36 protein-coding genes and 1 pseudogene (1 of these 37 cut by a window edge) are annotated in these 57,671 nt (G+C 70.4%); 31 read left to right on the top strand and 6 right to left on the bottom strand.

The window, feature by feature from the left end:
* The first annotated feature begins 105 nt into the window (after positions 1-105).
* The 3 genes from ACIHAA_RS08455 to ACIHAA_RS08445 all read left to right on the top strand — a co-directional run bounded on the left by ACIHAA_RS08455 (position 106) and on the right by ACIHAA_RS08445 (position 10,961).
* Positions 106-3,777, top strand: a complete 3,672-nt coding sequence (locus tag ACIHAA_RS08455; protein ID WP_399814545.1) for a LamG-like jellyroll fold domain-containing protein — start codon at positions 106-108, stop codon at positions 3,775-3,777.
* A 112-nt stretch (positions 3,778-3,889) separates the two neighbouring features.
* Entirely contained in the window at positions 3,890-10,441 is a 6,552-nt protein-coding gene (locus tag ACIHAA_RS08450) for an RHS repeat domain-containing protein (protein WP_399814492.1), read from the top strand.
* 109 nt (positions 10,442-10,550) lie between these two features.
* On the top strand, positions 10,551-10,961 hold the full coding sequence (locus tag ACIHAA_RS08445) for a hypothetical protein (protein WP_399814490.1): 411 nt from the start codon (positions 10,551-10,553) through the stop codon (positions 10,959-10,961).
* Between the two features lie 219 nt (positions 10,962-11,180).
* Here ACIHAA_RS08445 and ACIHAA_RS08440 read toward each other — a convergent pair whose 3' ends face one another.
* Both ACIHAA_RS08440 and ACIHAA_RS08435 read right to left on the bottom strand, forming a co-directional pair.
* Entirely contained in the window at positions 11,181-11,333 is a 153-nt protein-coding gene (locus ACIHAA_RS08440) for a hypothetical protein (protein WP_399814488.1), read from the bottom strand.
* Between the two features lie 207 nt (positions 11,334-11,540).
* Positions 11,541-12,221 (bottom strand): hypothetical protein, encoded by a 681-nt coding sequence (locus ACIHAA_RS08435; protein WP_399814487.1) that lies wholly within the window; start codon positions 12,219-12,221, stop codon positions 11,541-11,543.
* Positions 12,222-13,920: 1,699 nt separating this feature from the next.
* Between ACIHAA_RS08435 and ACIHAA_RS08430 the strand changes: the two genes are divergently transcribed.
* Entirely contained in the window at positions 13,921-16,887 is a 2,967-nt protein-coding gene (locus ACIHAA_RS08430) for a beta-galactosidase (RefSeq protein ID WP_399814485.1), read from the top strand.
* A gap of 83 nt (positions 16,888-16,970) precedes the next feature.
* Here the strand turns inward: ACIHAA_RS08430 and ACIHAA_RS08425 are convergent, their stop codons facing one another.
* A complete protein-coding gene (locus ACIHAA_RS08425; RefSeq protein WP_399814484.1) occupies positions 16,971-18,212 on the bottom strand; it encodes a PucR family transcriptional regulator in 1,242 nt (413 codons plus the stop codon).
* Positions 18,213-18,215: 3 nt separating this feature from the next.
* A complete protein-coding gene (locus ACIHAA_RS08420; RefSeq protein ID WP_399814546.1) occupies positions 18,216-18,488 on the bottom strand; it encodes a hypothetical protein in 273 nt (90 codons plus the stop codon).
* A 224-nt stretch (positions 18,489-18,712) separates the two neighbouring features.
* On the opposite strand from ACIHAA_RS08420, the gene ACIHAA_RS08415 reads away from it, so the two are divergent.
* The 10 genes and pseudogenes from ACIHAA_RS08415 to ACIHAA_RS08370 all read left to right on the top strand — a co-directional run bounded on the left by ACIHAA_RS08415 (position 18,713) and on the right by ACIHAA_RS08370 (position 31,223).
* Entirely contained in the window at positions 18,713-19,699 is a 987-nt protein-coding gene (locus ACIHAA_RS08415; RefSeq protein WP_399814482.1) for a DUF3068 domain-containing protein, read from the top strand.
* Positions 19,700-20,118: 419 nt separating this feature from the next.
* Positions 20,119-21,306, top strand: a complete 1,188-nt coding sequence (locus tag ACIHAA_RS08410) for a glycosyltransferase family 4 protein (RefSeq protein ID WP_399814480.1) — start codon at positions 20,119-20,121, stop codon at positions 21,304-21,306.
* Positions 21,307-21,464: 158 nt separating this feature from the next.
* On the top strand, positions 21,465-22,229 hold the full coding sequence (locus tag ACIHAA_RS08405) for a class I SAM-dependent methyltransferase (protein WP_399814543.1): 765 nt from the start codon (positions 21,465-21,467) through the stop codon (positions 22,227-22,229).
* Positions 22,226-26,599, top strand: a complete 4,374-nt coding sequence (locus ACIHAA_RS08400; RefSeq protein ID WP_399814478.1) for an alpha-(1->3)-arabinofuranosyltransferase family protein — start codon at positions 22,226-22,228, stop codon at positions 26,597-26,599. Before ACIHAA_RS08405 ends, ACIHAA_RS08400 begins: the two co-directional genes overlap by 4 nt.
* Positions 26,596-27,894, top strand: a complete 1,299-nt coding sequence (locus ACIHAA_RS08395) for a condensation protein (protein ID WP_399814476.1) — start codon at positions 26,596-26,598, stop codon at positions 27,892-27,894. The genes ACIHAA_RS08400 and ACIHAA_RS08395 overlap by 4 nt, the downstream gene beginning before the upstream one ends.
* Positions 27,891-28,622: a class I SAM-dependent methyltransferase gene (locus tag ACIHAA_RS08390; protein ID WP_399814474.1), complete on the top strand. Its 732-nt coding sequence runs from the start codon at positions 27,891-27,893 to the stop codon at positions 28,620-28,622. Before ACIHAA_RS08395 ends, ACIHAA_RS08390 begins: the two co-directional genes overlap by 4 nt.
* Before the next feature lie 15 nt (positions 28,623-28,637).
* Positions 28,638-29,541: pseudogene (locus ACIHAA_RS08385) on the top strand (hypothetical protein); the annotation flags it as partial.
* Complete coding sequence (locus ACIHAA_RS08380) at positions 29,540-29,758, top strand: Trm112 family protein (RefSeq protein ID WP_399814472.1); 219 nt, start codon at positions 29,540-29,542, stop codon at positions 29,756-29,758. The pseudogene ACIHAA_RS08385 and the gene ACIHAA_RS08380, both read left to right, overlap by 2 nt.
* Positions 29,755-30,543, top strand: coding sequence for an FkbM family methyltransferase (locus ACIHAA_RS08375; RefSeq protein WP_399814470.1), 789 nt, complete (start codon positions 29,755-29,757; stop codon positions 30,541-30,543). Before ACIHAA_RS08380 ends, ACIHAA_RS08375 begins: the two co-directional genes overlap by 4 nt.
* Positions 30,544-30,620: 77 nt before the next feature.
* Positions 30,621-31,223, top strand: a complete 603-nt coding sequence (locus ACIHAA_RS08370) for a hypothetical protein (RefSeq protein ID WP_399814469.1) — start codon at positions 30,621-30,623, stop codon at positions 31,221-31,223.
* A 51-nt stretch (positions 31,224-31,274) separates the two neighbouring features.
* On the opposite strand, the gene ACIHAA_RS08365 is transcribed toward ACIHAA_RS08370, so the two are convergent.
* Entirely contained in the window at positions 31,275-32,198 is a 924-nt protein-coding gene (locus ACIHAA_RS08365) for a RimK family alpha-L-glutamate ligase (protein ID WP_399814467.1), read from the bottom strand.
* 464 nt (positions 32,199-32,662) lie between these two features.
* Here ACIHAA_RS08365 and ACIHAA_RS08360 point away from each other — a divergent pair, with 464 nt between their 5' ends.
* The 5 genes from ACIHAA_RS08360 to ACIHAA_RS08340 all read left to right on the top strand — a co-directional run bounded on the left by ACIHAA_RS08360 (position 32,663) and on the right by ACIHAA_RS08340 (position 38,057).
* Entirely contained in the window at positions 32,663-33,022 is a 360-nt protein-coding gene (locus ACIHAA_RS08360) for an insecticidal delta-endotoxin Cry8Ea1 family protein (RefSeq protein ID WP_399814466.1), read from the top strand.
* A 256-nt stretch (positions 33,023-33,278) separates the two neighbouring features.
* Positions 33,279-33,539, top strand: coding sequence for a hypothetical protein (locus ACIHAA_RS08355; protein ID WP_399814464.1), 261 nt, complete (start codon positions 33,279-33,281; stop codon positions 33,537-33,539).
* 268 nt (positions 33,540-33,807) lie between these two features.
* The gene (locus ACIHAA_RS08350) at positions 33,808-35,301 is read left to right on the top strand and encodes an acyl-CoA synthetase (RefSeq protein WP_399814462.1); all 1,494 of its coding nucleotides are present in this window, start codon (positions 33,808-33,810) and stop codon (positions 35,299-35,301) included.
* Positions 35,294-36,793: a carboxyl transferase domain-containing protein gene (locus tag ACIHAA_RS08345; protein WP_399814460.1), complete on the top strand. Its 1,500-nt coding sequence runs from the start codon at positions 35,294-35,296 to the stop codon at positions 36,791-36,793. Before ACIHAA_RS08350 ends, ACIHAA_RS08345 begins: the two co-directional genes overlap by 8 nt.
* 226 nt (positions 36,794-37,019) lie before the next feature.
* Positions 37,020-38,057: a rod shape-determining protein gene (locus tag ACIHAA_RS08340; protein WP_399814458.1), complete on the top strand. Its 1,038-nt coding sequence runs from the start codon at positions 37,020-37,022 to the stop codon at positions 38,055-38,057.
* A 216-nt stretch (positions 38,058-38,273) separates the two neighbouring features.
* Here the strand turns inward: ACIHAA_RS08340 and ACIHAA_RS08335 are convergent, their stop codons facing one another.
* Positions 38,274-38,603 (bottom strand): hypothetical protein, encoded by a 330-nt coding sequence (locus tag ACIHAA_RS08335; protein WP_399814457.1) that lies wholly within the window; start codon positions 38,601-38,603, stop codon positions 38,274-38,276.
* 713 nt (positions 38,604-39,316) lie between these two features.
* Between ACIHAA_RS08335 and ACIHAA_RS08330 the strand changes: the two genes are divergently transcribed.
* The 12 genes from ACIHAA_RS08330 to ACIHAA_RS08275 form a co-directional block, all read left to right on the top strand.
* Positions 39,317-45,472: a LamG-like jellyroll fold domain-containing protein gene (locus tag ACIHAA_RS08330; RefSeq protein ID WP_399814455.1), complete on the top strand. Its 6,156-nt coding sequence runs from the start codon at positions 39,317-39,319 to the stop codon at positions 45,470-45,472.
* Between the two features lie 336 nt (positions 45,473-45,808).
* Positions 45,809-46,906 carry an AMP-binding protein gene (locus ACIHAA_RS08325; protein ID WP_399814453.1) on the top strand — a complete coding sequence of 366 codons (1,098 nt, stop codon included), beginning with the start codon at positions 45,809-45,811 and terminating at the stop codon, positions 46,904-46,906.
* The gene (locus ACIHAA_RS08320; RefSeq protein ID WP_399814451.1) at positions 46,906-48,276 is read left to right on the top strand and encodes an aldehyde dehydrogenase family protein; all 1,371 of its coding nucleotides are present in this window, start codon (positions 46,906-46,908) and stop codon (positions 48,274-48,276) included. Before ACIHAA_RS08325 ends, ACIHAA_RS08320 begins: the two co-directional genes overlap by 1 nt.
* A gap of 99 nt (positions 48,277-48,375) precedes the next feature.
* On the top strand, positions 48,376-49,353 hold the full coding sequence (gene pseB / locus ACIHAA_RS08315; protein WP_399814449.1) for a UDP-N-acetylglucosamine 4,6-dehydratase (inverting): 978 nt from the start codon (positions 48,376-48,378) through the stop codon (positions 49,351-49,353).
* Between the two features lie 89 nt (positions 49,354-49,442).
* Positions 49,443-50,468, top strand: coding sequence for a hypothetical protein (locus ACIHAA_RS08310; protein ID WP_399814447.1), 1,026 nt, complete (start codon positions 49,443-49,445; stop codon positions 50,466-50,468).
* Between the two features lie 8 nt (positions 50,469-50,476).
* Positions 50,477-51,427 carry an NAD-dependent epimerase/dehydratase family protein gene (locus ACIHAA_RS08305; protein WP_399814445.1) on the top strand — a complete coding sequence of 317 codons (951 nt, stop codon included), beginning with the start codon at positions 50,477-50,479 and terminating at the stop codon, positions 51,425-51,427.
* Positions 51,424-52,497, top strand: a complete 1,074-nt coding sequence (locus tag ACIHAA_RS08300) for a PseG/SpsG family protein (protein WP_399814443.1) — start codon at positions 51,424-51,426, stop codon at positions 52,495-52,497. The genes ACIHAA_RS08305 and ACIHAA_RS08300 overlap by 4 nt, the downstream gene beginning before the upstream one ends.
* A complete protein-coding gene (locus tag ACIHAA_RS08295) occupies positions 52,494-52,916 on the top strand; it encodes a YybH family protein (RefSeq protein ID WP_399814441.1) in 423 nt (140 codons plus the stop codon). The genes ACIHAA_RS08300 and ACIHAA_RS08295 overlap by 4 nt, the downstream gene beginning before the upstream one ends.
* Positions 52,917-53,042: 126 nt before the next feature.
* A complete protein-coding gene (locus tag ACIHAA_RS08290; RefSeq protein ID WP_399814440.1) occupies positions 53,043-54,410 on the top strand; it encodes a class II 3-deoxy-7-phosphoheptulonate synthase in 1,368 nt (455 codons plus the stop codon).
* A 177-nt stretch (positions 54,411-54,587) separates the two neighbouring features.
* Positions 54,588-55,448: a GNAT family N-acetyltransferase gene (locus ACIHAA_RS08285; RefSeq protein WP_399814439.1), complete on the top strand. Its 861-nt coding sequence runs from the start codon at positions 54,588-54,590 to the stop codon at positions 55,446-55,448.
* Positions 55,449-55,466: 18 nt separating this feature from the next.
* A complete protein-coding gene (locus tag ACIHAA_RS08280) occupies positions 55,467-57,260 on the top strand; it encodes a fatty acyl-AMP ligase (protein WP_399814437.1) in 1,794 nt (597 codons plus the stop codon).
* On the top strand, positions 57,257-57,671 hold the 5' portion of the coding sequence (locus ACIHAA_RS08275) for a beta-ketoacyl-ACP synthase 3 (protein ID WP_399814435.1). The gene runs 590 nt beyond the window's last position; 415 of the gene's 1,005 nt are visible here — the first part of the coding sequence; its start codon is at positions 57,257-57,259; the stop codon falls past the right edge of the window. The genes ACIHAA_RS08280 and ACIHAA_RS08275 overlap by 4 nt, the downstream gene beginning before the upstream one ends.

The following is a 57,671-nucleotide window of genomic DNA, read 5'->3' as shown; positions in this document are numbered from 1 at the left end:
TCTTCGTAAGAAAAAATTAAAGAAACAGGTGGGGGCGTGTTGACGCACAGACGGCGACGCGACTGGCGTCAGGCGGCTCGGAGCTTGGCGATAATCGCAACGCTCATGGGGTGCGCGGTTCCGGTGATCGGGGCCGGGGCGACTCCAGCAGCCGCTGGTGAGGGGCCGGCTTCCGTGGCGGCCGACAAAAGCCCCGAGGCGGAGGCGAGCGCTCTCGCCGCCGAGACAGGCAAGCGGGTCTCCGTGGACGTAAAAACCACTGAGTCGTCACAGGTGTTCGCGAATCCGGACGGCACCTTTACCCAGGAGATGAACGCCGCTCCGGTCCGCGCCAGGAAGGACGGCGGCCCCTGGGCGCCCATCGACACCACCCTCGTACGTGCCGCCGACGGCTCGCTGCGGGCGAGGAACACGACGGCGGACGTCACCTTCTCGGGTGGCGGCAGCGAGAGCGGTCTGGTCATGCTCGCGAATGAGGGACACGAGTTGAAGCTCGGCTGGCCGACCGCGCTTCCCGAGCCCAGGATCGACGGCGACACCGCCACGTATGCCGATGTCCTCCCGGACGTCGACTTGAAACTAACCGCACTGAGCACGGGCTACACCTCGGTGCTCGTGGTCAAGACGGCGCAGGCGGCGAAAAGCCCGGCGCTCGCCCACATCAGGATGACGGTCTCCGACCGCGGGCTGGACGTCTCGCCGACGTCCGACGGCGGTTTCATCGCGCGTGACGGTGAGGGCACCCCGGTCTTCGAGAGCCCGGCAGGGCGAATGTGGGACTCCGCCGGCGACGAGACGGCGACCACAGGCACGGGCACGGGCACGGGCAACAGCATCAGCACTCAGCTCGCCCGCAGCGCCCCCATGACCGAGGCAATGGACACCGCGCTGCTGCCTGCTGCCGAGGGCGAGCCGGCTGCGGCCGATGCCCCCGGTAGCGGTGACGCGACGGCCGAGCTTCCACTCAAGGTCACCGGCTCCACGATAGAGATCACGCCCGATCCGGCTCTGTTGCACGGCACGGACACGGTCTTCCCGCTGTACATCGACCCGCCCACGAAGGGCATCTCTCTGGGTGACTGGACGGCGCTGGCCTCCAACGGCGCCAAGTACTGGAAGTTCAGCGGGGACAAGGGCGTGGGCCGCTGCTCCAACTACGCTGGCTACCTCTGCTCGAACAGCCCGTACACCCAACGCATGTACTTCGAGTACCCGCTCTCCTCGATCCACGGCAAGAAGATCCTGGACGCGACAATGGAGGTGTATCAGACGTGGACATTCACCTGTGACGCGCACTGGTACGACCTGAGCCGAGTCGACAAGGGGATTTCCTCCAGCACCAGTTGGTCGTCCCGTCCCACAGCAGCCGACCTGATGGGCGACCGCAGCGTGGCCTATGGCCGGGGCAGCCTATGCAGCCCCTCACAGCCGGCCAACTGGGTTCGGTTCAGCGACAACGTCGGCGAAGAGTCCGACGAGAATCTCACGACGACGCTCGCCTCCTACGCCTCGGCCAAGGCACCGCAGATCACTTTCTCACTGGCCGCGCACGACGAGTCGGACGCAGCTGCTTGGGCGCGGTTCCGTAACGATGCGAAGCTGTCTGTGACGTATGTGTCGTACCCGGACAAGCCGACGTCGTATGGAGTTCAGCAAGGCACCACCGGGCGGGCCTGCAACGCCTCCACGCTGCCCTTCGCGACCAGCGACACCACGCCGAAGATGCTCGCCACGGTGCAGTCGACCGACGGCTCGAACGCCCAGCTGCGCGCGCTGTTCGAGGTGTGGAAAGCGGACGGCTCCAGCCGTGCCTGGTACGCATCCTCGCCGAGCAGTGATTGGGTGGCGGACAATGCCCCGCGCGACGCATCCACCAGTGCGCTTCCGGCTCAGACGGAGTACCGGATGCGGGTCAAGACGCAGGCTTACTACAAGACGGACCGGGGTGCGACGGGCGTCCTGGATTCGTCATGGTCGTCCTGGTGCTACTTCCGGGTGGACACCGACTCGCCGCCCGCTCCGATCCTGACCAGCGCGGACGGCCTCTACAAGCCGGCCGAGACCGACCCGGCCTCCGGCGGGGTGGGCACGCCGGGCAAGTTCACCTTCACTCCCGCGGACACCAACTCCGCAACGGCGGGCACCCAGTCGGACGTCGTCAGCTACAAGTGGAAGCTGAACAGCGGCGCTCTCTCCTCTGCGATCTCCGTCGCCCAGGGTGCAGCCACCACGCTGTCGATCACCCCGAACCAGGCGGGTGAGAACACGATCCAGGTCTGGGGCTTTGACGCAGCCGGGCACAGCTCACTCACCGGCTACTACAGCTTCCTGGTGAAGGGCGCGGAGCAGCCATCGGGCATCTGGCACCTGGACGACTCTCTCGCGGACTCCACGACAGCCACCCCCCACCCGCTGACCTCCACGGGCGCGACCTGGGACACCTTGGCCCGCAGCGGCTCCGGTGCGGCGAAACTCAACGGCACGAGCGCCTACTTCGCCACCTCCGGCGCGGTTCTCGACACCACGAAGTCGTTCACGGTGTCGGCGTGGGCTCGGCTGACGAAGAACGACGTCAACTACACCGTCCTGTCCCAGGCGGGCACCAACGCCTCCGGGTTCCAGCTGTACTACTCCAGCTCCTACAAAGCCTGGATCTTCAACCGTCACCAGACGGACGTCCTCAGCCCCGGCATCACCCGCTCGATCGGCACCCGGCCGCCGGTCCTGAACGCCTGGACCCACCTGGCTGGCGTCTACGACGCGGCGAACCAGACCGTCCAGCTCTTCGTCAACGGCGTTCCACAGGGCGCTCCGGTGACGTTCACCACCCCATGGAAGGCGTCCGGCAACCTCCAGATCGGGCGGCTGTGGTACGACGGCGGCGGCAGGGAAAACTTCGCCGGAACCATCGACGAGGTAAAGGTCTGGTCCCGTGCCCTCGCGGACACCGAGGTCGCCCACGACGCGTGGCTGGAGGACGAGGACCTGAGCGACGGCACGGCCGGCGGCCCGGTCCCGGCGCTCGTCGCCAAGTGGGACGCCACCGACACAGCCAACGCGAGCGGCATCATGGTGAAGGACACCAGCGGCTTCGCCCGGAACCTGACGCTCAACGGAGCCACGCTCGCCCAAGTCACCACCGGTGACCCGGATATCGGCGAAGAGGTCGTCACCTCACAGACGATGAGCCTCAACGGCACCAGTGGATACGCCTCTGTCACCGGGTCCGTCGTCGATGACACCGGCTCGTTCACCGCGACCGCCTGGGTGACGCTGGACCCAGCCAAGCTCGCCGACACCAGCAAGTCGTACGCGGTGCAGGTCTTCGGCCAGTCGGGCACCAGTCAGTCCGCGTGGGGCGTCTGGTATGAGCAGCCCGCTGGCAGTACCCAGGGCCGCTGGACCTTCGGCCGGCCCGACAAGGACGGCACCGGGGCGACCTGGACCAAGAGCGAGTCCACCGCCTTCACCACGGCCCAGCTCGGCGTCCCCGTCATGCTGACGGTCGTCTACGACGCCCAAGCCGCCGCCGACCCCGATGACACCTCCAAGCTCGGCGCGCTCAAGCTGTACGTCGACAGCGCTTTGATGGGCGACGACGACGGCGTGTCGTACCCGGCCCCCTGGCAGGGCGGCGGAGCGTTCGAGGTCGGCCGGGCGAAGATCAACGGCGCTGCTGCGCGCTACTTCCCTGGAACGATCGACAGCCTCCGCGTCTGGGCCGGAGCCACCTCCACCGACACGATCGCCGACCGGCGCAACGCCGAGCAGCGGTAGCAGTGACGGCGGGGCAGGGCGGCGCTGGATCCCTCCTGCCCCGCCCTGTCTCCTAGCGGGCGGCGCACTCCGCTTCCGCTCCGTTCTCTCTCCGAACAAACGGGAAATCACCGTGTCTTCAACACCTTTCCGCAGACGTCTGCCAGGAGCGGTCATACGCCGCTGGTTGGGCCGTGGCGGACTCGTCGTCTCCCTCACGCTGCTTTCGCAGATCGCCACGCCCTCGGGCTACGACTTCGCCGCCCAGGCCCAGTCCCCGTCGCACCGCCGACTGGAGCACCAGCCCGAAACGAAGATCGACAAGGTCGGCGTACTCAAGCCCAGCGTGTCCAAGGCTCCAAAGGACAAGGCTGCCCCCGCGGTCACGAAGACCCGTGAGCGGCTGGGGCGCGCCGCCTGGCCGAAGGCCGGGAGGTCCATCGCCGCTGTCCCGGCGACCGGTGGGACCTCCGTCACCGTCGGCGGGCTCGACGTCAGGCTGGCCCGGACCCCGGGCGCCCCAGTGGGAAAGACCGCGAAGAAGATGGCGGTGGCCTCTGGAGTGGCCGAACAGGTGGCGATCGACGTCCAGCCGAGGTCGGCTGCGCAGAAAGCCGGAGTAGATGGTGTCCTGCTTAGTGTCGCACCGGCGGCAGCCGTAGTCAGCAAGGACGGCACCGACAAGCTCCGGGTCTCCCTGGACTACTCGTCCTTCAAGGACGTCTACGGCGGCGACTTCGGCCCCCGACTACGTCTGGTCACGCTGCCGGTGTGCGCGCTGACCACACCGCAGAAGGAGTCCTGCCGCACACAGAAGCTGGTGCCGGGCGCGGACAACGACGCCGCGTCCCAGACGGTGACGGGCGCCGTCGCCCCCCGCACCCGGATGCTCCTCGCGGCGTCGGCCGACGGTTCGGGCAGCGGCGGTGGCAGCGACTACAGCGCCACCTCACTGTCGCCGACCGCGACCTGGGAGGCTGGCGGCAGCACAGGTGACTTCACCTGGAATTATCCGCTGCGTGTCCCTCCGGCGACCGCCGGTCCGTCACCAAGCCTGTCGATCTCCTACGACTCTGCCTCGGTGGACGGCCGTACGGCTGGCGAGAACAACCAGACCTCGGTCATCGGCGAAGGCTTCTCGTTGACCGAGTCCTACATCGAGCGCAAGTACGGCTCGTGCAAGGACGACGGCCACTCTGGCAAGGGCGACCTGTGCTGGAAGTACGCCAACGCCACGCTGGTCCTCAACGGCAAGGCCGTCGAGCTGGTCAACACCTGTACGGACAAGACCGCCTGTGACAGCGCGGCCCTGTCCCAGGCCTCGGGCGGCAGCTGGAAGCTGAAGAACGAGGACGGCACCCGCGTCGAGCACCTGACCGGCGCCACCGGCAACGGTGACGACAACACCGAGTACTGGAAGGTCACGGACGCCTCTGGTAACCAGTACTTCTTCGGAAAACACCGGCTGCCCGGTTGGAGCGACAAGGGCACCACAGACACCAGCGACGACGACCCGGTCACCAACTCCGTCTGGACGGTGCCGGTCTTCGGCGACGACCCCGGTGAGCCCTGCTACAAGTCGACCGGCTTCGCCGATTCCTCCTGCTACCAGGCGTGGCGCTGGAATCTGGACTATGTCGTGGACACCCACGGCAACGCCTCCACGTACTGGTACAGCAAGGAGACCAACTACTATTCCAAAAACGCTGACACCACGGTCAACGGCACGAGCTACATCCGGGGCGGCTACCTCAACCGCATCGACTACGGCCTGCGCAGCGACCTGCTCTACAGCAAGCCGGCCGCCCAGCAGGTCCGCTTCACCTACGCCGAACGCTGCGTCGCCTCCGGCGGCTGCGACAGTCTCACCAAGGACACCAAGGCCAACTGGCCCGACGTGCCCTTCGACATGATCTGCGCCTCAGGAACCAAGTGCACCACCCAGATCGGGCCGGCCTTCTTCACCCGCAAGCGCCTCACCGACATCACCACCTCTGTGTGGACCGGCAGCGGCACCACCCAGCGGGACGTGGACACCTGGCACCTCGACCAGAGCTTCCCCGATACCGGTGACGCATCTTCGCCGAGCCTATGGCTGAAGTCCATCCAGAACACCGGCAAGGCCAACAGCATCACCGCCACCATGCCGCCGGTCGTCTTCGGCGGCATCCAGCTGTCCAACCACGTCGAGGGCAGCGGCCCTGACACCCTGCGCTACATCAAGTGGCGGGTGCGGACCATCAAGGCCGAGACCGGCTCGACCACCACCGTCAACTACTCGGACCCGGACTGCATCTGGGGCACCAGCATGCCGGCGGACATCGACAAGAACACCCGGCGTTGCTTCCCGGTCAAGTGGTCCCAGTCCGGCGCGACCCCGGTCACCGACTGGTTCCACAAGTACGTAGTCACCTCCGTCTTCCAGGACGACCCCTACGGCCACGGCGACACGGCTGAGAAGTACTACGACTACCAGGGCGGCGCTGGCTGGGGTTACGCCGATGACGAGGGCATCACCAAGGTGCCCAACCGCACCTGGTCGCAGTGGCGCGGCTACGGCAAGGTCGTTGAGACCTCCGGCGACACCGAAGGCCCGCGCTCGAAGAAGTCCACGCTGTATATGCGCGGGCTGAACGGCGAGAAGGAACTCGACGGCACTGCCCGCGTGGAGATGGTTACCGACTCCACCGGCACTGCCATCGACGACTCCCGCCAGTACGCCGGTTTCGTGCGCGAGACCATCATCTACAACGGCACCGGCGAGGACAGCGGCACCATCAACACCCCCTGGTCGCACCGGACCGGCAGCCACACCTACGACTGGGGCACCACTGACGCCTGGATCGTCCAGGCCGGCGAGACTGCCACCCGCACCAAGACTTCCACCGGAACCCGCACGGTCAACCAGAAGACGACGTACGACACCACGTACGGCATGCCGCTCAGCGTGGAAGACAGCGGCGACGCCGCCAAGACCGGTGACGAGTCCTGCGTGCGCACCAGCTACGCCCGCAACACCTCGGCCTGGCTGGTGAACCTGGTGTCGCGCACTGAGACGTACTCGGTTCCATGCGCGACCGTCCCGGCGATTCCCGACGACATCGTCTCCGACGTCACTACGGCCTACGACAACCAGGCGGTCGGGGTGGCGCCCGTCAAGGGAGAAACCACTGCTTCCTACCGGGTGGCCAGTTACAACCCGGTGGACAAGACCCCTGTCTACCAGCAGGTCTCTAGTTCCACCTACGACAAGCTGGGTCGGCCGCTCACCGCGACCAACGCTCTGGGCCGCACTGTCAAAACCACCTACGTCCCCGATGACACCGGCTATGGCCCGCTAAGGTCCAAGACCACCACCGACCCCAAGCTCTACTCCACCACCACGGAGGCGGACCCGGCCTGGGGCAGCGCTACCAAGACCACTGACGCCAACGGCAACGTCACCGAGTGGGCCTTCGACGCGCTCGGTCGCCTGCGACAGGTCTGGAAGCCGGACCGCTCACGCGCGCTCGGCGACGCCGCCAGCATCGTCTACGCGTACAGCGTCAACAATGACAAGGAGACCTGGGTCCGAACTGACGCCCTGAAGGCGGACGGGCAGACCTACAACAGTGCCTACGAGATCTTCGACGGCCTGCTGCGCTCGCGCCAAAAGCAGCTACCCGCGCCGGGAGGCGGCAGGGTGATCTCCGAGACGCTCTACGACGACCGCGGCCTAGCTCACATCAACAATAGCCAGGTTCACGACAACGTCGCCCCGTCAGGCACCCTGGCGAACACCTTCCCCGGCTCCGTCCCTGCCTCCACCGAGACGGTCTTCGACGCCGCGGGCCATCCCACCGAGTCGGTCTTCCGCGTCTACGACCAGGAGAAGTGGCGCACCAAGACCGACAAACTGGGTGACCGCACCACGGTCACCGCCGCCCAGGGCGGCACCGGCACGGCGACGTTCACCGACGCCCGCGGCCGGGTCACCGAGCGCCGCGAATACGCCGGTCCCGTGCCAGCCGGCAGCGACTACACCCGCACCCTGTACGAGTACACGCCCGGCGGTCAGCTCAAGAAACTCACCGGTCCGGACGGGGCGGTCTGGACGTACGGCTACGACCTGCGCGGGCGCCTGATCACATCGACGGACCCGGACAAGGGCAGGATCGACTCCACGTACAACGACGTCGACCAGCCGCTGACCGCTACGTCGACGCTGAACGGCGTCTCCCGCACCCTGATCACCGACTACGACGAGCTCGGCCGCAAGGTCGGCACCTGGGACGGGGCACAGGACGACGCCCACCGGCTGACCAAGTTCACCTTCGACACCTTGGCCAAGGGACAGCTGACTGCCTCAATCCGCTATGTCGGCGGTACCACTGGGAAGGTCTACTCCCAGGTCGTCACAGGCTACGACGCTCTCGACCGTCCCAAGGGCAACAAAACCGTCATCGCGGCCAGCGACCCGCTGGTGGTGGCGGGCGCACCGCAGACCTTCACCACCTCGACCGCCTACAACATCGACGGCACCGTCCAGTCCACCTCGATGCCCGCGGTGGCCGGCTTGCCCGCCGAGACCATCACCAACACCTACAACAGCCTCGGCATGCTCACCGCCACCGACGGCATGACCGACTACGTCCAGAACATCGGCTACTCCCCGTACGGCGAGATCGAGGAGACCCGGCTTGGCACCTCCACAGGTGCCAAGCAGCTCCAGGTCCTCAACCGCTACGAGGATGGCACCCGCCGTCTGTCCAACACACATACCGTCGACCAGATCAACAGCGGCTACACCAGCGACATCGACTACGTCTACGACGCCACCGGCAACATCAAGTCGATCACTGACAAGGCGGGCGCCAAAGACACCCAGTGCTTCACCTACGACGGCTACCGCCGCCTGACCGAGGCATGGACCCCATCGTCCAACGAGTGTGCCACCGACCGTTCGGCAGCCGCGCTCGGCGGTCCGGCCCCGTACTGGACCAGCTGGACCTACAAGCCCGGCGGCCTGCGCGACACCCAGGTCGAGCACAAGGCCAGCGGTGACACCACGACTGCCTACGGTTACCCGGCCGTCAACGCATCCGGTGCCGGCCAGCCCCACACCATGACCTCGGTCACGGTCAACGGTGGCACCACCAAGTCGTACTCGTACGACGAGCAGGGCAACACCACCAAGCGCTACGGTCCCACCGGCAGCGCACAGAGCCTCGATTGGGATATCGAAGGAGAGCTGAGCCGCCTCACCGAGGGTGCCAAGACCACCGACTACCTCTACGACGCCAACGGCGAACTCCTCATCCGTCGCGGCCCCGCCAAGACCGTCCTCTATCTGGCCGGTCAGGAACTCCACTATGACAAGGCCGCAAGCAAGTTCACCGGGCAGCGCTACTACGCAGCCGGTGATGCGACCGCCGTGCGCACCGAGAACGGCCTGTCCTGGGTGGTCGACGACCACCACGGCACCGCCTCGATGACTGTGGACGCCACCAGCCAGGCGGTTACTCGCCGCTACACCACGCCCTTCGGCGAAACCCGCGGCGCTGCACCGCCGACCTGGCCCGACGACAAGGGCTTCCTTGGCAAGCCCGCCGATACCGAGACCGGCCTCACTCACGTCGGGGCCCGCGAATACGACCCGGCCAGCGGACGCTTCCTGTCCGTCGATCCCGTCCTCGCCGCCGACGACCACGAGTCTCTCAACGGCTACGCCTACGCCAACAACACCCCAGTCACCAAGTCCGACCCGAGCGGCGAACGCCCGATCACGGACTGTGAGCAAGGGTGCAGTGACGGCAAGGGAGGCAGCTACCGCTCGTACATGACCATGGGTCCGAATGGGACCTGGGTGTACCACTCCACGGAGACGTACAGCAAGAAGTTCGAGTACCAGAAGCAGGGCGGTGGTACCGGCAGCGGCAGCCTGACCATCACGGTGCACACGGACGGCGGATATCGCTCGGCGACCATCCAGTTCAAGAAGGGTCCCGACCCGAAGCCAGAGAAGAAGGAAGTTTTTCACGGCTGGGCCATGGGCACCAATCCGAACTACAACCCAAATGTCACCGACGACTGGATAGACCGTCCCAAGCTCGCGACCTGGCAGAAAGTCGTGCTGGGTATCGTCGTTGGCGTGGCGGCAACCGTGGTCGCTGCTCCCGTGGTCGTGGCTGTGGGCGACGGATGCCTGGCCACCGCCCCGGTGTGCGCCGCGGAAATCGCGGAAATGGCGACCGGCGGGGCATCCGGTGGAAGCCTTCCCGCGAGTGCCGCAGCCACGGGAGTCTCCTTCACCTGGGCTGGCAGCAAGGTCCAGTACAGCAAGACCGCCACGGCCATCGGTGACGACCCCAACACGATTCAAAATTTCATGAGGTCGACCGGCACCAAGGGTCACGACGTGATCGTCCACGGAGACGAAGCGGGTAATTTCCGAGTGGACGGCCTTATCACCCACCCTGAACAGATAGCTCAGCTCGTCCGGGAGAATCCTAATTACAAGGGAGGGCCCATCCAGATCGTCTCCTGCCATTCCGCCTGCGGCTCCGCCGAAGAACTCGCGGAAGCCCTAGGGGTGAAGGTCACCGGTGCTAGCCCGCACCAGGTGGACCTGGATCCCAAGTTGGGCACCGTCCGCCAGTGGCCCGACGGTTCAAAGGGCGATCCGATCCCCTGGGGTATGCGGTAGCCAGTAGGATGCGATCAGGAAATCTCTGATGTCGCTCCACCCGTGGCGGGGAGGCGAATGTTCCATCCTCCCCGCCACGGGGTTGCGCCTACTGTCTGGAAGATCTCGCATGACGAAAGTTGCCCCCCTCGGAATATTCGGCAGGATCGCGAGCCAGTCCGCCTTCGCGAAAAATGCCGAGGATCTTCGTCGGCGCGTAAGCATGATTCCCGAAGGGGATCGAGGAAGGATCGCTGAATATCTTCGCTCCGGCACTCCGATCATCGCCCTGATGGGATTCTCGGAGGACATCCTTGGAAACAAGTTCTCCCGCTCCGGCGGCACCGCCATCATGAGCGACGGCCGCTTCTTCTGGCGGCTCGACGCGGCCGACTACGTGGAGCACTACGGGGTTGGCCTACCCGAGGAATTCATCGCTCATGGAACCGCTCGCCAGTGGATCGCCCCGGTTCTTTCCCGAGAGAAGGTCATTGAGGTCGACGACCTTCTCAGTGAACTGAGACGAGCCGGGGCCCTGTGATCTGAGCACCGTCGGCCCTGAGCGCCAGAACCTCGGCCTTCGTCCGTCGTCCGGACGGGCGACAGCTGAGTGGACCAGGGCGACGGCGATCATGTCGGGCCGTGGTCGTCGCCGGATCGGCTATGGGCGCGTTCCGCGAACGGCCCGATCCGCACGGCGATGTCCTTGCTGCCGCCGGGCGTCCAGGGGTGCGGAAGCGACGGATCATCGGATGGTCTCCTACTCGGGGATGGCGGTACGGGGGCCGAGGGGCGTCTTGAGGACGCGCGGCAGATGGACGTGCAGGTGCTCGACTACGACCTCGCGGCTGCGGTCCCGGAGTGTGCGGGCCAGCAGTTCGGTAAGACCGCTGGCCCTGTGCCGATTCCCCATTCTCTCGCTCATTGCGAGTTGTTGCTTCCAAGGAGCGACTCAGTCGGGAATCTTGCAGTTCGGGGTCATTTACCCTGTCTCCACCACAGGGGCCGGGGCAGTCCTCGTTTGTCGAGGTACGCTGGAACGCCGTGGGCGGCCGCGGCCGGTAGGGGCCGTCGGCGAGTTCTTGAAGGCTCAGCCGCTCGACGTTGATCGCGAGTGCGATCAGGACGTGCTGGACGTGCGTCTTCGCGAGGCCGCGGTAAGTTCCTGCGAGTCCGATGGCGCCGCCAGCTGCTGGACCGTCTGGAGCAGGCCGGAGACCGATCCGGCGTGCTGCGGCTCGACCCCGCCCATCACCAGGGAGGCGGCCGGCATGAAGGTCAGTCCGGCCGAGACGCCGTTGATCAGCAGGGGGACGCGGACCGCGGTGACATAGCCGCTGGTCGTGTCGATGTTGAGGCGCTGATAGCGGCCCGCTGCCCGGGCCTGTTCGACCACCTCGGCCCGGTCCCACTCCACGTAGGCGATCACCTCCTGCACCGTGCTGTGCGGGACGTAGACCCACCGGGAGGAAAAGTTCTTCGCGATCACGCCGGGCAACCAGAACCGCTGATATCCGCCCAGGGCGATGCTGGTGGGGACCTCAAAGACGGTGACGCTGGCCTGCTCGGTCAGCCGCAGCCCCGTGCGGACCATGAGGTCGCTGAACGTCGCGTTACAGGCCGCCCACCCACCGCGGAACCGGCCAGAGGGCAGCCCGTCCGGGCCGTAGCCCCGAAGCCCCACGTCCCGCCAGAGCCGGTAGGTCGCCGACGGCATCCACTCGATGCGCTCCCCGTTCTCGTCATGCGCATAGGTCGCCGGGACCGTCGATGAGTCGAAGGCCCGGACAACCGGACCCATGGGCACGGGGCGGCGGGCGCGTGCCGGATCGGGACAGCTGCGACGTAGCGCTGGCGGACCGCCCACTCGTAGAACTGGTTGACCAGCGACACCTCGCGATTCCAAGTACTGCCCTCGACATGCGGCCCTGCCTCATCCCGGCGACGCCACTGGGGAACGCCAGGTGGTCCGCCTCCGTGGCGGCCCGCCACGACTTCCCGCCGCGCGCGGTATGCAGGAACGTGAAGAGCCGGGCCATGGCTCGGGCCCGGTTGGCGTTGCTGTTCCACGGCGTCGTCAGATTCGCCCGAAGGGAGTACGAGTTGAGCTCGACGTCGTACTCGAACCGCGGCGAGAGCAGGAACGGCAGGCCGTCCGGCAGGCCTGCCTCATCCAGCCACGACACCAGGTCGGCGGGCCGTACGTCCAAGAAAGAACGCGTGGTAGTGGGCGTAGACAAATCGCAGCTCACGAAGTGCACTGTCCACCCGGGTCTACTCAACACCCGCGGACCCTAACCGGTCAGTGACCGCCCGCTCACAACCACGTCTTCGCCGTGGCCGCGTTCGGCGTGCGCTCAGGGACGGAGCCCATACTCGGCAGCGGCCGTCAGGTGGCAGCGCGGGTGAACTCGATCAGTACGGTCCGCAGTTTGCGCAGGTGCTGCCAAAAGTGCGAGGTCGTGGTCTCCTCGGGTACGTAGTCTTCGATACAGAACTGGCGGGCGCTGTGTGCCTCGGCGACGGTCGAGTCAACCAGAGGAGCCAGGTCGGGGAGCAGTGCTCGGGTTCTGTCGACTTCAGCACGAAGGCGGACAGGACTTCGTCAACCTGGACCAGGGCCCGCTGCTCGCAAAGGTAGCCAGGCCCTCGTTCGCCGTTGATCTCGGCATTGGCGTGGACGTCCCCAGCCAGCTCCGCTCTGGACATGAATTTGTGAGCCGCTTCATGGAGACGGACCACCGGGTCCGCCTCTCCAGCATGGATGGTGATGTTCCCGCCGACCGCAACGCGCCCGCCGTATACCTGGGTGACCGCGGCTTTCCGGGAGCGCCAGGCCCACCAGCTCACTGGTGCCGGTCCAGGTTGACGCCGACGATGTGCTGCCCTGCCGCGCGATGCCGTCGGGGCCAGCCCAGACATATACGTCCGCATCGGCGGCGGCCTCCGACTGCGCAGGAAGCGTGGCACCAGGGGCGACGACGGTCCCGCCGGCGGCCACCCGCCCGCCGCGAACCCTGATGCACTGGCGCTGGGTTCGGGCGTTGAGAGAGCCGACAGACCAGGCAAGTGCCGCCGCGCTCAAGACGGCGCCGACCAGGGAGACTACCCAGCTAGGGTGCGGGGGCGCCCTCACACCACGCCGCTCTCCAGTGCCAGTCGGACCGCCGTGGTGATGCCGCCGGTCCGGGGTTCGCCGGGGCCGGGCAGGACGGTGTCCGCGTCGAGGGTGCCGAGTCGGCGCAGCGACTCCTGCTGCGCCGCCTGCTGGACGGCACCCCCGGCGGAGAGGCCCTCGCCGCGCGCTTCCCCTGAGGTGTGCGCGTGCCCCTACGGGTTCTCCCGGCCGCGAACTCCGCCACCCGGAACTCGTACTGACGGATGATCAGATCTGGTGCCGCCCTTACCGCGTAATCCTCCCGCGCCGGGATCCTCATAACGCCGTTGCCGGGTCCGGTCCGTGCACAATGGCCGCATCCGCGCGCGTCGAGGAGGCCGCCTTGGGGTTGAGCAGACGTACCTTCGGCGCCTTGGCGGGCAGCACGGCGCTCGGGCTCACGCTCGGCGGCAGTGGTGAGCCGTCCGCCGCCGCGGCCTCCGCGCCGACCGGGCCGCCGCCCAAGGCCCCGGCCGCGGACGGCCGGACGCACACGGTGGGATTCGACCGGTACTCGATGCTCGTGGACGGCCGACGGGTCGTGCTGTGGTCGGGCGAGATGCATCCGTTCCGGCTGCCGAGCCCGTCCCTGTGGCGGGACGTGCTGCACAAGCTCCGCGCCCACGGCTACAACACGGTCAGCGTCTACGTCTCCTGGAACTACCACTCCCCGGCCCCGGGTTCCTACGACTTCACCGGCGTACGCGATCTGGACCTGTTTCTGCGTACGGCCGCCGAGACGGGCCTCTATGTGACCCTGCGCCCGGGCCCGTACATCAACGCCGAGGTCGACGCGGGCGGTTTCCCCGGCTGGCTGACCGCCACCCCGGGCACGGCCCGCACCGCCGACCCGGACTATCTGCGCCACGCGGACGAGTGGCTGACCGCCGTGAACCGGATCGCGGTACGGCATCTGTACACCCGGGGCACCGGCACCGTCGTCCTCTACCAGTTGGAGAACGAGTACGCCGACCATGTCACCGAGCCCACCGGCCGTGCCTACATGGCCCATCTCTACCGCAAGGTCCGCGCGGACGGCATCGATGTGCCGCTGTTCCACAACGACAAGGGCAGGAACGGCCACTGGACGCCCGGCAGCTTCGACACGGGCGGTGAGCGCGGCCGCTGGCTGTACGGCTTCGACGGCTATCCGTCGCCCTTCGGCACCCCGCCGGACTGGGGGCACTACGGTCCCGGCGGACCCAGGGGCGGTTCCACGGCGAGTCCCGGAACCCCCGGTCTGATCGCCGAGTTCGGGGGCGGCTGGTTCGATCCCTGGGGCGGTGCCGAGTTCGGCGGGAAGGGCTACGCCGAGTCGCGCCGCACCCGGGACGCGGCGTACGAGCGGCGCTTCTACCTCACCAACCTCGCCAACGGCATCACCGTCCACAACGTCTACATGACCTTCGGCGGCACCTCCTGGGGCTGGCTGCCCGCGCCGGTGGTCTACACGTCGTACGACTACGGCGCCGCCATCGACGAGGCCCGGCAGCCGACCGCCAAGCTCGTCCCGATGCACCAGATCGGTCATCTGCTGCACAGCTTCCCCGATCTGGCCAAGCTGGACCGGGCGCCGGACATCGACGCCGGGGCACCGGACGTCAAGGCCTACCACCTGGTCAACCCCGACACCGGGGCACACATCCAGGTGCTGCGCAACGACGGGTCCGCCGACACTGTGGCTGCCGTGCCGCTCGCCGGGGCCACCGTGTCCGTGCCGCTGCCCGCCCGGGACGCCCGGCTGCTGGCCGCCGGGATCTCCCTCGGCCACTGGACGCTGCGCCACTCCACCGCACAGCCCATGCTGCGGCTGGCCGCCGGGCGCCAGGACATCGCCGTGTTCACGGGCCGCACGGACGAGCTGACGGAAACCGCCCTGGAGTGCCCGCACCAGCCCGCCGTCACCGTGCTGGAGGGGACGGCCGACTGCACCCACCGCGACGGCGCCCTGTATGTCCGCGCCCGGCTCGGCAGTCTCACCAGGATCTCGGTGCACGGCGGAGGCCCCGCTGCCCCCCTGCTTCTGCTGCTCGCCGACGACGCGGCCTCCCAGCGGCTGTGGCACCGCCCCACCCCCTCCGGGCCGGTCCTGGTCCATGGGCCCGCGCTGCTGCGCACCGCCGAGCTGCGCGGCGCCACCGCCGAGCTGACCGGCGACACGGTCGGGGAGGCGGACCTTGAGGTGTGGGCGCCGCGCGGGGTGACCGAGGCCGCCTGGAACGGCACCCGGCTGCGGATGGGCCCCACCCGCTCCGGCAGCCTGCGCGCCGAGGGGCGGCTGCCCGGCGCCGGAGCCGTGGAACTGCCCGCGCTGACGGGATGGCGCCGCAGCGCCGAGAACCCCGAGTCCGCCGCGGACTTCGACGACTCGGCCTGGCGCACCGCCGAGCTGACCGCGTCCGCCGCCACAACCCCGGTGCCCGCCGGAAGCCCCGTCCTCTTCGCCGACGACTACGGCTTCCACTACGGGGACGTCTGGTACCGGGGCCGCTTCGAGAGCGCGGGCGGCGCCGGGTCGGTGTCGCTCTCCTATGTGACCGGCACCCAGGGCCTGTTGATGGCCTGGCTGGACGGCAGGCCGCTGGGCACCCACCGGATGCCGGTCCCGGACCGGGGTACCGTCCGCCGGGCGACCTGGACGGCGACGGCGGAGTTCCCGCTCCCGTCCGCGGCGGGCAGCGGCGGGCATGTGCTCTCCGTACTCGTCCGCCGTATGCAGCACGACCAGGACGGCCGGGCGGACGACACCCACAAGGCGGGCCGGGGGCTGGTCCAGGTCTCCTTCAACGGGGCTTCCCCGGCGGTGCGTTGGCGGATCCAGGGGGAGGCGGCGCCCGATCCGGTGCGCGGGCCGCTCAACAACGGCGGTCTGTACGGCGAGCGCAACGGCTGGCATCTGCCCGGCTTCCCCGACCAGGACTGGCGGCCCGCGCGCTTCCCGCGCGCCGAGCGGCGGCAGGGCGTGGTCTGGTACCGGACCGGTTTCCGGCTGGCGGTCGACCCGGCCACCGACGCCTCGATCGGGCTGACCCTCACCGACGAACCGTCCCGCGCCTACCGGGTGCAGATCTTCCTCAACGGCTGGAACATGGGCCAGTACATCAACGACGTGGGCCCCCAGCACACGTTCGTCCTCCCCAACGGCCTGCTGCGCACCCGCGGCGACAACACCCTCGCCCTCGCCGTTCTGTCCGACGGGACCACCGACTCCGGCCCGGGAGTGGTCGAATTGACGCTCCTCGGGCGGGCGCTCGGCGGGGTGCCGGTCACCCGGGTGGAGTCGCCGGGGCCGACCTCCCCTCGCACCTGACGCCGGGCCCGGCCACCGGGCCACCGCGATCCCGGCGCTCATGCCGCCGTTCCGCCGCGGTCCCGGCGCTCATGACCGCCGGGTCAGCGGTGCGCTCCCGGGTCGCCCAGTTGCCCTCTCAGGCGCCGGGCGCGCAGGACCAGTTCCAGTTCGAAGCGGCGGTCCGGGTCGTCGATCTCGTCGCCCCACAGTTCACGGATCTGCCGCAGCCGGTAGCGGACGGTCTGCGGGTGGACGCCCAGCCGCGCGGCCACCTCGGGTGCCCCGCCCCGGGTCTCCAGCCAGGCGAGCAGCGTCTCCGCGAGCCGTCGCGCATGGCTCGGCCCGCACTGCGCCAGCGGGGCCAGGCAGCGCAGCGTCAGATCGTCGATCAGCTCCTCGGGCTGGAGCAGGACGAGCGCCTCCGTGTGCTCGGTGCAGTGCAGCACCTCCCCGCCCGGCAGCAGCCCCCGCTCCATCAGCCGCACCGCCGCCTCGGCCCAGCGCAGCGACTTCGCCGCGTCGGTGAGCGGCACCGGCGGCCCGATCGCCCCGGTCCAGCCGCCGAGCGCCCGGTGCAGCAGCTCCGGGCGGCCCGCGGCGTCCGGCTCGGGCACCACCATGCGCGGCCGCTCATAGTCCATGTCGAGCAGGACGCCCTGGCCGACCGCCGGTGCGACGGACTCCCGGGCCGGGCGCAGCAGCACCCCCACGGCGACCTTCTCCGGCAGCGGCCAGCCGACCCGCGCCGCCCGCTCGGCGAGCGCGTCGGCGCGGTCGCCGCGGTGGTGCTCGGACAGCAGCAGCTCCATCAGCCGCCGCTGGAGCCTGAGGCGCTCGCCCGCCCGGCGCGCCGCCGCCTCGGCATAGCCGCGCACCGACTGGTCCACCAGACCGTCCAGATACTCGTATCCGGCGTCGACCAGTTCGTACATCGCCGGGGGCGGGATGTCGACCCGCTGCCCGATCTCGGCGAAGCGGCGCCAGGCGAGACGGACGCCGAGCCGGTAGATCGCCTGGAGCGCGTCGAGGCTGCGGCCCTCCAGGCCCTCGCCGCGCCCGAACTCCTGGAAGACCTCCGGGTGCACGCGGGGGCGTCCCTCCGCGGACTCCAGATGCTGTACGAAGACCTCGATGGCGCGCCGGATCCCGACCAGCGCCATGGGTTCGCCCGAGTCGTCGAGCACCACCGGCAGATGCGGGTACTCCTGCCGGATCTGCCGCAGGATCTCCTGAGCGAGCGCGGGCGCCTCGGCCATCGCCAGCGCCGTGAACCGCCGCACCTGGGGGCGGGGCACCGCGTGCCAGGCCGAGCGGACCGCGACGGTTCCCGGGCGGGCGGTCACGGATCAGCGCTCCCGGCCGGTGCTCGGGTCAGTGCTCGGGGCGGTGCTCGGGGCGGTGCTCGGGTCAGTGCTCCGGCGGGTGTTCGGTCCGGTGCTCTGACCGGTGCTCGGTCCGGCGTTCTGGCCCGTGCTCTGGCCGGTGTTCTGGTAGGTGATCAGGGGGGTGTTCGGCTGGGCGGGCGTGGCGTCGAGGAGTGCGACGAGGCCGAGTGCGGCGCCCACGGCGAGCGCGGCGGCGACAGCCATGGTGACAACGGCGGCTGGGAGTCTGGACATCGCAGGGCAAGCCTCTCTGTCGAGGTCGTCCCCCACCCCGGTGCGCGGCACGGCACCTGCCCGGTCGGCCCCGTATCCACAAGTACACAGTCTCCACAGGCAATTGACAGAACGTCAAGAGGCGCCTACGGTTCCCCGCCCAGACCGCACGCGCACTTGTCCCTGGCCGCGGGCCGCCCGTACGGCCGGCGGCCCGGGCCGCCTCACCCCCCTGGAGTGCCCGGATGCGCCGTAGAGTCCGCCCCTTCTCCCTGGCCCTGCTGGGCGTCGGCACCTTTCTGCTGGTGCTGGCCCCGCTGCTCGCGTGGTACGTGGCACCACGGGCCGCCCTCAATCCGATCGACATCGACACCACCGCCGTCTACGTCGGCACCGGCAGCGTCTTCGACACCGGCCAGGTGCGGAGCGTCCCCGGCCAGCGGATCACCGTGACCCAGCGGGTGCGCGGCGATGTCGCCGACAGCGAGCGCAGCGGGGCCGCGGTGTGGGACGTGACCACCACGGTCGACGCCGGACCGGCCCGGCCCGCCGCCGACCCGCACACCGCCCTGGAGTTCCTGCCCGCCCGCTGGGTCACCGACCGCAGGACCAACGAGCCGGTGCACTGCTGCCGGGAGACCCCCGCCTTCCAGGGGGACGCGTATCTGAAGTTCCCCTTCGACGTGGGCCGGCACTCCTACCAGTGGTGGGACGACTCCCTGGGCTCCACCGTGACGCTGCACTACGCGGGCACCCGGAAGATCCAGGGCTACACCGGCTACCGCTTCACCGGCACGGTCGCCCCGGCCAGGGTGGGCACCCGGCTGGTGCCCGGAGCCCTGGTCGGCCGTCCCGGCGCGAGCCAGGTGCTGGCCGAGGAGTGGTACTCCAACCACGGCGTCGAACTGGTCGTGGACCAGCGCACCGGCCGGGTGCTCTACGCGCAGGTCGGCCCCCGCCGTACGCTGCGCGCCCCCGGTTCGGCCAAGGACGCGGTGGTGCTGCTGGACAGCCGGAAGGTCGCCTTCGACACGGCCACCCAGCGGGACCAGGTCCGGCTGGCCCGCCGGGAGAGCGGTCAGCTGCGGCTGCTGGCGGAGGTGCTGCCGGTCACCGCGGCCGCGGGCGGGTTCGTGCTCGCGGTGGCGGGCGGAGTGCTGCTGGTACGGGAGCGACGGGAGGGACGCGATCCCGGAACACCCGGTATGTCCGGTGCCACCGCCACATTGTGATGAGGCGTCAGCTGGAAAAGGCGCCGAAATTGTCACTCCGGTGAGTAGCCCCCGGCGGACCCCCGGGCGAAAACTGTCCTCCCCCACCACCCGAACACACCCTGCCCGCACCGCACCTTTCCCATCCAACTCAGGTATTCCACACATCACTTGAGCCGCCGCACCACGCACACCGCATGAGCCGCCCGGCCCCGGACGCCCGTACGACCGACCACCGTCCGCGGCGCACCACCCGCCCGCACCGCCACCAGCCGCCCACACCGTCCTCCTCATCGCACCGCCCACCTGCCCGACCCCGCGTCCCGCATCCCGCTCCGGCGCCCCGCACCGTGCGCCGGGCGCGGCCGCACTCGCGGGCGGGTGGGGATCCGCACCGCCCCCACGCCGAAATCCGCACCCCGAGACGAGTTGGAGCACCCATGCCCCAGCACGTACCGTCCCCGCTGCGTGCCGCCCTCCCGCGCGCCGCGCAGCACCCTTCGGTGCGCTCCCCGTATCCGCGCCGCATCGTCTTCCTCGCCCGACGCGATCTCGGCAACCCGGCGGCGGGCGGCTCCGAGCTGCTGGTGGACCGGCTCGCCGACGGACTCACCCGCCTGGGCCACCAGGTCACCCTGCTGTGCGGCGGTCCCGCCTCCCCCGCCGCCGACCACGCCCGGGCCGGGGGCAGCCCCCGGCGCGACTACCGGGTGGTCTCGGCGGGCGGCGATCTGGGCCACTATCTGCGGGCCCGGCCCGCCCTGCACCGCCGGATCGGCGACTGCGACCTGCTGGTCGAGGTCTGCAACGGCATGCCCTATCTCGCCCCGCTGTGGCACTCCGGCCCCACCCTCTGCCTGGTCAACCATGTCCACACGGACCTGTGGCGGATGCGGTTCGGGGGGCCGCTGGCACCCGCCGCGCGGATCGGCCGGCGGCTGGAGCACTGGGCTCTGGCGGGCACCCGGCACCAGGGGCTGCTGGTGGCGGTCTCCCCGTCGACGGCGCAGGCGCTGCACACGCTCGGCGTCGACCGCGAGCGGATCCGGATCGTGCACAACGGTGTCGAGGAACCGGGGCCGCTGATGGCGAAGTCCCCCGAGCCGCTGTTCGTGGCGATGGGGCGGCTGGTCGAGTACAAGCGGATCGATCTGCTGCTGCGGCTGTGGGAGCGGGTGCGTCCGGTCACCGGCGGCCGCCTGGTGATCTGCGGCGACGGGCCCGAGCGGGAGCGGCTGGAGCGGCTCGCCGGACCGGGTGTGGAGTTCACCGGCCATGTCGCCGAGGCCGAGAAGCACCGGCTGCTGTGCGCCGCCTGGCTGCTGCTGCACCCCTCCGCGGTGGAGGGCTGGGGTCTGGTGGTGACGGAGGCGGCGGTGCGCCGGACCCCGGCGGTCGCCTTCGACGTGCCCGGACTCAGGGACTCCGTCGCGGACGGGGAGACCGGGGTGCTGGCGCGCGGGGAGTCGTCCTTCGCCGCCGCCTGGTGCGCCCTCGCGCTCGGCCACGACCGCCGCCGGGTCATGGGCGGGGCGGCCCGCGCGCAGGCGGAGCGGTACCGCTGGCACCGTACGGTGCAGCGGTTCCGGGCGGTCGCGGCGGAGGCGGTCCGGAGCTGGGCACCGTGACCGCGCCGAACGGCCCGGGCCAGGGGCCGCCCCGCCCCGGTCCCGACACCGGAACCACGCCCCGACCCGGCCCCGACACCGACACCGGTTCCGGTGCCGGGACCGGCGTCGGTCCCGGCACCGGAACCGGCACCGGCAGCACGCCGCGCCCCAACGCCATGCACTCCAACTCCCGTCCCACAGAACCCCGTTCCACCCCCAAGGACCCCTCGCTACGCCGTTCCCTGGCCCTCTTCCGTGCCTTCCGGCGGGAGCAGCAGGATCCGGACGGCTGCTACTCGCTCCTCGCCCGGGACGCCGCCGACCAGGTGGAGGCCTACGGCGGCCCGGTGCGCGGGCGCACGGTGGCGGATGTGGGCGGCGGCGGGGGCTGGTTCACCGAGGAGTTCCGGCGGCGCGGCGCGCACGCGTATCTCTTCGAGCCGGACGCCGGGGAGCTGGGACCGAAGCCGCCCGCCGGGGCGGTGATCGCCGACGGCTATCTGCTGCCGCTGGCCGACGGGTCGGCCGATGTCGTCTTCTCATCCAATGTCCTCGAACACATAGCCGATCCGGAGACCTTCCTCAGCGAACTGGTGCGGGTGGCCCGGCCCGGCGGACTGATCTATGTGTCGTTCACCAACTGGCTGTCCCCCTGGGGCGGTCATGAGTGGGCGCCCTGGCACTACCTGGGCGCCGAGCGGGCCCGCGCCCGCTACCGGCGCCGTACCGGCAAGCCCCCCAAGCACGCCCTCGGCGAGAACCTCTTCGCCGTGCACATCGGCCCCACCCTGCACCAGGTGCGTGCCCGCGAGGACGTCGAGGTCGTCGCGGCACGCTCCCGCTACTGGCCGTTCCTCGCGTCCGCGGTCGTCAGGGTGCCGGGGCTGCGCGAGTTCGCCACCTGGAACCTCCTCCTCATCCTCCGGCGGTGTGCCCCATGACGACCACGGTCCAGGCTCCTCCCCCGGCAGCCGCCCGCCCCGCCGCGGGGAGCGCGGACCCGCCGGAGGGGCCCCGCTCACGGCGCTGGCTGCTGGGCTTCTGGGCCGTGGTGTTCGTGCTGTTCCTGGCCGTGCACCCGGGCCGGCAGACCTTCGACACCAAGCTGGGGGTCACCGTCGACCCCTGGCAGTTCCTGTCCGACCTCGGCCGGTTGTGGCACGACCGGGGCGGTTTCGGGGGCATCCAGGACCAGTACGCGGGCTATCTGTGGCCGATGCTGCCGTACTACGCGCTGGCGAAGCTGGTCCAGCTGCCGGTGTGGCTCGCCGAGCGGCTGTGGATGTCGCTGATCGTGTCGGTCGCCTTCTGGGGCGCCCTGCGGCTGGCGGAACGGCTGACCGTGGGGAGCCGCGCCTCCCGGCTGCTCGGCGCGGCGGCGTACGCGCTGTGGCCGGTGTTCACCACGGTGATCGGCTCCACCTCGGCCGCCGCGCTGCCCGGCGCCTTCCTCCCCTGGGTGCTGCTGCCGCTGGCGGACCGGCGCCAGAGTGCCCGGACCGCCGCCTTCCGCTCGGCGCTCGCCGTGCCGTTCATGGGCGGGGTCAACGCGGTCTCCACCCTGGCGTCCCTGCTGCCCGCCGCCCTCTTTCTGCTGAGCCGACCGCGTGAGCCCCGGCGCCGGGCGCTGACCGGCTGGTGGGTGCTCGGCGTGGTCCTGGCGACGGCCTGGTGGGTGGTCCCGCTGCTGCTGCTCGGCGCCTACGGGGTGAACTTCCTGCCGTACGTGGAGAACGCGACGACCACCACGTCCACCATGTCGGCGACGGAGTCCCTGCGCGGCGCCGGGAACTGGGTGGGCTATCTGCACTTCGGCGAGGCCTGGATCCCGGCCGGGTGGGCGGTGGCGTCCTCCGTCCTGGTGATCGTCTGCTCGGCGCTCGCGGCGGGGCTGGGCCTCGCGGGCCTGGCTCGGCGGGACCTCCCGGAGCGGCGCTGGCTGGTGCTGACCGTGCTGGTGGCCGCGGCCGTCACCCTGGCCGGGTACGGGGGCGCGTTCGGCGCGCCCTTCCACGGCGTCGTACGGGACTGGCTGGACGGCCCGCTGTCCCCCTTCCGCAATGTCTACAAGTTCCAGACGGGCACCGCGCTCGCGCTGGCGCTCGGGCTGGCCCATCTCGTGGGCGTGGCCGCCGATCCCCGCGGGGCCCGGCCGGTCCGGGGCCGCCGGTTCGCCCCGCTCATCGCCGCGGTCCTCGTCCTCCCCGGCCTCGCCTGGCCGTATCTCAACGGCTCGATCCTCCAGCCCGGCTCCTTCCGGCAGCTCCCGGCGTACTGGCAGACCACCGCCGACTGGCTGAAGCAGCACTCCCCCGACTCCCGCGCCCTGGTGGTCCCGGCGACCGCGCACGGCCTCTACAGCTGGGGTTCCCCCGTGGACGAGCCCCTCGACGTGCTCGCCGAATCCCCCTGGGCCGAGCGGGACTTCGTGCCCTTCGGCAACCCCGGCAACCGGCGCGCGATGGACGCGGTCGAACAGGCCCTGATGACGGGCGGTGACATCCCGGGGCTCGCCGACTATCTGAGCCGCTCCGGCCTCTACTACGTGGTGGTGCGCAACGACCTCGACCCGGACCAGATCGGCTATGTCCCCACCGCCACCGTGAAACGCGCCCTGGAGCAGTCCGGCTACCGGCGGGTGACCGGCTTCGGCCCCCAGACCACCGGCGGCCGGATCGCCCACCACACCCCGTTGCAGGTCGAGGGACTCTATCCGCGCAGCCGGGCCGTGGAGATCTACGCGCCGGTGAGCGCCCAGGTGACCCGGCCGGGACAGGCGCGGCTGCTGCCCGCCGACGCCACCGCCGTCGTCTCCGGGGGCCCGGAGGCGCTGCTGCCGCTGGCCGCCGACCCGGCCCTGCGGGGACGCCCCGCCGTCCTCACCGGTGACGGCACCCCGGGCCTGGGGACCCCGCCGGTGCAGGTGGTGGGCGACGGGCTGCGCCGGGCCGACACCCGCTTCGGGCTGGTCGACGCCAACACCTCGTACACCTACACCCGCGACGGGAAGAACGCCCCGGACGCCGTGCAGGACCCCGGCCGGGCGCCGCACCAGATCCTGCCGGTGACGGGCCTGGACCACCAGACGGTCGCGGAGCTGCGCGGCGCCCGCTCGGTGACCGCGTCCTCCAGCGGGAACTGGCTGTTCCAGCTCCCGCAGTACGACCCGGTGAACGCCTTCGACGGCAACCCGGACACCGCCTGGGCGGAGGGCGCCCCCGGCTCGGCGAACGGGCAGTGGCTGCGGATCGGCTTCACCAAGTCGGTGGACCTGCCGTCGTCGTTGACGGTGCGGCCGCTGCCGCAGGACGGGGTGCGTGCGGCGGCGACCCGGATCCGGGTGGAGACCGCCAAGGGCTCGGTGAGCAGCTTCCTGCACCCCGACGGCACGGAGCAGACGGTCAGGGCGCCCGCGGGCGAGACGGGTTGGCTGCGGATCACCATCCTGGACTCGGTGCGGCAGCGGACCGGTCTGACCGGGGCGGGCTTCTCGGAGGTCCGGATCCCGGGCGTCCGGGTGACCCGAAGCCTGAGGCTGCCGACCGACGCGGACACGGCCGACGCGGGCGCCGAGATCGTCTCCCTGCACCGCGCCGCCGACCCCACCGGACTCTCCGCCACGGGCACCGAGTCCGGACTGCACCGCATCTTCACGGCCTCGGCGGCGGGACCCTACGGGATGGCCGCGAGCGCGACTGCGCTGCCCGGTGAGGCCCTGGACCGGCTGCTGTACCGGGTGGCGCCCGGGCAGCAGAGCCGTATCACCGCGACCGCCGACTCCACGGCACCGCTGGGCGCCGGCCTGTCGGCCCGCAATCTCACCGACGGCGACCTGACCACCGCGTGGATCGCCGGGGACAAGCCGGTCATCCACCTCTCCTGGCCGGGCAAACAGCCGGTCGCCTCGCTCGTCCTGGCCCCCGCGGGCGGTCTGTCGAGCCGTCCGACCAAGGTGGAGATCAGCTCCCCCGACGGCGCGACCGTCGCGGGCGTGGACGAGAACGGCTGGGTCCGCTTCGATCCGATCACCACCGACCGGCTGGACATCACGGTCGTGGAGACGGCCCCGGTGACCCTCCACAACCCGGTGGCGGGCGGCGATCTGCGCCTGCCGGTGGGCCTCACGGAGGCGTATGTCCCCGCGCTGGCGCAGTACCGCACCCCCCAGCCGCCCGCCGCGCAGACCTTCTCGCTGCCGTGCGGACAGGGCCCGGCCGTGACGATCGACGGACAGCCCTACGAGACGGGCGTCAAGGGCACGGTGGGGGACCTGGCGAACCGGCGGCCGGTGACCCTGACGCTCTGTCAGCAGCACCGCGCCGACGCCTCCCTGGAACTGTCCACCGGTGCGCACCGATTGGACTCGGACGACACCGGGGCGCTCGCGGTGACGGATGTGACGCTGACCCGGGGGACGCTCGCGGAACCGGAGGCCGACGGCCGCGATCTGCGGGTCACCGACTGGCAGGGCGACCGCCGCGCGGTACGGGTCGGCTCCGGCACGGCCTCGTATCTGACGACGTACGAGAACTACAACAAGGGCTGGAAGGCCACCCTGAACGGCAGGAAACTCACCCCGGTTCGGCTGGACGGCTGGCAGCAGGGCTGGCGGATCCCGGCCGGGGCGGGCGGCACGGTGACCCTGTCGTACGGGCCGACGACGGCCTACCGGGCCGGGCTGATCGGCGGTGGGGCGGCCGTGGCGGTGCTGGTGTTCCTCGCGCTGGGGCGCCGCCGTCCGGCGTCCCCGGAGGGACCCCCGGTGGTGCCGCCGGACGCCGGAATCTGGCTCGGCGCCGTGGTCCCGACCGTGGTGGGCATCGTGATCGCCGGGCCCCTCGCCCTGCTGGTCCCCCTGCTCGCCCTGCTGGCCCGGCGGCGGCACACCCTGCTGGTCCCGCTGGCGTTCCTGGCCCTCGCGGGAGCGGGCATCGCGGCGGCGACGGGAGCGGGGTCGCCTCCGGGGTCCGGGCGGGGTGCGTTCGGCCCGGTGGCCCAACTGTTCGCGCTGGTCGGGCTGTTCGCGGGACTGGTGGGCGTACGGGAGTCGGCTGCCCCGGAGGAGGAGAGGGAGCGCGAACCCGCGGAACCACCGGCACCGCGGTCACTTACGTCGCCTACGTCACCGACGTCACCGACCCGGCGCTTCCCCTCCCGTGCACCGAAGCAGACGGGGCAGGCGGGACAGCCGGGGCACCCCGAGCAAGCGGAGCACCCCGAGCACCCGGGTCCGCCGACGGAACCCCCCGCACCCTCCACATCCCCGAAACCCCCCAGCGAGCCCGCCCCCCGCAAGGAGGAAGGCGCATGACCGCGCTGGAGCACCGCGCCGGGGGCCCCGTGCGGCGAACCGGGCGTATCCCCTTCCCCGTGGTGGACGAGGTCGCCCGGCACTGCCTCCAGGAGGCGGAGCCGGAGACGATCCATGTCGAGGTCCATCTGCCGGGCCGCCCCGAACCGGCCCGGCTGCGCGAGGCGTTCACCGAGGCCCTGCGCCGCCACCCCCGCGTCCTGATGCGCGAGACCCCGGTCCCCTGGTACGGCCGCCGCTACGCCTGGGAACTCACCCGGGAGCCGCAGATCGAGACGGTGGCCTTCGCCCCGCCCGGCCCGGACGCGCTGCGGGAGGCGAGGACGCGGGCGCTGACCCAGGCACCCCCGCTGACCCTCTCCCCGCCGGTCCGCCTGGAGGTGGTGGCCGATTCCGCCGCGGGCGGCACGGTCCTCGTCCTGACCGTCCATCACACGGCCCTGGACGGCCCCGCCTGCCTGCGCATCCTGGCGACGGCCGCCGAGGTCTACGGGGGCCTGGACCACTCCCCCGCCGCACCGCCCGTACGCCCGTCCGAGGCGCTCCCGCTGCCCCCGGACACCCCCTCGGCCCGGACCCCGCCCGCCCGGGTGGCGCCCGGCAGTCCCGGCAGCGCCCCCGGCAACGGCCTGCTCGTCGCCGAACTCCCGCTGCCCCAGCGCCCGAAGGGCGCCCCCTTCACCGTCAACGACCAGCTGATGGTGGCCACCGCGCTGACCGTCGCCCGCTGGAACGGCGAACACGGCGCCCGCCCGCGCCCGGTGCGGATCACCATGCCCGTCGACGACCGCCCCCGGGACGCCACCATGCCCATAGGCAACGGCACCCGCCTGGTCGAAGTGCCCTTTGGACCCGCGGAGTTGACCGACACCGGACTGCCCGCACTGCTCCACCGCACCGCGCAGCGGACCCGCGCGCTCAAGTCGCTCCCCCGTCCACCGCTGGGTCACGGCGCCGCCCTGCTCACGGCCCCCGTCGTGCCCGTGGCCTGGCGCGCCGCCGCCACCCGCGCCCTGCGCCGGGCCGCGGCCCCCTGGACCTCGACCACCCTGCTCAGCAACATCGGCCGCATCCCCTATCCGATGGACTTCGGGGAGGGGGCGGGCCGCGCGCACGCCGTGTGGATCTCGGCCCCGGCCCGGATGCCCCGCGGCCTGACCTTCACCACCACCTCCACCGGGGGCCGCCTCCACCTCTGTCTGCGCTGGTCCCGCACCCTGCTCGGGGACGGCGACGGCGCCCGGCTGCGCGATCTCTTCGCGCACTGCCTGGACGCGACCGGGGAGGCCCCGTGACCACCACCGCTCCCCGCCGGGGACTGCGCGACTTCTACGAGGACCCGGCCGTCCCCGTCGCCTCCGGCGCACCCCGCGCCCTGCGCCAGGCACGGATGCTGGCGGCCGCGCTCGGCCCGGCCACCCGGGGCGCGCGGACCGTCCTGGACATCGGCTGCGGCGACGGCACCGCCGCCGCCACCGCCGCCCCCCTTCTCGCGGGCCACCGGATCGTCGGCGTCGACTGGTCCCAGGACGCGCTCCGCCGGGCCCGCACCCGGCTGCCGTACGCGGTGCGCGGCGAACTCACCGAAGGGGGGCTGCCGTTCCGTGCGGGCGCAGCCGACGCGGTGCTGTTCAGCGAGGTCGTCGAGCACCTCGTGGACCCGGACTCGGCGCTCGACGAGATCCGCCGGGTGCTGCGCCCCGGCGGCCATCTGATGCTGTCCACGCCGAACCTCGCCGCCTGGTACAACCGCGTGCTGCTGCTGGCGGGCGTGCAGCCGGTCTTCTCTGAGGTCAGCCTGCGCGCGATCCACGGCCGCCCCGGCCGGGAGGTCGTGGGCCATCTGCGGCTGGCCACCGCCCGCGCCCTGCGGGAGTTCGTCACCGCGTCCGGCTTCGAGGTCGTCGCCCTGCGGGGCGCGCCCTTCCACGGGGTGCCGCTTCCCCTGCGCCCGCTGGACCGGCTGGCCTGCGCGGTGCCCTCCGCGGCCTCCATCCTGCTGCTGCACGCCCGAAGGACGTAGCCCGTGTGGTGGGGAGTGGCCGCGGCCCTGCTGGCGAACGTGCTCTACAGCTCGGGTTTCGTCCTGGAGAAGAAGGCACTGGCCGCGCTGCCCGCCGTGGACTTCCGCCGTCCGGCCCGGCTGCTGCGGCTGGTGCTGGGCAGCCCGCTGTGGATCGGCGGGTCGCTGGCGCTGGCCGCCGGTTTCGGGGCGCAGCTCGCCGTCTACCGCACCCTGCCGATCGCCGCCGCCCAGGGCCTCTTCGTCTCCGGGCTGGTGCTGCTGGTGCTGCTGTCGGCGCGGCTGCTCGGCGAGCGGACCACCAGGCGGGAGCGGTACGCGCTCGGCGCCGTGCTGCTCGCCCTGCTGATGGTGGTGCTGTCCCTGCGGCAGGGCTCCGACACGGTGGCCCGCAGCGCCCCGTATCCGCTGGTCCTCACGGTCTGCCTGCCGACGCTGGCGCTGGGGGTGTGGCTGTACGGGTCCGCCGAGCGCCGTGCCCGCCGCGGGCACGGTCCGCCGACGGCCGGGGTCGAGTACGGCGTGGCGGTCGGTCTGCTCTACGGGGTCAGCTCCCTGGCCGTCAAGGGACTCGCGGGCTCGCCCACGGCCGGCGGCGCACGGCACGCCCTGCTCACGGTGCTGGGCTCCCCCTACCCGTATCTGCTGCTGTGCACCGGCGGCTTCGGTCTGGTGATGTCGCAGGCGGCGCTCCAGCGCTGCCGGGCCTCCCTGGTCGTTCCGGTGTGCACCACGGTGAGCTGCCTGTTCACCGCGGTGCTCGGCACGCTGACCTTCGGCGAACCGCTGCCCCACGACCCGCTCCGGCTCACCCTGCGCCTGGCGGGCACGGCCCTCGCGGTCGCGGTCCTGCTGGCGATGCCGAAGTACGACACCGCACCCCCTGCCCCCGCCGTGGACAAAGGAGTTGACGCCCGGTGAGCCCCGACGACCCGCTGCTGAAGATCCTCGCCTGCCCGCTGGACAAGGGGCCGCTGCACCTGCTCCTGGACGACGAGGCCCCCGAGGCGCTCTACAACCCGCGGCTGCACCGCCGCTACCCGATCACCGACGGGGTCCCCCAGCTGCTGCCCACCTCCGGTGAGCAGGTTGGCGAGGAGGAGCACGAGCGACTGCTGAAGCGGGTGGCCCGATGACGACGGCCGCCGCCCGGGTCGCCCGGCATCTGCCCGTCCGCACGGTCGCCGCCACCGCCCGGCTGCTGTATCCGCGCTTCGAACCGGAGCTGACCCGGCTCGCCGACCTGTGCCCCGAGGGCTGCCGGACGGCGGTCGACGTCGGCGGCTGGTACGGCCCCTGGACGCACCGCCTGGCCCGGCGGGCGGACCGGGTGGTGACGGTGGAACCGGTGCCGCATCTGGCCCGGCTGCTGTCCGCCACCGCCCCGGCGAACGTACGGGTCGTCCCGGCCGCGGCCTCCGACCACCAGGGCACCGCCGGGCTCTGGCTGCCGCCCGGCGACGAGGGCGACCGGGGCGTGTCCTCCCTGGTCCGCCGGGACATCCACGCCCGCTCCTTCGAGGTGCCCTGTGTCACCCTCGACGGCCTTGAGCTGCACGACGTCGGCTTTGTGAAGATCGACGTGGACGGCAACGAACCGGCCGTACTGCGCGGCGCCCGGGACATCCTGACCCGGGACCGCCCCGCCCTCTTCATCGAACTGGAGTCCCGAATCCAGCCGATCACCCCGGTCGTCGGCTTCCTGGCGGACCTCGGCTACGCGGGCTGGGTCCTGCCCGCGGACACCTGGCTGCCCCTGGACGTCCCCACCCTCGAAAAACACCAGGAGAGAACGTCCTACGTGGTCACCCACGGCCTGCTCCGCCGCGCCCTGCCCTTCCGCGGCCCGCGTTACGTCAACTCCGTCCTGTTCCTGCCGGACGGGCGGCGGCCCGGGGACCGGAGCCCGGCTGTACGGTGAAGCGAGGCCCCCGAGCGGGGCCCACCTTCCGCATCCGGGATCTCGGATCCCGGGATCCGAGACCGTCGGCGGCGCACGTGACCAGGACCCCCCACCCCCCTCGAACCCCTCAACCGCCCTTCACTGCACGGGACTTCCAGCTCGTCCTGCTGCGCCGTATGGCCGACCACAACCCGGACCTGGTCGAGGCGGCCCGCCACACCCTGGGCGTGTCCATCGCCGACATGCGCGAGGCCAACCGGCGCTGGCAGGCGATGCTCCGCTCGCCGCGCGCCCGGTCGGCCGCGTCCCGCTACCGCTCGGTCCTCGGCGCACCCGAGTCGACCGCCCGCCCCCGTATCGGCGACCTGGACTGCGAGGCGCGGCTGTGGCCCGTCCCCCTCTGGCCCGACCTGCGCTTCGAGGTGCTCGCCGGGCCGGACGGGCAGGTCTGGAACGAGTGGCTGGTCCGCACCCCCGGCTCCCCGCCGCCGACGCTTCAGACCCTCGACGACCTGACCCCCTGGTCCTGCACGGTGGACGAGGCCGCCCGCGCCTTCGCCCCCGCCCGCCCGCTGGAGGGCACGGCCCCCACCCGCTGGGGCCTCGCCTTCACCGCCCCGGACGCCGGGGGCACTCCCCGCGCGGTGGCCGCCGAGTTCACCTGGGGTCTGCTGCAACGGGTGGCCGTCGCAGCGTAGAAGCCGTCCGGCCGGGCGTACGGCGGCGAAGGGGACCGGCCGCGGCCGGGCTCAACGGCCCGCGGCCGCCAGGACCGCCTCCACCACCCGCGGTACGGATCCCGGGTGGAGGAAGAGGAACAGATTCGGCTCGACCAGCTCCAGCTCCATCACGCACGGCTGCCCGTCCGCGCCGTCCACCAGGTCGACGCGGGCGTAGAGCAGTTCCGGAGCGTCCGAGGCAACCGGACCGCCCGGAGCGCCCGAAGCGCCCGGTACGGCGGACAGGGCCTGCTCGGCCACGGCGCGTTCGGCCGGGGTCGGGGTCCAGGGCTCCAGGCCGGGATGGGCCACCTTCCGCTCGTCGTAGGGAGTGCCGGGCACCAGCACGGCCCCCTTGCGGCTGGCGTGCAGCAGCCGCCCGCCGAAGAACTGCAACGCCCGCTCCCCGCCCGCGTCTATGCCCCGCACATAGGGCTGCACCATCGCGGTGAGCCCCTCCGCGTGCATCCGCGCGAGCTGCCGTACGGCGGTGCCGTGCTCCTCGGGCGTGTACCGCGCGGCGAACCGGGCGCCCGCGCCCGAGGCCGGCTTCACCACGTACTCGTGCTCGTCCGGCAGGTCGACGGGGTCGCCCGGGGCCAGATACCGCGTGGGCACGACGGGCACGCCCGCGGCGGCCAGTTCACCGAGGTAGCGCTTGTCGGCGTTCCAGCGGACGACGGACGCCGGATTGGCCAGCCGGGTGACCTTCCCGCACCGCTCCGTCCAGGCGGCGAACTCCGCGGCCCGCCAGCTGTAGTCCCAGGTGGAACGGATCAGGGCCAGGTCGTACGACGCCCAGTCCACTTCCGGGTCGTCCCAGTGCACGGCATCCGCGTCCGCCCCGGCTGCCCGCAACTCCCGCACCAGCACCGGAAGATCACTGTCGGCCGCCACCTCGGGACCGGGACGGCAGGTGACAAGCGCGACGCGGGCGGCAGCGGTGCGGGACATGTCTGGACTCCTGTTCGCAGGTCGTACGTACGCATGTATACGCGCGCCGCGCAGGCTAACACCGCCGCTGTCTCGATTGCTCCCTTTCGGTCAAGTGAACGTCTCTGAAAATATCCGTCCCCGGCACACCATGGACAGACCTGCGAGGAGGAAACATGGCGGACGACACGCAGAAGAAGCTGAAAGAATGGGAAGCGCGACAGGAAAAGACCGCGGAAGAGGCGGTCAAGGCCCGCGCTCAAGTTCGTGGTCGACGGCGGCAGGGTCAGGGCCCTGGTCAAGGCCGAGATCGTGGATTACCACCTCGAAGAGCTGGGCGCGGCACAGAACACCATCGCCGTCTTTCTGGAGGACTATTCAAAGGCGAAGAGTTCGGGTGATTCCAGCAGCATCGAGTACTACGCGAAGGCTGCGGAGCACGCCTTCGCGGACAAAATCGACCAGAGCAAGATTTCGACGGGGACGTGCAGGCCCTCCCTGTCTTTTCCGCCCTGGCCGACCTTCATCTCAATCTTCTGGTCGACGTCATCAAGAACAAGGACACGTACGGTATTTCGCCCAGTGTTGTGGACATCTTCCGGGATCGGTACAGCCGTCGCACCAAGGTGGGCGGCACGGCTATTGCCGGCTCCGCGAAACACCGTGGAGCCGAGCGCCACGCGCGTATCGCCGATCTCCGGGATCTCGTCGAGAGCGCCCCGACGGGGCGGGCCAGGAAGGCGGCGGAGACCACGGAGTCGATCAGGACGGCTGGTGGCGCCAACCCGCCTCGGACGAAGCAGGCGGAAAGAGCAGCGACATCAACGGGTACAAGCACACCGTGATCTCGCAGTACGAGTCCCTCATGCGTCTCGCCGTCGTCCAGAAGGCCCTCATGTGGCCCCATCTGCTGGGCGGCCATGCCCCCGCCGATGTCAGGCGCCGGCTCAATCAGCCCATCCGCTACCACTACGGGCGAGGAGGGAAGGGCTGCGCGTCTGGTCCTCGTCCTGGGGTGGAGGGGGCGTTGACAGCGACAACAACGCGCATCACTCGCAGATCTTCACGAACGGCGACGGCGACTACTTCCAGGCTGCGGGCGTGGTGCGCAATACGACGTACCCCAAGCTCGGGAAGCTCTGTTTCCAGAAGGCGCACGGAGACTGGGCGAAGGACCAGAACGGCAAGAGCGAATTCGGCGGTAACTACTACGGGGGTGACTGGTCGTACGCCAAGCCCGGACCGGGCCGGCAGCTCTCCGACATCGGCGTCCCCGTCCTGAGCAACCACCTCCCCATGGGAATTGAGGGAATCGTCTTCTGGTTCCAGCCGGTGATCAACTACGAGGCGCAGGCGGAGTAGTCCGCTGCCCCTGCCCATGGCTGAGGTGCATGGCTGAGGTGGTGGCCGTCGGGTGACGGGCGGGGCGGCGGGACCGGGCGGACCCCGGCGACGAGCGGCCATCCGTGTGGAGTGAGGTCTCCGTCACGGCGGCGGAGGGTTTCGCGGGCTCTGGCGCAGGAACGGATCCGGTGTCGGCACAGCGGCGCGCCCCACCGTGCCACCAGCCCACTCCGCATATCCGTATATCTGCACATCCGCATATCCGCTCCGACGCGAGGAGTCCCGCGTGCCCTCCCTCTTTCCGGTCCTGACCGAACCCGGGGCGGCGCGGCGGCCCGCGCTGCGGTTCGGGGAACGCGCCTTGACCCATGCAGAGTTGGCCGCCGCGGCGGGAGCGCTCGCCGGGCGCCTGGCCGAGGCGGCGGCCGCGGGGCCGGACTCGCCCGGTGCCGGACCGGCCGCTACCGGGAGGGTCGCCCTGTGGGCCACGCCCTCCCTGGAGACCGCCGTCGCGGTTGTGGCCGCGCTGACCGCCGGGGTGCCCGTCGTCCCACTCAATCCCAAGTCCGGGGAACGCGAGCTGGGCCACATCCTGGCGGACAGCGCGCCCTCGCTGGTGCTGGCCGCTCCCGGCGACGAACTGCCCGCCTCCGTAGAGGCGTTGGGGCGCGTCGATGTCGACGTGCACGGCACGGGAACGTACGCCCCCGCCGAGGTGGACGCCGAGAGTACCGCTCTTGTCGTCTACACCTCCGGGACCACCGGGCCGCCCAAGGGGGCCCTCATCCCCCGCAGGGCCGTGGCGGCCACGCTCGACGCGCTCGCGGACGCCTGGCAGTGGACCGCGGACGACGTCCTGGTGCACGGGCTTCCGCTGTTCCATGTGCACGGGCTGGTGCTCGGCATCCTGGGTCCGCTGCGGCGCGGCGGCTCCGTACGGCACCTCGGACGCTTCGACACGGACGGCGTGGCCCGCGAGCTGGGCGGCGGAGCGACCATGCTGTTCGGGGTGCCAACGATGTACCACCGGATCGCGGAGGTGCTGCCCGGCGACCCGGAGCTGGCCAAGGCGCTGGGCGGGGCCCGGCTGCTGGTCTCCGGGTCCGCCGCGCTGCCGGTGCACGACCATGAGCGGATCGCCGCCGCGACCGGGCGCCGGGTCGTCGAGCGGTACGGCATGACCGAGACGCTGATGAACACCAGCGTCCGCGCGGACGGGGAGCCGCGTGCGGGCACGGTCGGTGTGCCGCTGCCGGGGGTGGAGCTGCGGCTCGTCGAGGAGGACGGCAGCCCGGTTCCGGCGTACGACGGGGAGACGGTCGGCGAGATCCAGGTACGCGGTCCGAACCTGTTCACCGGCTATCTCAACCGGCCCGACGCCACCGCCGCCGCCTTCACGGCCGACGGCTGGTTCCGCACCGGGGACATGGCGGTGCGCGAGCCCGACGGCTCGGTGCGTATCGTGGGCCGTAAGGCCACCGACCTGATCAAGAGCGGCGGCTACAAGATCGGGGCGGGCGAGATCGAGAACGCGCTCCTGGAACACCCGGGGGTGCGCGAGGCGGCCGTCACCGGCGAGCCCGACGACGATCTGGGCGAGCGGATCGTGGCCTGGGTGGTACCGGCCGATCCCGCGGCGCCCCCCGGCACCGAGGAACTGGCCGACCATGTGGCCCGTCGGCTCGCCCCGCACAAACGGCCGCGCACGGTCCGGTATCTCGACGCCCTGCCCCGCAACGACATGGGGAAGATCATGAAACGGGCCCTGGGCCATGCCTGAACGCCGCTCCGCACGGGAGGCACTGGCCCTCCTCACCGACGACTTCACCGAACTGCCGACGTCGGCGGGCGGGCGGGGGCCCGGGTCCGGGTCCGGGTTGAGTGGCTCGCGTGGCCCGGTCGGCCCGGCCGATGTGGAGGGGTCGGCCGACGCAACCGGCGCGGAGGGACCGGCGGGCGCGACCGGCGCGGAGGGACCGGCGGGCGCGACCGGCGCGGACGGTCCCCTCTCCTGGCCCGGCTACGGCGCCGCCCGCGCCCGCGCCGCCGCTCGCACCGGCGAGGAGGAGTCCGTGGTCTGGGGGCTCGGGAGCGCCGGGGGCACCCCGGCCGTGCTGATCGCCTTCGAGTTCGGCTTCCTGGGCGGCTCGCTCGGCCGGCGCACCGGTGACCGGCTGGAGGCCGCGCACACCCACGCCCGGGCGCACCGGCTGCCGGTCGTCTCCCTGGTCGCCACGGGCGGCAGCCGGATGCAGGAGGGCATGCTCGCGCTGACCCAGCTCCAGCGTGTGGCCCGGCAGTCGGCGCTCACCCGCGCGGCCGGGCTCGCGCAGCTCGCCGTCCTGCGGGACCCGACGACCGGCGGCGGCTGGGCCACCCTGGGCGCGGGCGCCGACGTGGTGCTGGCCCTGCCGGACGCCCAGGTGGGTTTCGCGGGCTCCCGGGTGCGGCCGCCGGAGGCGGACCCCTCGGCGTACACCGCGCAGGCGCAGCTCGCGGCGGGCACGGTCGACGCGGTCGTACCGTACGAGGAACTACGCGCCGCGGTGGGCCTGTGGCTGGGGCTGCTGACGGCGCCCTCGGCCGAACCCGCTCCGGTACCCCGGGCACTCGGCGCCTCGGACCTCCCGGAGACGGGCTGGGACGCGGTGCGGCGGGCCCGTGATCCACGGCGGCCCCGCGCCCCCGCCTATCTGGACGCGTACTTCACCCGCCGGGCGGCGCTCGGCGGCGACCGCGCCGGGGGCCGGGACGCGGACGGCATGCTGTGCGGCTTCGGCAGCCACGGCGGCCGTACGATCGCCTACGCCGCCCAGACCGGCACCGCGACGCGGCCCGCCGGGTACCGCGCGGCCGCCCGGCTGATCCGGCTGGCGGACGCGCTGTCCGTGCCCGTACTGACCCTGGTGGACACGCCGGGCGCCGCCAACGACGCGGAGGCCGAGCGCCAGGGGGCGGGTGCGGCCATCGGCGAGCTGTTCACGGCCGTGGCGACGGCCCGTACCCCGCTGACCACCCTGGTCATCGGGGAGGGTGGCTCAGGCGGGGCGCTGGCGCTCGCCGCACCGGAGAACACCTGGGCCGCCCCGGACAGTTATTTCTCGGTCATCGCACCGGAACTGGCCGCCGCGATACTCAAACGCCCGCCGGACCAGGTGCGGGCCACCGCGGACCAGCTGCGCATCCGCCCCCAGGACCTGGTGGCCCTCGGAGTGATACGCGGCATCGCGGACGCGGACGACGGCCCCACCGCACTCCCGCGGCCCGGCTGAAGCCCCAGGCGGACACCGACGCAGGCGAACGCGGCGGACCCGACACAAGACACCCCACGGCACGCCAAGACACACGGCACCCCGGGACGCGACGCGCCCAATCCTCACCCGAACGGCTGAACCCGCCTGGCCGTCTTCAAGGGGCGAGGTCTTCCGGCTCGGCGCACGCTGAGGGAGAGGCCCGCCGCCCGGCGGCCGCCCGCGGTCCGTTCTCGGGAGGTACCGCATGACCGTCAGCCTGGACCAGCTGCGCCGTTGCCATTTCGCTGTCGATCTCGGCGCGGCCAGGACCCGTGTGTACGTCAAGGGCTCGGGGCTGGTGGTCGACCAGCCGAGCGCCGCGGCGGTGAACACCCGGACCGGGGCGCTGATAGCGGTCGGCGAGCTGGCCGAGAAGATGACGGGTCGGACCCCTTCCTACATCCGCGTCATGCGTCCGGTGTCGGGCGGCACGGTCGTCGACATCGACATGGCCCAGCGGATGCTGCGCCATCTGCTCGGCGAGAGACTGCGCCGCACCCTGCGCCGCAAGCCCCGGCTGCGGGCCGCCGCCTGCACCCCGCACGACGCCGATCCGCTGGCCCAGCGCGCCGCGGTGGAGACGCTGGTGGGGCTCGGGGCGCGCCGGGTGGAGCTGGTCGACACGCTCGTGGCCGCCGCCGTGGGCTGCGGACTGCCCGTGGAGCAGCCCGAAGCCTCCATGATCATGGTGTGCGGGGCCGCCGCCACCCAGATCGCCGTGCTGTCACTGGGCAACATCGTGACCGCGGAACGCATCCCGGTCGGCGGGGAGGCCGTCGACCACGCGATCGTCCAGCATCTGCGCCATGAGCACGCGTTGATGCTGCCGAGCCAGTCCGTACGGCCCCTGCGGCTCGCCCTCTCCGGCAACGGAGCCGCCGCCAACGCTCCCACCGCCACCGAGATCCTCGGCCGGGACGTGGCGACCGGCCTGGCCCGCTCGGTGAAGGTGGACACGGCGGCGGTGCGCGAGGCGATCGAAACCCCGCTGACGGCCGTACTCGACGGCATCGGCAAGGTGCTCCGGGACTGCCCGCCCGACCTGGTGGCCGACCTTGCCGACCGCGGCATCATGATGGTCGGCGGCAGCGCCCTGCTCCCGGGCCTCGACCAGATGCTCCGCCAGTGGACCGGCATGCCGGTCCGGATCGCCGAACGCCCCGACATCTGCGCCGTACAGGGCCTGGGCGCCATGCTGGAAGGCAAAATCAAACCCCTGACCCTGAACCCCCTCGCAGCCTGACCCCGCCGCACACCGGGCGCCCGCAGCCCACCCACGGACGCGGGCGCCCGCGGCACACCCCGCCCGCCACCGGATCAGCCCTTCTCCCCCACAGCCGCGCGCCCGGCTGCCCCACGGACTCGGGCGCGAGGCCGGCAGGGGTGTTCGCCGCGGGTATGGGCGCAGCCCCCTCCCCCAGGAGGGAGAGACTTCGGCTGCCGCCACCGAGGGGGCTGCTCAGCCGGCCTGTCCCTGCTCCGTGCCGGCCGTCGGCGGAACCACTCGGAGACCCGCCATGGGCTGCACCCAGGACAGGTCCGTGCCCTCCAGACCCTCGAGTTCGACGACGGCACTCCATCCAGGGGTCAGTTCGGTGAACTCCCCCATGGGCTCTCGATAGATCCGGAGCACCCGGGCCGGGGACGCACGGTCGTCCGCAGCGCCGTCCTCCGGAAGAACCGAGTCGCCCGGGAAGACGCTCCTCCCCACACTGATGCACCGGGCGTGGCAGACCACTTTGTGCGCCAAGGGCCGCTCGTACACCATCACCACTCGCAGCAGTCCCACCGACTCGGAGGGTGAAGAGCACACCGTGCACACCGGTGGCCGGAGCGGTCAGCGACACCGTGGAGCTGTCCGCTCCCGGCAGCGAGGCGTACCCCGCGGGATCGAACCGGGTGAACCCCTTCGACGCCTTTGCCGTCTTCGGCTTCGCGTGCATGAAGGGAATCCCCTTGTCTCCGGCCACCGCGGGAGCGCCGACGTGCCGGTGCGCAGCAGACGAAGCCATCGCGTCCGTGGCAGGGACGAGCATGCTCACCACGAGGACACCTGTGGTCGTGAGGCTGAGGCGACGGAGCCATCCGGCACCCCGCCGCGTCCGTCTCCCCAGCCTGGTCGTTCGCATCACGATGAGCCCTCCCCCGTCCCCGTCCCCGGGGCACGCGGAAGTTGCCCCCGGGTGTTTCCATGCACGCTCAAGTTGCCTTCGTCGGCGGCTGATTGAGCGCACGTCAAAGGAGAGACGGTCGACCAGGCCCTCCACAGGATCGTCACGCCAGGGCTTGGGATCGACACAGCATGCAAAGTATGCACACACAAAATGCAAAGAACTCACCTAGCACTGAACTCAATTTCATCTTCATACGTCAAAAACGGACCTCGAATGAGCGCCCGGCGATCAATCGACGATGGACCCGGCTCACACCGGCCCCACAGAATGCACTCCGGCGCGGGGCCCACGGGGGGAACCGCCTACAAGCCGGAGGACCCCAGCAGTCATGTACGTCCATCGCAGACCCATTCCCATATCCAGACGCCGACTGTCGAGACCGGTCGCCGCCGCCGTCGTCACAGCCCTGACCGCGACTTCGCTGGCCGCAGCGGCACCCGCGCACGCCACGCCCGACGCCCCACGCCGGACCGCGCCGACCGCCGGAGGCTCTCCATCCGCCACCCGGCATCTCAACGCCACGGAGACGGCGTCCGCGCGGGCAAAGGCCACCGGCAAGCCGGTGACGGTCGACCAACTCACCGACACCGGAACGCTGGTGGTGGCCAACCCCGACGGCACCTTCACCCGCACCGACTCCTCGATGCCGCAGCGCACACGGCAGCACGGGAAGTGGGTGCCAATCGACACCACGCTGGTGCGCCGGGCCGACGGAACCTGGGCGCCCAAGGCCGCGGTCACCGACGTGGCCTTCTCCGGCGGCGGTTCGGGCGCGCTGGTCACGCTGCGCAACGGCAGTGACCGGCTGGGCTTCTCCTGGCCGGACAGGCTGCCCGAGCCGGTGATCTCGGGGGACACGGCCACCTACCCGGATGTGCTGCCGCAGGTGGACCTGCAACTGACTGCAAACGCCTCCGGCTACTCCTCGATCCTCGTGGTCAAGTCCCGCAAGGCAGCGGCCGATCCGCATCTGCGGAGCCTGGCGCTGAACACGGCCTCGTCCCATGTCGAGGTGACTCCCACGCGTGACGGAGGGGCCCAGGCCACCGACGAGCGCACCGGCGAGACGGTGTTCCACAGTGACACCGCACTGATGTGGGACAGCGCCGGCAAGAAGTCCTCCGGCACGCCCTTCGCCCATACAGCGACCGCCTCCTTGGCCCGTGCCGAGCAGAAGGCGGCCGCCGAGGTCGGCAGTCACCGCGCCCGGGTCCGGGTGAGCCTCCGTCACGGCAGGCAGCTGCTGGACCTGGACCAGACGTTGCTCACCGCCAAGAGCACCGCCTACCCGGTGTATGTGGACCCTGAATGGAGTGGCAGGCCGTCCCAGCTGGACTGGGCGCGGATCTCCGACAACGGGTGGAACGTCTACAACTCGACGTCCACCTCGGGGGCGACCAACGCCCGCGAAGGGTGGGACAACTCCAGTCCCGGCAACGGCGAACGGGCCCGCACCTACTACCAGATGAACACGAGCGGCATCAAGGGCGCCGTGGTCACGCACGCCTCGCTGTATGTGAAGCAGCTCTCCGCCGCCTCCTGCTCGGACACCCCGGCCGCCGTCTACGGCACCGACCGTCCCGCCGGCTGGAGTTCCTCCTCTCTGTACTGGGGCCACGAGCCCGGCGGGCGCACCGGCGCGTTGGGCACCAACCCCAAGAGCCACGAGGCCGGTACCTGCCCGGTCACCGACGGCGCCCACTCCTGGGTCAGCCCGCCGTCACTGGAGTTCGACGTGACCCCCCGGGCCCAGAGCGCGGCGGCCGACGGCTGGAAGAGCATGACGCTGATGGTCCAGTCGCCCGACATGAACGACGCCACGCAGTGGAAGCAGCTCGCCTACGGCGGCGGCGCCACCATGTCGGTCACCTACAGCTACCGGCCCAAGCTCAAGAACGGCACCGGCACCCCGGCCATCAAGCCGTCCGCGGTGAGCATGGGCAGGACGATGACCACGACCCACACCCCCACCCTGTCCGCACGTGCCGTCGACCCCGACCTGGCCGGCGGCAGCGAACTGGTACGCATCCAGTACGACGTCTACAACTCCAGTGGCACCCTGGTGGGTTCGGGCTACGGACCCGGCACAGACTCGAAGAAACGAGCCCGGTACAACACCAACGGCAGTGACTGGACCACGCCGACCCTGGCCGACGGCACCTACACCTGGAAGGCCACCGCGCAGAACGCGGCCGGTTACTGGGCCGGCACCGGCACTGGCATCTGGACCAAGACGCAGACGTTCACCGTGGACACCACGGCCCCGCCCGCGCCGACGGTGACCTCCGATCAGTTCCCCGCCAAGCAGATCGGCGCCGCGTTCGGCAGCACGGGCACCTTCACCCTGAGCAACAACCACACCAACAACATCACCGGCTATCTCTTCTCGCTGGACGCCACGCTCGGCAACACGGTCTACACCAGCAGCAACATCACGCACATGACGTCGACCACAAAGATCACGCCGGGCCATACGTACTACGTGACCTCCGACAACAGTGCCGGTACCGGAACCTCGGTGATCAACGGCAGCGCCTCCCCGGCCTTCGCCCCCGGCACGGCGGGACCCCACACCCTGTACGCCAAGGCCGTGGACCAGGCCGGGTCGACCTCCCTCTCGCAGACGGCCTACGCCTTCTACGCCGGCACCAGCACCCCCACCTACGCCTACGGCGACAAGATGATCAGCGGCTGGACGGCGACCAACACCGACAGCACGACGACCACCGTGCCCAAGGCGACGACCACCAGTGGCGGCGGCCAGCTGATCAGCCAGGCCGCGGGCAGCGGCTACGAGTTCGCCGACGGCTACCAGGCCATGCTCGCGAACAAGAGCAGCACCTCCAAGGCCGTCTCCGGCGACAGCGCCACGTTCAGCTTCGACATCCCCAAGGACGGCCCCTGGAGCTTCGGTGCCAACCTGACCAAGGCCAAGGACTACGGCATCTACCGTCTGGTACTGGACGCGGGCAAGCCCACCGAGTCCACCCTGACCGGCGGCTTCGACGCCTACAACTCCTACGTCACCACCCAGTTCGTCAACCTGGGCATCCCCAAGGACTCAAGCGGTCAGCTGCTCTCCCTCAAGCAGGGTGTGCACACCCTGACGCTCACCGTGACCGGCAAGAACCCCGCGTCGGCCGGCTACCAGGCAGGCATCGACGTGCTGCGGCTCGCACCGGCGCTGTCCTGTGCGATCAACGCGACCAGCAGCTGCCTGAACAACACCGCCACCAGCACGTTCACCACCACGACCAGTCCCGCCGACGCCGATGGCTCCGGCAACAGCATCAACTCCGCCGACCTGACCGGCACATCGGGCTGGCAGAGCGGCAAGACCGTCACTGTTGACGGCGCCACCATCACGCTGCCGAAGTTCGGCACCGGCACCTACGACAACATGCTGGCCTCCGGACAGACCGTCACCGTGCCGGGCAGCGGCGTGGTCACCACCGGCGATGCCGTGGTCTTCCTCGCCTTCGCCACCGGCGGCGCCGCCAAGGGTGCCTCCGGCAGCATCACCTACGCCAAGAACAACTGCCTCGACGCCAACGGTGACACGGCCGACCAGTCCTACCAGCTGGACACCGTGCCCGACTGGGTCTCCGGCCCCGCCTCCGCCGCCGCGCTGAGCCTCGTCCACGAGAACCACAAGGACAACACCCAGACCAGCCCGGGCTCCGGCCCGAAGATCTACGCCGTCAGCGTCCCGCTCGCCTGCCCCGGCTCGGTCATCAGCAGCATCTCGCTCCCCCTGTTCACCAACGGCGTCCAGGCCGGCCAGCCCTCCCTGCACATCCTCGGGATGGGCGTGCGGCCGCTGGCCCTCACCGGCAGCGGATCGAGCGCCCAGCACTGGGTCGGCACCTGGTCGTCCGTGCAGGACACCGCCAAGGTGCAGCAGTCCGGCGGCAGCACCGCCACCGTCAACGGACAGACACTGCGCATCCCGGCGCACATCAGCATCGGCACCGACGACGGCAACGGCGTCCGGGTGCACCTGTCCAACGCCCTGGGCACCAGCCCAGTGACGTTCGACGCCGCTTCCGTCGCCCTGCAGGACGGCACCGCGGGCGGGGCCACCGCGGCTGCCGCACCGGTGCCGCTGACCTTCGGCACTGCCGCCTCCGTCACCATCCCCGCCGGTGGTGACATCACCAGCGACCCGGTGACGCTGGCCGTCGCCCAGCAGGCGACCGTCCTGGTCAGTCTGCAGGTACACGGCTCGGTGTCCGCCATGCCGGGCCACGCCACGGCTCAGACGCCCCTATGGGTCAGCGACGCGGCCAACCGCACCGGTGACACCACACCGGGCAAGTACACACAGACGACATACACCGGTCTGCCCTACCTGGCCGGCATCGACGTCACCACACCCGCCTCCGCCCCGACCGGCTCCCTGGTCCTCTACGGCGACCAGAGCGTCAACGGCGACACCGCGAGCGGCGACGGACAGCACCACCTCAGCGACGCCATCACCGGCGCCCTCGCGAGCGACTCCAACGGCGACGGAAACGTGGACTACGGCGTACTCAACGCCGGAACCAACAGCACCAGTCTCAGCAACAACGCGCTTCCGCAGGGCACTTACAGCCCCAACCCGGCCAACGCACTGAACCCGCTCGACCGCAATGTATTGGCCCAGGGCAACGTGCGCACCGTCCTGGTCTCCAGCGGCGCCGCCGACCTGCTCAACTGCACGAGTGACGCCGACACCTGCGCCACGAACGTCGAGGACGGACTCGCCGCGCTCAACTCCGAGTTGAACTCGTACTACACCGACGACTCACAGACCTATGTCAACGGGCAGCCCGTGACGCAGAACTCCAACCTCACCGTCTACCTCGGCACCATCCCGCCGTTCACCGCGGCCCACCCGGGCACCGCGACACAGGAGTCCGCTCGCGAGCTGGTCAACAACTACCTGCTCAGCAACTTGTCCTCCCAGACCATCGACTTCGCGGCAGCGGTCTCGACAGACGGCACGGCCACCTCGTCGACGGTGAAGGCGGCCGACCTCTCGGGCGGCAACCCGTCCAACGCGTACTACGCCGACCTCGCCGCCCGGTACCTCGGCGACACCAACACCCAGGTCGTCAGCATCGCGCCGAACCTGATCGTCCCGCTCGCCACCGGTGGCGACACTCCCGACGACGAGTGGGAGCTGTCCGCCGACGGCACCGACCAGCGGGGCGACAACCCGCTCACCACGGTCGGCGGAGCGACCTTCGGCGCGACCGGAGCAGACGCGGTCAACGCACCGGCGAGCGCCACCTCCTTCGACGGCAGCACCGGCTTCCTGGAGAGCGACCACACCGCGGTCAACACCCTCGCCGACTACTCGGTCTCCGCGTGGGTGAAGCTCAACTCGGACGCCGCCCCCGCCACGGCCGTCTGCGAGGGGACCAGCCAGCACCAGGCGTTCTACCTCGGCTACGACCGGGGCAACCACGGCTGGATGTTCCAGACCACCACCACCAACGACGCCGCCTCCGATTTCCCCACCGCGGAAGGAGACTCCGGCACAGGGGCCCTGGGCACCTGGACCCACCTCCTGGTCACCTACACCGCTCCGGTCGACGGAGACAGCAGCACCGGTGTGATGTCGATCTACCAGAACGGCACCCTGATGGGGACGGCCGCCAACCTCACCCCGCAGTACGACTCCTCCATGCCCCTGACCATCGGCGGCTGCGTCAACGACCCCGCCGCGACCACGCCGTACAACGCCTTCCCCGGCTCCATCGCCGACGTGAAGACCTACCCGTACGCGATGGCGGCGAGCGACGCCGACGCGAACAGCGTGATCGTCCCGGCCGGCTGGGACAAGGGCATGCCCGAGGACGAGTGGAAGCTCTCCACCGACGGCACCGACACCACCTCCCTCAACCCGCTCATCCCGTCCGGCAGCGCCACCTTCGGCAGCGACGGGCCGAGCGGGATGTCCGGCAGCGTCGCCTTCGACGGCAGCACCGGCCTCCTCAAGAGCAAGCAGAGCGCGGTGAACACACTCGGTGACTACACCGTCTCGGCCTGGGTGAAGATCAATTCAGCACTCGGCACCACCGCCGTCTGCCAGGGCACCACCCAGCACCAGTCCTTCTACCTCTCCTACGACAAGGCCAGCAGCGCCTGGATGTTCCAAACGTCCACCACCAACGACGAGAACGCCGACTTCCCCACCGCGGAAGGAGACAGCAACACCGCGCCGATCGGCACCTGGACCCACCTCGTCGCCGCTTTCCGCGCACCGGTCGCCGGAAGCTCCACCACCGGCAACATGGCCCTCTACCAGAACGGCACCCTGATGGGGACCGCCACCAACCTCAGCCCCCAGTACGACTCCTCACTGCCCCTGACGGTCGGCGGCTGCGTCAACAGCGCCTCCGCCACCACCCCATACCTGGCGTTCCCCGGTTCGGTCGCCGACGTCCACGTCTATCCCCGAACGCTCTCGGCGACCGAGGTCGGCGCACTGCACTGACCCGCACCGCCGAGGCCACGTCCCCCTGCCGCACCGGGCAGGGGGACTGCTCACCACCAGAAGGTCGAAGGCCCCCGCCGCGAGGCGGGGGCCTTCGACTGTCACCATGCCGACCCGGTCCCCGACTACCGTCCAGCCGCCTTCCGCCGCCCCGCGTACATACCGGGCCCACCCCGAGGAATCGCTGGCCGACCTGACCCGCGTTCAGGCCAAAGTGCGTCAACTTTTGGCCGATGGGTGCCTGTTTCATTCCTGATACGTTCGTCGACGGGGGCTGCTCCCTATCCGGGCGACCCGCGTTCCTTGTTTGCGCAGAAGCTATTCACTTAGGGATCCATGTCATTCTCTATACTCGACCTGACGACGGACACGTCCGGGATCGATCCTGATGCTTATGTACGTAAGCTCATGCAGTGGCATTTCCGTCCTGAGACCGGTTCCCCATTCTGGCTGCGCCGGGCGGCCGGGCTCGAATTCGACCCCCTCACCGAAGTGGGCGGCGTCGCCGATCTGGCGAGATTTCCCAATGTCATCGAGGAGTTCCGCAGCACCCCGGTCGAAGACCTGATTCCGCGCGGCCTGGGGCCGCGTCCGAAGATCGCCGGAATCTATGAGAGCAGCGGCACCACGGGCGCACCCAAGCGGTTCGTCATGTTCGACGAGTGGCTCGATACGCACCTGGCCTGGGACGACCGGCTGGACGGGATCGTCGCGGCGGCGGGGCGGCCGCTGAACACGCTGGCCGTGGTGCCGTCCGGGCCCCACATGTTCGGGGAGGTGACGACCCGTTGGGCACGCCGGTGCGGTGGTGTGAAGTTCACCGTGGATCTGGATCCCCGATGGGTGAAGATTCTCGTTTCCCAGGGGCGGGCGGAGGACGCGGATGCCTATGCCGAGCACATCGTCGATCAGGCGGCGCACATCCTGCGAACCCAGGACGTCGGCGTGCTGGCCACCACCCCTGCCCTGCTGGAGCGCTTCGCACGCCGCACCGACCTGGTGGACTTGATCAACGCTTCGGTGCGGGCCATCGTCTGGTCCGGCGCTCAGATGGACGCCGACACGAGGGAACTGCTGCGCACGAAGGTCTTCCCCGGTGTTCCGCTGCTCGGAATCTACGGGAGCACAACCATCCTCGGCGGCACGAAGGAGCGCCGCGGCGAGGAATTCGACGGGAATCCCATCTGCGATCCCTTCTCGCCGTACATCTTCTTCCGCGTCGTCGATCCGGAGACGGGCGAAGAGGTCGGGTTCGGGGAACGCGGTCAGGTCGTGATGAGTCATGTCACGAAGTACGCGTTGCTGCCGAACAACCTTGAGCGCGACATGGCGACACGCATCGAGCCGCCGAAGGGCGTGATCGGATCGTCGGTGGCCGCCGTCGGCCCGGTGGCCGCATTCGGGGGCGTCGCGGTGATCGAAGGCGTGTACTGATGCCGGAACCGGTCCATGTCGACGCGCTCGGCGCGGATGGCATCTACCGCACCCGGCGGCGCATGAACATCACACGTGTGTCGGGCGAGAAGGCCGGCGAGATCAGCCTGGTGTCCCCACTGTATGTACGGCGCACGATGACGGCCCTGCGCGAAGCGGTCTCCCCACGGGCGAGCGACCGTTTCGCCATGCTGGAGAAGGCTGCCGAGGTCTATCTGCAAGGCACGGTCGGCGGCATGGATGCGGACCAGTACGCCCGCATGGTGTCGCGTACCTCGGGGGTACCGCTCCGCGTCGTCCGGGAATCGGCCGCGGGTGTCGCCGGCACGCTGCGCGCCCTGCGGCGTACTGCCGGGCTCGCCATGCCGGTGGGGGCCGTCGCCGATTGGGACGACGCAAGGACGCAGAGCGGCTCGGCGGTGTGGACCCGCAAGGGCGATGTGTTCGCCGTTCTCGCCTCCGGCAACACCCCCGCGGTACACGGATTGTGGCCAGAGGCCCTGGCGTTGGGTTACAAGGTCGCCGTACGGCCCTCGAACCGTGAGCCGTTCACCGCGTTCCGCCTGGTCTCGGCCCTGCGCGAAGCGGGCTTCGGCGACGACGTCGTGGCACTGCTGCCCACCGACCATCAGACGGCGGATGTGCTCATCGCCGAGGCGGACTACGCCATGGTCTACGGCGGCCAGGACGTGGCCGACAAATACTCCGGCAGTCCGCGGGTGCTCCCGCAGGGCCCCGGGCGGTCCAAAATCCTGGTCACCAAGGACGTCGACTGGCGCGACAAGGTCGACCTGATAGCGGACGCGGTGAGTCACCTCGGCGGTACGGCCTGCATCTGCACCACCGCGGTCCTCGTCGAGGGCGACCCCGCGCCGCTTGCAGCAGCCCTGGCGGCCCGGCTGTCCCGGATACCGAGCCTGCCTGCCGACGACCCGTCGGCCGTTCTGACCGTGCAGCCTCGCGAACAGGCCGAAAGGGTCGACCAGCACCTGCACACGGTCGCCGAAGGAACCCGGCCGTGGCTCGGCGGGGACTCCATCGTCGACGAACTGTCCGCAGGCGGTGCCGTTCTGCGTCCCGCCGTGCACGAAGTGTCCTCGTCGAGCGCGCCTCAGCTCGATGTCGAGCTGCCCTTTCCCTGCGTATGGGTGGGCCCGTGGACACGGCAGGACGGGATCACGCCGCTGAAGCAGTCCCTGGTCGTGACCGCAATGACCGAGGATCGGGGCCTGATCGAGAGCCTGCTGGGGGAACCGACCGTCACCAACCTGTACCTCGGGGACAACCCGACGACCTGGACACGGCCCGGAGTCCCGCACGATGGATACCTGGGTGAATTCCTGATGCGGACCAAGGCGGTCATCCGGTAACTCCGCCGACAACCATCAGTAGTGCTTCTTCCTGCGTTCCGCCGTCCCAGCCACGTGTCACGCTTCCGCGTGCTCACGGAAATCCAAACCGAGGTAAGTGTGTCAGCGAGTGAATTCACCGACAGCGTCATCCTGATCACCGGAGCGACAGGTTCCCTGGGGAGAAGGTTCATCGAGCGCGCCCTGAACGAACTCGGGCCGCGTTCCGTCATCGTCTACTCCCGTGACGAGCTCAAGCAGTTCGAACTGCGGCAGCACTTCGGTCACGACCCGCGCCTTCGCTGGGTGATCGGCGACATCCGGGACCGCGAACGACTGTGCCAGACCATGCACGGTGTCGACTTCGTGGTGCACGCCGCAGCACTCAAGCAGGTAGACACGGCAGAGATGAATGCATTCGAATACGTACGCACCAATGTGATCGGTTCGCAGAACGTGATCGACGCGGCCGTCGCCGCCGGAGTGCGCAAGGTGGTGGCTTTGTCCACGGACAAGGCCTCGAGCCCGGTCAATCTCTACGGTGCCAGCAAGCTCTGCGCGGACAAGCTGTTCACCTCCGCCAACCTGGACCCGCACAACCAGGGGACCGCGTTCTGCGTGGTCCGCTACGGCAATGTCCTGGGCAGCCGCGGCTCGGTGGTCCCGTTCTTCCGCCGCCTGGCGGCCGAGGGCCAGTCCCTGCCGATAACCGACAAACGCATGACCAGGTTCTGGATCACGCTGGACCAGGCAGTGGACTTCATCGTCGACTCGTTCGCCCTCATGCAGGGGTCTGAGCTCTTCGTCCCGCGCATCCCGAGCATGCGCGTGGTGGACCTGGTGGAAGCCGTCGCGCCGGGCGCGCCCACGCACGAGGTCGGTCTGCGGCCGGGCGAGAAGCTGCACGAGGAGATGATCTCGACCGTCGACGCCGTCCGGACGTTCCAGCGTGGCGAGCGGTACGTCATGCTGCCGCAGTGCGGCGTCCGCGACGAGGACCTGACGGGGGCCGGCCGTCTTCCGGACGGATTCTGCTACCGGTCCGACACCAACGAGCAATGGCTGTCGGTGGAGGAGATCCAGCGGCTCATTGCCTGACGCGCGCACCGGCCGGGTCGGGACATCACTGCGTGCATCGCCGCGACGGGCCAATGCGTCGCTTTCACATGACTCATGGAGACACCGAGATGGAACAGCTCATCGAACAGCGCATCAAGACCTATGAGGCGGCTGCGGCGCGCGGAGGCGCGCGGCTCGCCCGGCTCCAGCGTCCGGACGGTGCTCTGGCATCGTCGCGCGACGTGATCGAGTCCAGCTACAAGGGCATATGGGCGCTTCAGTGCGCCGGAAAAGCTGTGGAAGCGGCGCGTCTGGCCGCCCATGTACGGTCGCGTCTCGTCACCGACGGGGACGTCCCGGCACCGCGCGAGGAGCCCTACTTCCTCGACATCCACTACCTGTACGCCAACGGCTACCTGGCCATCGGAACCCACCTGCTCGGCCAGTTCGACCTGTCAGGCCGGCTCATGTCCTTCATCGCCTCGATGCAGAACCCCGTGCACGGCGGATTCCGCTCGACGGGACCGCGCTCCGGCGACGGGCGCTGCGACACCGTCTCGACCAGCATCAGCGGGCTCGCCGCGCTGTACCACGGAAAGCATGAAGTGGCCCTGGCCGCAGCCGCATTCCTGACCGCCGTATGGGAGCGTCAGCCCGACCGTGCCACGGTCTTCCACACGTCGATGACCGCCGAGGGCGAGTTGCTGACCGCCGACGGCGCTCACCGCCTGGAGGTGCGGAGTCCGGGGCAGGACTGGTGGTTCCTGGGCGCCCCGGCCGTGTTCCTCACCGCGCTCCACGAGAAGACCGGCGACGACCGGCATCTGAAGCTGGCGAGGGACTACATCGACTGCATGGCCCAGTCGTGCAACCCGGATGCGCTGACTGCCCCCTCGTGCGGCAAGGTGGGACTGAGCGCCGCGATGCTGTACCGGGTGACGGGCGAGCGGCGCTTCGCCGAACTCGCCCTCCGGGTCGCCGATCTGATCGTGAGCAACCAGGACGCCCAGGGCGTGTGGACACGGCAGAAGTGGGCCGGCCTGGCCGACTGGGACGAGACGACCGACCTGCTCTGGTACGACCTGGACATGTCGCTCGAGTATGTGCTGTGGCTCGGCCTCATCGCTCGCGAGCTCGCGAGTGCGGGTGTGTGACGGCCGTCGTGCGCATTGTGGTGACCGGTGCAACCGGGTACCTGGGGCTCGGCGTCGTCGCCGACCTGGCGGCCGCCGGGATGGACGTGGTGGCACTGTCCAGGACCGGCCGGGCCGACTGGCCGGCCGGTGTCCTGGCCTGTACCGCGGACCTGGCCGATTCCGAAGCGATCGGCCGCGTGCTCTCCGGAACTGAGGCGGTGTGTCACTTGGCGGCACTGATGCGGGTGCGGTCGCCCCACGCCGTGGGCCACTACTACCGGACCAATGTCCTAGGCACCGTCAATTTGCTGGACGCGATGGCCGCGGAGTACAGGCGCACCGGCCGCCCCATCCGCATGGTGTCTTTGTCCAGCGCCGCCGTCTACGGCGCCGGGCGGGGGCAGCCGCTGCGTGAGACCGACGCGGTCCTTCCCACGGGGGTGTACGGCCGCACCAAGCTCGCCGCCGAGCACGCGGTCGAGAGCTACGCCCGGACAGGAGCCGTCGGTGCCGTCACCCTCCGGCTGTTCAATGCGGCCGGGCTCGCCCCCTCAGGCAGAGGTCCTGACCGCGATTCGCTGATCGCCCAGGTGCTGGAATGCGCAGCGCACGGGCGGACGCTCCGGATCCACGGAGACGGCAGCGCCATCAGGGACTTCGTCCACGTGTCCGACGTGGTCGACGCTGTCCGGCTGGCACTGGGCGCCGCGTCCGAAGGGACGGCGCAGACTTACAACATCGGCGCCGTCCCGGCCAGCGTGCGTGAGGTCATCGGCACCGCACAGAAGGTCACCGGACGCACCATCGCAGTCGACCACCTCCCGGGCCACCCCAACGAGGTGTCGTACTCCGTCGCAGACGCCTCGGCGGCAAGGGAACAGCTGGGCTGGACACCGCAGCACACGAGTCTGGAACCCATGATCAGCGATCACTGGCGGCAGATCCACGCAGAGCCGGTCCCGGAGGACCTGACATGACAGCCGGGCGAGTACTGGCGCTGCGCGCCGACGCCACAGCCCGGATGGGCACGGGGCACGTCGTGCGCTGCCTCGCGCTGGCCGAAGAAGCAGCGGCACGCGGAATGAGCCCCGTCCTGCTGGGCGCCTGCGAGGTGCCGTGGCTGACGAAGATCCTGGCCATGTCGCCGCTCACCCTCACCGGCGCCCCGCACGCCCCTGCGGACTTCGGCCGCCGTCTGAGGGAACTGGCGCCCGAGGCCGTGGTCATCGACGCCTACCACCTGCCGGAGGAGCACTATCACGCGGCGGCCGAAGTCGCTCCGGTCCTGGCAGCCTACGACGGGGAGGTGCGGCACGCGCGCGCCGATGTGCTGTACGACCAGAACATCGGCGCGGACCGCACCGCCCCGCCGTCCGCAGACGGGGCGGTGCTGCTCCGAGGTCCGTCCTTTGCCGTCGTCCGCGACGACGTCAGGGTGCTACGCCCTGCCCACCCTTCCCGGCGTGCGCTCCGCTGGGCGGCAACACCGGCTCCGGTGCCCAAGGTGCTGCTGGTCCTCGGCGGCACCGACGCCCTCGGTGCCACGCTGGCTCTGACCCGGGCCCTGCTGGCACAGATCCCGGAGATTCACCTGTCCGTGGTGACCATGGACGCGGCGGGCGTACGGGCCTTGGCGGCAGGCCCGGGGCAGCGGGTGGACGTCATCGCGCCCACGCCCGCCCTGCCGGTGGCGATGGCAGGGATGGACCTGGTGGTCAGCGCGGCCGGGACCACCACGATCGAGCTGTGCTGCTTGGGAGTGGCTGCAGCGCTGATCCAGGCCGTCGACAACCAGGCGCCCGTCTACCGGGGAGCGGTTTCCCACGGATGCGCAGAAGGCCTCGGCGTCCTCGACGAGGTGCTCGCCCGTCCGGCGGCCATGGCACAGCGGGTACGGGCCCTGCTCGCCGACCCCGGCCGGCGGGCGCAACTGGCCGAGCGTGCCTGGCAGACCGTCGACGGCCGCGGCCGGGAGCGGATCCTCGACGCCGTGGACGGCGCCTTCCCCGGCCCTCGGCCCCCCGTGCAAGGAAGGAAGAGCCAGTGACCACCCCTCTCCACTCCGCGACCGGGCCGGGCGTACCGGCTGCGGCGCCGATCACCGATCCGCTGGTGATCAGCCACGTCTTCAACGAGCGATGCAATTCCGGCGACCTCGACGGGCTGCTCGCCCTGTACGAGCCCGACGCCGTCATGGTTGACGAGGCCGGTCGAACGCACCGCGGCACCGACGAACTCCGGGCGTTCTTCGCCGGGATGCTGGCCATGAGGCCTGCCGTGCGCACCCTCGCCGTCACGGTCGTCGTCAACGGGAGCGTCGCCCAGAGCAGCACCCACTGGCAACTCGACGTGGCAGCCGCCGACGGCACCGTCACCCGGACGGAAGGACACGCGGCGGAACTGTTCCGCAGGCAGCCCGACGGGACCTGGCGCGTGGTGATCGACAACCCCTACGGGGCACGCTGACCAGCCCGACCGGCACCCCGCAGCCGGTCCCGGGGAAGCCCCCGGATCCCGGGCAAGCCGCAGGAGTTCCGCCGAGGGCCCCGTATTCGAGCCCTCTTCCGACCGCAACTGATGGAGACAGCACACATGTCCCCCGCCCAACACGTCACGGCAGACGACTCCTGGCGATTGCGGCCCGCGGCCCAGCAACCCGACTGGCCCGCCTCGCAGGCGCTCGCCGTTGCGGTAGCCGAACTCTCCTCCTACCCGCCCCTGGTCTTCGCCGGTGAATGCGACCGGCTTCGCGAGCGGATCGCTGCCGTCGCCCGCGGCGAGGCATTCGTTCTCCAGGGCGGCGACTGCGCCGAGACCTTCGACACCGTCACCGCCGACCAGGTCCGCGCCAAGGTCCGCACCCTGCTCCAGATGGCAGCCGTCCTGACCTATGCCGGCTCTGTGCCCGTAGTGAAGATCGGGCGCATCGCGGGCCAGTATGCCAAGCCCCGCTCCACGTCAACCGAGGTCCGCGGCGGAGCCGAACTGCCTGTCTACCGGGGCGACGCCGTCAACGGGGCCGCCTTCACCCCTGAAGCCCGCATCGCCGACCCGGAGCGGCTCAAGCGGATGTACCACTCCTCCGCTGCCACCCTGAACTTGATCCGCGCCTTCACCTCCGGGGGGTACGCCGACCTGCGCCAGGTGCACGAGTGGAACCGGGACTTCGTCGCCGGTTCGCCGTTCGGCGAGCGCTACGAGAAGCTCGCCCAGGGCATCGACGACGCGCTGAGCTTCCTGGCCGCCTGCGGCGCCGACCCGGCAGAGTTCCACTCCGCCGAGATCTTCGCCAGCCACGAGGCTCTGCTGCTGGACTATGAGGCCGCCCTTACCCGCACCGACGCCCGTACCGGGCTGCCCTACGACGTCTCCGGGCACATGATCTGGATCGGTGAGCGAACCCGCCAGCTCGACGGCGCCCACGTCGAGTTCGCCTCCCGGATCCGCAACCCCATCGGCGTCAAGCTCGGCCCGACCGCCACACCCGACGAAGCCCTCGCCCTGCTCGACAAGCTGGACCCGGAGGGCGAACCCGGCCGGATCACCCTCATCACCCGCATGGGTGCGAAAAACATCCGCGCCGTCCTGCCCGACCTGGTGACCAAGGTCGCCGCCGAGGGCCGACAGCCCGCCTGGATCTGCGACCCGATGCACGGCAACACCTTCGAGGCGCCCAGCGGCCACAAGACCCGCCGCTTCGACGACATCCTCGACGAGGTCCGCGGCTTCTTCGAGGTCCACCTCGGGCTCGGCGGCCACCCCGGCGGCATCCACATCGAACTCACCGGCGACGACGTCACCGAGTGCGTCGGCGGCGGCTCCGCAGTGCGGCTCTGCGACCTCGACCAGCGCTACGAGTCCGCCTGCGACCCGCGGCTCAACCGCCAGCAGTCCCTCGACCTGGCCTTCCAGGTCGCCGAGCTGCACCGGAGCCGGGGCACAATCCCCCCTCGGGTCTGATCTCCCGCTCGCTGACGCCCCATGCGTGTACGGCCCGAAGTGAATCCGGCTGGCCAGCACATTCCTTCACTCAGCTTTCCGCGACCTGGCTCAGTCCGTCATCGATCCAATGGGGCTCTTCCGCCCCGAGAAGCGGTCGGCTTCATGCACCGCATCCGACCCAATAGGAGAGACAATATGAATCCCGTCCTGCGCCCTGGGACCGCCGGCGATGTTGCGGAGTGCGCCAGGATATGTTTTGAAGCATTCTCGAGGATCGCCCGCGAGCATGGCTTTCCCCCCGACATTCCCAGCCAAGAAGCCGCCACCGGGGCGTTCGAGATACTGCTGAACCATCCGGGCATCCACAGTGTTGTCGCCGAGCTCGACGGCCGGATCGTCGGCAGCAACTTCCTCGACGAGCGATCCCCCATCGTCGCCCCCGGGCCACTCAGCGTGGACCCTGCCGTCCAGGCGGGCGGCGTTGGACGCGCGCTCATACAGGGCGTCATGGAACGGGCGGCCGAGCACAACGGGCCGGGCGTGCGACTGGTGCAGAACGCCTACCACGCACGGACCTTCGGTATCTACGCGGGCCATCTCGGCTTCGAATTCCGTGAGGCTCTGGTCTGCCTGCAGGGGCCGCCGATCGGTGGGACCGTGCCGGGGTACGGCGTACGGTGCGCGACGGAAGCGGACCTGGACGCGTGCAATGAGGTGTGCCGGAAGGTGCACGGGATACACCGGGCCGGCGAGGTCCTCGATGCTCTCAAGGCGGGCACGGCCCGCGTCACCGAACACGATGGGCGGATCACGGGTTACGCCACGGACCTTTCGTTCTTCGGTCACGCGGTTGGTGAGAGCACGGAAGACATCAGAGCCCTCATTATGGCGGCCCCGGCGTTCGGCGGCCCGGGCATCCTTGTCCCCGCCCGCAACAGCGCCCTGCTCCAGTGGTGTCTGCGACACGGTCTCAAGGTCAATCAGCTCATGAATCTGATGAGCACCGGGCTCTACAACGAACCGGCCGGCGCCCATCTTTCTTCAATCCTCTACTGAGCCAGGGAGTGCTGACCTGTGACGCCCACCGACCACAACTCGACCATGGCCGGGATCAAAACCCTGCCAGAGGCATTGCTCCTGCACAGCGAGCAGCAGCCCGACCGGACCGCCTACACCTTTCTACGCAGCGGCGAGGACCCCGAGGAATCCATCACCTACCGAGAACTCGACGACGCGGCACGGCTGAGGGCTGCTGCTTTCGAGAGGGCCGGCCTGCACGGGAAGAACGTTGTCCTTCTCTTCCCCTCCGGGCTGGAGTTCATCCGAACACTGATCGGCTGTATGTACGCGAGCGTGCTCGGCGCCCCCGTTCAGGTTCCCCGCCGCCGTCAGGGGCTCGAGCGGCTGCGCCGTATCGCGGACGATGCCGGCACGACCACTGTTCTCACCACGGGCGAGATCAAGCGCGACCTCGAAGACCGCTTCGGCGACTCCCCGGAACTCGCCGGGCTGACCTTGATCGACACCGAGACACCGACTCGATCACCATGGGCCGGCCGTCCCCCGTACAGGATTCCCACCCTGCGCCCCGAGGGCGCTGCCCTACTCCAGTACACCTCGGGCTCCACGGGAGACCCCAAGGGCGTGATCGTCACCCACGCCAACTTCCTGAGCAACGTGGTCGAAACAGACGAGCTCTGGCCCAGCAAGCCGGACGGGACCATGGTTTCCTGGCTGCCGCTCTTCCACGACATGGGGATGCTGTTCGGCGTGGTTCTCCCCCTCTGGGCGGGAGTGCCGTCCTACCTGATGGCCCCGGACGCCTTCATTCGCAGGCCCGCCCGCTGGCTGGAGGCAATCTCCCGGTTCCGGGGCACCCACGCCGCGGCCCCCAGTTTCGCCTATGAGCTCTGCGTGCGCGCCGCCGAGGAGGGCAGGACGACTGACGTCGGCGATCTCTCCAGCTGGCGGGTCGCCGTCAACGGTGCCGAGCCAGTCCGCTGGGGGACCATCCGCTCGTTCACCGAGAAGTTCGCAGCGTACGGCTTCGCCCCCCGGGCCATGGCCCCGGGCTACGGGCTGGCTGAGAACACCCTCAAGGCCACTGGCAGTCCGCAGGATCACGTACCCGCCCCGTTGTGGCTGTCCGCCCGGGCGCTGGGCGAAGGCCGGGTCGAGCCGGCCGAAGCGTGCGAGAGCGGCGCAACTGCCGTAGTCAGCAGCGGTATACCCGTCCTCGGAACACGTGTACGCATCGTGGACCCAGCCACCCACGCACTCTGCCCACCCGACCGGACCGGTGAGATCTGGATCAGCGGCCCGTGCGTCTCCCCGGGATATCTGGGCCGCCCCAAGCTGAGCGAGGAGACTTTCCGTGCCCGGATCCACGCCCCGGACGATGCCGACGAAGGGACGTATCTGCGTACCGGGGACCTCGGCTTCCTGCGTGATGAAGAGCTGTACATCACCGGGCGCATCAAGGACATGGTGATCCGCAAGGGCCGGAACTACTATCCCCAGGACATCGAGCTGTCCGCCGAGTCCGCAGCACCCGGCCTGCACCCCAACTGTGCCGCAGCCTTCTCCGTCGACGACGGAGCCGAGGAACGACTCGTGGTGGTGGTCGAAGCGGACGGCAGGGTGCTGAGGAGCACTGGCGGCCCGGCGGAGCTGCGCGAGCGAATACACGAGGCGATCCGCCAGAATCACGGCCTGGAGGCAGACGTCGTCCTCATCGTCCGCCGCGGCACACTCTCCAAGACGTCCAGCGGCAAAGTGCAGCGAAGAGCATGTCGGCAGCGATACGAGAACGGCGACCTGGACACCGTCGCCGCATCGCCGGCCGGATCCGCGGAGGCGTCGCGATGACGGCGGACGCGTTGCGCACACAGGAGGGTGCGCCGGCAGCGCGCATCATCGGCATCGGCACCTACCGGCCTGCTCGGCTGGTGGGCAACGACGAGATCAGCACCCACATCGATTCGAGCGACGCGTGGATACGCCAGCGGTCCGGCATCGTCAGCCGACGCTTCGCCACGGACGGCGACACCGTCGTCACCATGGCAGCTGCGGCCGCCACGAAGGCGATGGACCAGGCGGGAATCGACCCGACGGACATCGGCATGGTTCTTCTTGCATCGATGTCTCACCTGGAACAGGCGCCCGCCGCCGCTCCCCGCGTCGCTCACCTGATCGGCGCGGACGCCGCGGCAGCCACCGACATCGGGGCCGCCTGCGCCGGATTCTGCTACGCGCTGGCACTGGCCGACTCGCTCGTGC

The organism is Streptomyces sp. NPDC052040 (assembly GCF_044548405.1).
Taxonomy (GTDB): domain Bacteria; phylum Actinomycetota; class Actinomycetes; order Streptomycetales; family Streptomycetaceae; genus Streptomyces.
The sequence above is the reverse complement of the archived record's forward strand: the minus strand, read 5'-3'. Positions and strand labels throughout refer to the sequence as shown.

What these genes read in the sequence shown, in the direction of transcription:
- ACIHAA_RS08285 (WP_399814439.1), top strand. Translation starts at nt 54,588, where the DNA reads ATGAATCCCGTCCTGCGCCCTGGGACCGCCGGCGATGTTGCGGAGTGC.
- ACIHAA_RS08400 (WP_399814478.1), top strand. Translation starts at nt 22,226, where the DNA reads ATGACGACCACGGTCCAGGCTCCTCCCCCGGCAGCCGCCCGCCCCGCC.
- ACIHAA_RS08435 (WP_399814487.1), bottom strand. Translation starts at nt 12,221, where the DNA reads ATGGGTCCGGTTGTCCGGGCCTTCGACTCATCGACGGTCCCGGCGACC.
- ACIHAA_RS08290 (WP_399814440.1), top strand. Translation starts at nt 53,043, where the DNA reads ATGTCCCCCGCCCAACACGTCACGGCAGACGACTCCTGGCGATTGCGG.
- ACIHAA_RS08345 (WP_399814460.1), top strand. Translation starts at nt 35,294, where the DNA reads ATGCCTGAACGCCGCTCCGCACGGGAGGCACTGGCCCTCCTCACCGAC.
- ACIHAA_RS08415 (WP_399814482.1), top strand. Translation starts at nt 18,713, where the DNA reads ATGCGCCGTAGAGTCCGCCCCTTCTCCCTGGCCCTGCTGGGCGTCGGC.
- ACIHAA_RS08365 (WP_399814467.1), bottom strand. Translation starts at nt 32,198, where the DNA reads ATGTCCCGCACCGCTGCCGCCCGCGTCGCGCTTGTCACCTGCCGTCCC.
- ACIHAA_RS08455 (WP_399814545.1), top strand. Translation starts at nt 106, where the DNA reads ATGGGGTGCGCGGTTCCGGTGATCGGGGCCGGGGCGACTCCAGCAGCC.
- ACIHAA_RS08325 (WP_399814453.1), top strand. Translation starts at nt 45,809, where the DNA reads ATGTCATTCTCTATACTCGACCTGACGACGGACACGTCCGGGATCGAT.
- ACIHAA_RS08300 (WP_399814443.1), top strand. Translation starts at nt 51,424, where the DNA reads ATGACAGCCGGGCGAGTACTGGCGCTGCGCGCCGACGCCACAGCCCGG.
- ACIHAA_RS08310 (WP_399814447.1), top strand. Translation starts at nt 49,443, where the DNA reads ATGGAACAGCTCATCGAACAGCGCATCAAGACCTATGAGGCGGCTGCG.
- ACIHAA_RS08445 (WP_399814490.1), top strand. Translation starts at nt 10,551, where the DNA reads ATGACGAAAGTTGCCCCCCTCGGAATATTCGGCAGGATCGCGAGCCAG.
- ACIHAA_RS08440 (WP_399814488.1), bottom strand. Translation starts at nt 11,333, where the DNA reads ATGGGGAATCGGCACAGGGCCAGCGGTCTTACCGAACTGCTGGCCCGC.
- ACIHAA_RS08405 (WP_399814543.1), top strand. Translation starts at nt 21,465, where the DNA reads ATGCACTCCAACTCCCGTCCCACAGAACCCCGTTCCACCCCCAAGGAC.
- ACIHAA_RS08410 (WP_399814480.1), top strand. Translation starts at nt 20,119, where the DNA reads ATGCCCCAGCACGTACCGTCCCCGCTGCGTGCCGCCCTCCCGCGCGCC.
- ACIHAA_RS08320 (WP_399814451.1), top strand. Translation starts at nt 46,906, where the DNA reads ATGCCGGAACCGGTCCATGTCGACGCGCTCGGCGCGGATGGCATCTAC.
- ACIHAA_RS08395 (WP_399814476.1), top strand. Translation starts at nt 26,596, where the DNA reads ATGACCGCGCTGGAGCACCGCGCCGGGGGCCCCGTGCGGCGAACCGGG.
- ACIHAA_RS08420 (WP_399814546.1), bottom strand. Translation starts at nt 18,488, where the DNA reads ATGTCCAGACTCCCAGCCGCCGTTGTCACCATGGCTGTCGCCGCCGCG.
- ACIHAA_RS08340 (WP_399814458.1), top strand. Translation starts at nt 37,020, where the DNA reads ATGACCGTCAGCCTGGACCAGCTGCGCCGTTGCCATTTCGCTGTCGAT.
- ACIHAA_RS08375 (WP_399814470.1), top strand. Translation starts at nt 29,755, where the DNA reads ATGACGACGGCCGCCGCCCGGGTCGCCCGGCATCTGCCCGTCCGCACG.
- ACIHAA_RS08330 (WP_399814455.1), top strand. Translation starts at nt 39,317, where the DNA reads ATGTACGTCCATCGCAGACCCATTCCCATATCCAGACGCCGACTGTCG.